Origin of the sequence: Saliterribacillus persicus, from assembly GCF_003337485.1 — a bacterium.
GTDB lineage: Bacteria > Bacillota > Bacilli > Bacillales > Amphibacillaceae > Saliterribacillus > Saliterribacillus persicus.
The window spans coordinates 57,672-115,342 of record NZ_QPJJ01000011.1; the positions used below are offsets into that span (position 1 = coordinate 57,672).

Annotated in this window: 62 protein-coding genes, 6 tRNA genes and 1 other annotated feature (2 of these 69 cut by a window edge); of the genes, 50 read left to right on the forward strand and 18 right to left on the reverse strand. The window is 32.8% G+C overall.

The window, feature by feature from the left end; genetic code table 11:
* The 15 genes from DFR57_RS12890 to DFR57_RS12960 all read left to right on the forward strand — a co-directional run.
* Positions 1-337, forward strand: partial view of an HD family phosphohydrolase gene (locus DFR57_RS12890; RefSeq protein WP_114353625.1) — the end only. The gene continues 1,808 nt to the left of window position 1, outside the view; only the last 337 of its 2,145 coding nucleotides appear in the window; its start codon lies beyond the left edge, outside the window; the stop codon is at positions 335-337.
* Positions 327-791 (forward strand): rRNA maturation RNase YbeY, encoded by a 465-nt coding sequence (gene ybeY, locus DFR57_RS12895; protein ID WP_114353626.1) that lies wholly within the window; start codon positions 327-329, stop codon positions 789-791. The genes DFR57_RS12890 and ybeY overlap by 11 nt, the downstream gene beginning before the upstream one ends.
* Positions 769-1,152 carry a diacylglycerol kinase family protein gene (locus DFR57_RS12900; RefSeq protein WP_114353627.1) on the forward strand — a complete coding sequence of 128 codons (384 nt, stop codon included), beginning with the start codon at positions 769-771 and terminating at the stop codon, positions 1,150-1,152. The genes ybeY and DFR57_RS12900 overlap by 23 nt, the downstream gene beginning before the upstream one ends.
* A 90-nt stretch (positions 1,153-1,242) precedes the next feature.
* The gene (gene era / locus DFR57_RS12905; protein ID WP_114353628.1) at positions 1,243-2,148 is read left to right on the forward strand and encodes a GTPase Era; all 906 of its coding nucleotides are present in this window, start codon (positions 1,243-1,245) and stop codon (positions 2,146-2,148) included.
* A 137-nt stretch (positions 2,149-2,285) separates the two neighbouring features.
* Positions 2,286-2,423: a YqzL family protein gene (locus DFR57_RS12910; RefSeq protein WP_114353629.1), complete on the forward strand. Its 138-nt coding sequence runs from the start codon at positions 2,286-2,288 to the stop codon at positions 2,421-2,423.
* Between the two features lie 21 nt (positions 2,424-2,444).
* Positions 2,445-3,188, forward strand: a complete 744-nt coding sequence (recO, locus tag DFR57_RS12915) for a DNA repair protein RecO (protein ID WP_114353630.1) — start codon at positions 2,445-2,447, stop codon at positions 3,186-3,188.
* 53 nt (positions 3,189-3,241) lie between these two features.
* Positions 3,242-3,413, forward strand: a binding site (T-box leader).
* A gap of 191 nt (positions 3,414-3,604) precedes the next feature.
* Entirely contained in the window at positions 3,605-4,489 is an 885-nt protein-coding gene (glyQ, locus tag DFR57_RS12920; protein WP_114353631.1) for a glycine--tRNA ligase subunit alpha, read from the forward strand.
* Positions 4,482-6,572 carry a glycine--tRNA ligase subunit beta gene (gene glyS / locus DFR57_RS12925; RefSeq protein ID WP_114353632.1) on the forward strand — a complete coding sequence of 697 codons (2,091 nt, stop codon included), beginning with the start codon at positions 4,482-4,484 and terminating at the stop codon, positions 6,570-6,572. The genes glyQ and glyS overlap by 8 nt, the downstream gene beginning before the upstream one ends.
* 32 nt (positions 6,573-6,604) lie before the next feature.
* Positions 6,605-7,423, forward strand: coding sequence for a pyruvate, water dikinase regulatory protein (locus DFR57_RS12930; RefSeq protein ID WP_114353633.1), 819 nt, complete (start codon positions 6,605-6,607; stop codon positions 7,421-7,423).
* A gap of 373 nt (positions 7,424-7,796) precedes the next feature.
* Complete coding sequence (gene dnaG / locus DFR57_RS12935; protein ID WP_114353634.1) at positions 7,797-9,614, forward strand: DNA primase; 1,818 nt, start codon at positions 7,797-7,799, stop codon at positions 9,612-9,614.
* A 40-nt stretch (positions 9,615-9,654) separates the two neighbouring features.
* Positions 9,655-10,770 (forward strand): RNA polymerase sigma factor RpoD, encoded by a 1,116-nt coding sequence (rpoD, locus tag DFR57_RS12940; RefSeq protein ID WP_114353635.1) that lies wholly within the window; start codon positions 9,655-9,657, stop codon positions 10,768-10,770.
* Between the two features lie 154 nt (positions 10,771-10,924).
* Complete coding sequence (locus DFR57_RS12945) at positions 10,925-11,458, forward strand: hypothetical protein (protein ID WP_114353636.1); 534 nt, start codon at positions 10,925-10,927, stop codon at positions 11,456-11,458.
* Positions 11,459-11,670: 212 nt separating this feature from the next.
* Positions 11,671-12,036, forward strand: a complete 366-nt coding sequence (gene cccA, locus DFR57_RS12950; RefSeq protein WP_114353637.1) for a cytochrome c550 — start codon at positions 11,671-11,673, stop codon at positions 12,034-12,036.
* A gap of 106 nt (positions 12,037-12,142) precedes the next feature.
* On the forward strand, positions 12,143-12,841 hold the full coding sequence (locus tag DFR57_RS12955) for a tRNA (adenine(22)-N(1))-methyltransferase (protein WP_114353638.1): 699 nt from the start codon (positions 12,143-12,145) through the stop codon (positions 12,839-12,841).
* Positions 12,834-13,955: a Nif3-like dinuclear metal center hexameric protein gene (locus DFR57_RS12960; protein WP_342768842.1), complete on the forward strand. Its 1,122-nt coding sequence runs from the start codon at positions 12,834-12,836 to the stop codon at positions 13,953-13,955. Before DFR57_RS12955 ends, DFR57_RS12960 begins: the two co-directional genes overlap by 8 nt.
* Positions 13,956-14,035: 80 nt before the next feature.
* On the opposite strand, the gene DFR57_RS12965 is transcribed toward DFR57_RS12960, so the two are convergent.
* Complete coding sequence (locus DFR57_RS12965; protein WP_114353640.1) at positions 14,036-14,983, reverse strand: 4-hydroxy-3-methylbut-2-enyl diphosphate reductase; 948 nt, start codon at positions 14,981-14,983, stop codon at positions 14,036-14,038.
* A gap of 205 nt (positions 14,984-15,188) precedes the next feature.
* Between DFR57_RS12965 and DFR57_RS12970 the strand changes: the two genes are divergently transcribed.
* Both DFR57_RS12970 and DFR57_RS12975 read left to right on the forward strand, forming a co-directional pair.
* Positions 15,189-16,505, forward strand: a complete 1,317-nt coding sequence (locus DFR57_RS12970; protein WP_114353641.1) for a DEAD/DEAH box helicase — start codon at positions 15,189-15,191, stop codon at positions 16,503-16,505.
* A gap of 17 nt (positions 16,506-16,522) precedes the next feature.
* Positions 16,523-17,416, forward strand: coding sequence for a deoxyribonuclease IV (locus DFR57_RS12975; protein ID WP_114353642.1), 894 nt, complete (start codon positions 16,523-16,525; stop codon positions 17,414-17,416).
* 99 nt (positions 17,417-17,515) lie between these two features.
* On the opposite strand, the gene DFR57_RS12980 is transcribed toward DFR57_RS12975, so the two are convergent.
* A complete protein-coding gene (locus tag DFR57_RS12980) occupies positions 17,516-17,797 on the reverse strand; it encodes a DUF2624 family protein (RefSeq protein WP_114353643.1) in 282 nt (93 codons plus the stop codon).
* 160 nt (positions 17,798-17,957) lie between these two features.
* On the opposite strand from DFR57_RS12980, the gene DFR57_RS12985 reads away from it, so the two are divergent.
* Both DFR57_RS12985 and DFR57_RS12990 read left to right on the forward strand, forming a co-directional pair.
* On the forward strand, positions 17,958-18,671 hold the full coding sequence (locus DFR57_RS12985) for a lytic transglycosylase domain-containing protein (protein ID WP_170132983.1): 714 nt from the start codon (positions 17,958-17,960) through the stop codon (positions 18,669-18,671).
* Positions 18,672-18,866: 195 nt separating this feature from the next.
* Complete coding sequence (locus DFR57_RS12990; protein WP_114353644.1) at positions 18,867-19,262, forward strand: hypothetical protein; 396 nt, start codon at positions 18,867-18,869, stop codon at positions 19,260-19,262.
* A 165-nt stretch (positions 19,263-19,427) separates the two neighbouring features.
* Here DFR57_RS12990 and ispG read toward each other — a convergent pair whose 3' ends face one another.
* On the reverse strand, positions 19,428-20,531 hold the full coding sequence (ispG, locus tag DFR57_RS12995) for a flavodoxin-dependent (E)-4-hydroxy-3-methylbut-2-enyl-diphosphate synthase (protein ID WP_114353645.1): 1,104 nt from the start codon (positions 20,529-20,531) through the stop codon (positions 19,428-19,430).
* Positions 20,532-20,760: 229 nt separating this feature from the next.
* Here ispG and DFR57_RS13000 point away from each other — a divergent pair, with 229 nt between their 5' ends.
* The 16 genes from DFR57_RS13000 (at position 20,761) to phoU (ending at position 32,930) form a co-directional block, all read left to right on the forward strand.
* Entirely contained in the window at positions 20,761-21,405 is a 645-nt protein-coding gene (locus DFR57_RS13000) for an NfeD family protein (protein ID WP_114353646.1), read from the forward strand.
* Positions 21,406-21,704: 299 nt separating this feature from the next.
* Positions 21,705-23,336, forward strand: a complete 1,632-nt coding sequence (locus DFR57_RS13005) for a Na/Pi cotransporter family protein (protein ID WP_114353647.1) — start codon at positions 21,705-21,707, stop codon at positions 23,334-23,336.
* 129 nt (positions 23,337-23,465) lie between these two features.
* Positions 23,466-23,540, forward strand: a tRNA-Asn gene (locus DFR57_RS13010).
* Positions 23,541-23,543: 3 nt separating this feature from the next.
* Positions 23,544-23,620: transfer RNA gene (locus DFR57_RS13015), tRNA-Met, on the forward strand.
* 22 nt (positions 23,621-23,642) lie between these two features.
* Positions 23,643-23,718 (forward strand) — tRNA-His (locus tag DFR57_RS13020).
* Positions 23,719-23,732: 14 nt separating this feature from the next.
* A tRNA-Ile gene (locus tag DFR57_RS13025) sits at positions 23,733-23,809 on the forward strand.
* Positions 23,810-23,824: 15 nt separating this feature from the next.
* A tRNA-Ser gene (locus tag DFR57_RS13030) sits at positions 23,825-23,917 on the forward strand.
* A gap of 21 nt (positions 23,918-23,938) precedes the next feature.
* Positions 23,939-24,014: transfer RNA gene (locus DFR57_RS13035), tRNA-Phe, on the forward strand.
* A 159-nt stretch (positions 24,015-24,173) separates the two neighbouring features.
* Positions 24,174-24,785: a superoxide dismutase gene (locus tag DFR57_RS13040; RefSeq protein ID WP_114353648.1), complete on the forward strand. Its 612-nt coding sequence runs from the start codon at positions 24,174-24,176 to the stop codon at positions 24,783-24,785.
* A 144-nt stretch (positions 24,786-24,929) separates the two neighbouring features.
* Positions 24,930-26,132, forward strand: coding sequence for an MFS transporter (locus tag DFR57_RS13045; protein ID WP_114353649.1), 1,203 nt, complete (start codon positions 24,930-24,932; stop codon positions 26,130-26,132).
* 81 nt (positions 26,133-26,213) lie between these two features.
* Complete coding sequence (locus DFR57_RS13050; protein WP_114353650.1) at positions 26,214-28,298, forward strand: peptidoglycan D,D-transpeptidase FtsI family protein; 2,085 nt, start codon at positions 26,214-26,216, stop codon at positions 28,296-28,298.
* 214 nt (positions 28,299-28,512) lie between these two features.
* A complete protein-coding gene (locus DFR57_RS13055) occupies positions 28,513-29,535 on the forward strand; it encodes a PstS family phosphate ABC transporter substrate-binding protein (RefSeq protein ID WP_114353651.1) in 1,023 nt (340 codons plus the stop codon).
* 159 nt (positions 29,536-29,694) lie between these two features.
* A complete protein-coding gene (pstC, locus tag DFR57_RS13060) occupies positions 29,695-30,594 on the forward strand; it encodes a phosphate ABC transporter permease subunit PstC (RefSeq protein WP_114353710.1) in 900 nt (299 codons plus the stop codon).
* Positions 30,594-31,463, forward strand: coding sequence for a phosphate ABC transporter permease PstA (gene pstA, locus DFR57_RS13065; RefSeq protein ID WP_114353652.1), 870 nt, complete (start codon positions 30,594-30,596; stop codon positions 31,461-31,463). The genes pstC and pstA overlap by 1 nt, the downstream gene beginning before the upstream one ends.
* 18 nt (positions 31,464-31,481) lie before the next feature.
* Complete coding sequence (pstB, locus tag DFR57_RS13070) at positions 31,482-32,252, forward strand: phosphate ABC transporter ATP-binding protein PstB (RefSeq protein WP_114353653.1); 771 nt, start codon at positions 31,482-31,484, stop codon at positions 32,250-32,252.
* A gap of 18 nt (positions 32,253-32,270) precedes the next feature.
* Entirely contained in the window at positions 32,271-32,930 is a 660-nt protein-coding gene (gene phoU / locus DFR57_RS13075; RefSeq protein ID WP_114353654.1) for a phosphate signaling complex protein PhoU, read from the forward strand.
* 91 nt (positions 32,931-33,021) lie between these two features.
* On the opposite strand, the gene DFR57_RS13080 is transcribed toward phoU, so the two are convergent.
* Both DFR57_RS13080 and DFR57_RS13085 read right to left on the reverse strand, forming a co-directional pair.
* Positions 33,022-33,501, reverse strand: a complete 480-nt coding sequence (locus DFR57_RS13080) for an MltG/YceG/YrrL family protein (RefSeq protein WP_114353655.1) — start codon at positions 33,499-33,501, stop codon at positions 33,022-33,024.
* Between the two features lie 24 nt (positions 33,502-33,525).
* Positions 33,526-33,867, reverse strand: coding sequence for a hypothetical protein (locus DFR57_RS13085; protein ID WP_114353656.1), 342 nt, complete (start codon positions 33,865-33,867; stop codon positions 33,526-33,528).
* A gap of 155 nt (positions 33,868-34,022) precedes the next feature.
* Between DFR57_RS13085 and rpmG the strand changes: the two genes are divergently transcribed.
* The 3 genes from rpmG to DFR57_RS13100 all read left to right on the forward strand — a co-directional run bounded on the left by rpmG (position 34,023) and on the right by DFR57_RS13100 (position 36,399).
* Positions 34,023-34,172, forward strand: coding sequence for a 50S ribosomal protein L33 (rpmG, locus tag DFR57_RS13090; RefSeq protein WP_079708498.1), 150 nt, complete (start codon positions 34,023-34,025; stop codon positions 34,170-34,172).
* A gap of 71 nt (positions 34,173-34,243) precedes the next feature.
* The gene (locus DFR57_RS13095) at positions 34,244-34,825 is read left to right on the forward strand and encodes a 5-formyltetrahydrofolate cyclo-ligase (protein WP_114353657.1); all 582 of its coding nucleotides are present in this window, start codon (positions 34,244-34,246) and stop codon (positions 34,823-34,825) included.
* A gap of 32 nt (positions 34,826-34,857) precedes the next feature.
* The gene (locus DFR57_RS13100; RefSeq protein WP_114353658.1) at positions 34,858-36,399 is read left to right on the forward strand and encodes a rhomboid family protein; all 1,542 of its coding nucleotides are present in this window, start codon (positions 34,858-34,860) and stop codon (positions 36,397-36,399) included.
* On the opposite strand, the gene DFR57_RS13105 is transcribed toward DFR57_RS13100, so the two are convergent.
* Complete coding sequence (locus DFR57_RS13105; protein ID WP_114353659.1) at positions 36,381-37,235, reverse strand: hypothetical protein; 855 nt, start codon at positions 37,233-37,235, stop codon at positions 36,381-36,383. The genes DFR57_RS13100 and DFR57_RS13105 overlap by 19 nt on opposite strands.
* A 168-nt stretch (positions 37,236-37,403) precedes the next feature.
* On the opposite strand from DFR57_RS13105, the gene DFR57_RS13110 reads away from it, so the two are divergent.
* The 4 genes from DFR57_RS13110 (at position 37,404) to DFR57_RS13125 (ending at position 42,148) form a co-directional block, all read left to right on the forward strand.
* Positions 37,404-38,843, forward strand: a complete 1,440-nt coding sequence (locus tag DFR57_RS13110; protein WP_245937466.1) for a spore germination protein — start codon at positions 37,404-37,406, stop codon at positions 38,841-38,843.
* Positions 38,844-38,911: 68 nt separating this feature from the next.
* Positions 38,912-39,124, forward strand: a complete 213-nt coding sequence (locus DFR57_RS13115) for a YqgQ family protein (RefSeq protein ID WP_114353660.1) — start codon at positions 38,912-38,914, stop codon at positions 39,122-39,124.
* Positions 39,121-40,098 (forward strand): ROK family glucokinase, encoded by a 978-nt coding sequence (locus DFR57_RS13120; RefSeq protein WP_114353661.1) that lies wholly within the window; start codon positions 39,121-39,123, stop codon positions 40,096-40,098. The genes DFR57_RS13115 and DFR57_RS13120 overlap by 4 nt, the downstream gene beginning before the upstream one ends.
* 169 nt (positions 40,099-40,267) lie before the next feature.
* A complete protein-coding gene (locus tag DFR57_RS13125; RefSeq protein WP_114353662.1) occupies positions 40,268-42,148 on the forward strand; it encodes an LTA synthase family protein in 1,881 nt (626 codons plus the stop codon).
* Between the two features lie 113 nt (positions 42,149-42,261).
* On the opposite strand, the gene DFR57_RS13130 is transcribed toward DFR57_RS13125, so the two are convergent.
* Positions 42,262-42,435, reverse strand: a complete 174-nt coding sequence (locus tag DFR57_RS13130; protein ID WP_114353663.1) for a DUF2759 family protein — start codon at positions 42,433-42,435, stop codon at positions 42,262-42,264.
* Positions 42,436-42,582: 147 nt separating this feature from the next.
* Between DFR57_RS13130 and DFR57_RS13135 the strand changes: the two genes are divergently transcribed.
* Positions 42,583-43,203 carry an MBL fold metallo-hydrolase gene (locus tag DFR57_RS13135; protein ID WP_114353664.1) on the forward strand — a complete coding sequence of 207 codons (621 nt, stop codon included), beginning with the start codon at positions 42,583-42,585 and terminating at the stop codon, positions 43,201-43,203.
* Positions 43,204-43,308: 105 nt separating this feature from the next.
* On the opposite strand, the gene DFR57_RS13140 is transcribed toward DFR57_RS13135, so the two are convergent.
* From DFR57_RS13140 to comGA, 7 genes are all read right to left on the reverse strand, one after another.
* A complete protein-coding gene (locus tag DFR57_RS13140; protein ID WP_114353665.1) occupies positions 43,309-43,551 on the reverse strand; it encodes a DUF2626 family protein in 243 nt (80 codons plus the stop codon).
* A gap of 136 nt (positions 43,552-43,687) precedes the next feature.
* Positions 43,688-44,047, reverse strand: a complete 360-nt coding sequence (locus DFR57_RS13145) for a hypothetical protein (RefSeq protein WP_114353666.1) — start codon at positions 44,045-44,047, stop codon at positions 43,688-43,690.
* Complete coding sequence (locus DFR57_RS13150) at positions 44,019-44,477, reverse strand: competence type IV pilus minor pilin ComGF (RefSeq protein WP_114353667.1); 459 nt, start codon at positions 44,475-44,477, stop codon at positions 44,019-44,021. Before DFR57_RS13150 ends, DFR57_RS13145 begins: the two co-directional genes overlap by 29 nt.
* Positions 44,478-44,743: 266 nt before the next feature.
* Entirely contained in the window at positions 44,744-45,217 is a 474-nt protein-coding gene (gene comGD / locus DFR57_RS13155) for a competence type IV pilus minor pilin ComGD (RefSeq protein WP_170132984.1), read from the reverse strand.
* Positions 45,189-45,509 carry a competence type IV pilus major pilin ComGC gene (gene comGC / locus DFR57_RS13160; RefSeq protein WP_245937467.1) on the reverse strand — a complete coding sequence of 107 codons (321 nt, stop codon included), beginning with the start codon at positions 45,507-45,509 and terminating at the stop codon, positions 45,189-45,191. The genes comGD and comGC overlap by 29 nt, the downstream gene beginning before the upstream one ends.
* An 18-nt stretch (positions 45,510-45,527) precedes the next feature.
* Complete coding sequence (locus DFR57_RS13165; protein WP_114353669.1) at positions 45,528-46,580, reverse strand: type II secretion system F family protein; 1,053 nt, start codon at positions 46,578-46,580, stop codon at positions 45,528-45,530.
* The gene (gene comGA, locus DFR57_RS13170) at positions 46,525-47,550 is read right to left on the reverse strand and encodes a competence type IV pilus ATPase ComGA (RefSeq protein WP_114353670.1); all 1,026 of its coding nucleotides are present in this window, start codon (positions 47,548-47,550) and stop codon (positions 46,525-46,527) included. The genes DFR57_RS13165 and comGA overlap by 56 nt, the downstream gene beginning before the upstream one ends.
* A gap of 102 nt (positions 47,551-47,652) precedes the next feature.
* On the opposite strand from comGA, the gene DFR57_RS13175 reads away from it, so the two are divergent.
* Positions 47,653-48,150, forward strand: coding sequence for a shikimate kinase (locus DFR57_RS13175; protein WP_114353671.1), 498 nt, complete (start codon positions 47,653-47,655; stop codon positions 48,148-48,150).
* A 33-nt stretch (positions 48,151-48,183) separates the two neighbouring features.
* Positions 48,184-48,363, forward strand: coding sequence for a YqzE family protein (locus tag DFR57_RS13180; RefSeq protein ID WP_114353672.1), 180 nt, complete (start codon positions 48,184-48,186; stop codon positions 48,361-48,363).
* 87 nt (positions 48,364-48,450) lie between these two features.
* Here the strand turns inward: DFR57_RS13180 and DFR57_RS13185 are convergent, their stop codons facing one another.
* The 3 genes from DFR57_RS13185 to DFR57_RS13195 form a co-directional block, all read right to left on the reverse strand.
* A complete protein-coding gene (locus DFR57_RS13185; protein ID WP_114353673.1) occupies positions 48,451-49,260 on the reverse strand; it encodes a YqhG family protein in 810 nt (269 codons plus the stop codon).
* The gene (locus DFR57_RS13190) at positions 49,250-50,896 is read right to left on the reverse strand and encodes a DEAD/DEAH box helicase (RefSeq protein WP_114353674.1); all 1,647 of its coding nucleotides are present in this window, start codon (positions 50,894-50,896) and stop codon (positions 49,250-49,252) included. Before DFR57_RS13190 ends, DFR57_RS13185 begins: the two co-directional genes overlap by 11 nt.
* Before the next feature lie 146 nt (positions 50,897-51,042).
* Positions 51,043-51,438 (reverse strand): rhodanese-like domain-containing protein, encoded by a 396-nt coding sequence (locus DFR57_RS13195; RefSeq protein WP_114353675.1) that lies wholly within the window; start codon positions 51,436-51,438, stop codon positions 51,043-51,045.
* A 442-nt stretch (positions 51,439-51,880) separates the two neighbouring features.
* Here DFR57_RS13195 and DFR57_RS13200 point away from each other — a divergent pair, with 442 nt between their 5' ends.
* The 3 genes from DFR57_RS13200 (at position 51,881) to DFR57_RS13210 (ending at position 55,958) form a co-directional block, all read left to right on the forward strand.
* Positions 51,881-54,436 (forward strand): vitamin B12-dependent ribonucleotide reductase, encoded by a 2,556-nt coding sequence (locus tag DFR57_RS13200; RefSeq protein WP_114353676.1) that lies wholly within the window; start codon positions 51,881-51,883, stop codon positions 54,434-54,436.
* A gap of 140 nt (positions 54,437-54,576) precedes the next feature.
* Complete coding sequence (mntR, locus tag DFR57_RS13205) at positions 54,577-54,993, forward strand: transcriptional regulator MntR (RefSeq protein ID WP_114353677.1); 417 nt, start codon at positions 54,577-54,579, stop codon at positions 54,991-54,993.
* Between the two features lie 77 nt (positions 54,994-55,070).
* Positions 55,071-55,958 (forward strand): patatin-like phospholipase family protein, encoded by an 888-nt coding sequence (locus DFR57_RS13210; RefSeq protein WP_114353678.1) that lies wholly within the window; start codon positions 55,071-55,073, stop codon positions 55,956-55,958.
* 71 nt (positions 55,959-56,029) lie between these two features.
* Here the strand turns inward: DFR57_RS13210 and DFR57_RS13215 are convergent, their stop codons facing one another.
* The gene (locus DFR57_RS13215) at positions 56,030-56,392 is read right to left on the reverse strand and encodes an SA1362 family protein (protein ID WP_245937468.1); all 363 of its coding nucleotides are present in this window, start codon (positions 56,390-56,392) and stop codon (positions 56,030-56,032) included.
* 270 nt (positions 56,393-56,662) lie between these two features.
* Between DFR57_RS13215 and DFR57_RS13220 the strand changes: the two genes are divergently transcribed.
* Together DFR57_RS13220 and aroQ are read left to right on the forward strand one after the other, a co-directional pair.
* Complete coding sequence (locus DFR57_RS13220; protein ID WP_114353680.1) at positions 56,663-57,139, forward strand: YqhR family membrane protein; 477 nt, start codon at positions 56,663-56,665, stop codon at positions 57,137-57,139.
* Between the two features lie 133 nt (positions 57,140-57,272).
* Positions 57,273-57,671, forward strand: the 5' portion of a protein-coding gene (gene aroQ, locus DFR57_RS13225) for a type II 3-dehydroquinate dehydratase (protein ID WP_114353681.1). It continues 42 nt past the right edge of the window; 399 of the gene's 441 nt are visible here — the first part of the coding sequence; its start codon is at positions 57,273-57,275; its stop codon lies beyond the right edge, outside the window.

Consider the following 57,671-nt stretch of genomic DNA (forward strand, 5'->3'; position numbering starts at 1 on the left):
GGCGAAAGAGAAGTATAATGATACCAAGGAGAGAGATTATCGTTATCCAGGTCCTAAACCAAAGTCAAAGGAAGCAGCAATTGTAGCTGTTTGTGACTCCGTTGAGGCAGCAGTACGTTCAATGGATCATCCTAGTCAAAAAGAGATTTCTAAATTGGTTTCTTCCATCATTGAAGATCGATTGTTGGATGGCCAATTAAATGAAAGTACGTTAACATTTCAAGAATTAGAACAGATAAAAAAGGTCATATGTGAAACATTAAATGGGATATATCATTCTAGAATTAAATATCCTACGGAAGAAAAAAATAAGGAGGATGATCGTCTTGATTATTGATTTTCATGATGAAACAAATGAGGTTACGGAAGAATATATTGATTTAATTGACAAACTGTTGACTTTTGCTGGAAAAGAAGAGAATCTCTCTGATCGAATTGAGTTATCTGTTGGCTTTGTAAATAATGAGGAAATTCAAGAATTAAATAAGAACTATCGCCAAATTGATAAACCTACAGACGTGCTTTCTTTTGCTCTAGAGGATGAAAAGGAAGGGGAGTTAAAAATTATTGGTGAAGATGTTCCCCTTATGTTAGGTGATATTATTATTTCAGTTGATAAAGCTAAAGAGCAAGCCAAAGATTACAATCATTCATTAGAAAGAGAGTTAGGTTTTTTAGCTTTACACGGATTCCTGCATCTAAATGGTTATGATCACATGTCAGAAGAGGATGAAACAAAGATGTTTGATAGGCAAAAGGAGATTCTCGATGCGTTCGGGTTATCCAGGTAATAAGAAGGACCGTGTTGGATTCTACTATGCTTGGAATGGTATAATTCTTGCATTAAAAACGGAGAAAAATGTTCGAATTCACTTTATAATAACTCTTGCTGTACTTTTGCTAGGTGTGTTCTTGTCTTTATCACAAATGGAGTGGATTGTTTTAACATTAACTATCTCAGCTGTTATATCTTTAGAATTAGTAAATACAGCAATAGAGAGAGCGCTTGATGTGATATCGACTGAGTATAACGAAAGTATTGGACTCACAAAAGATTTAGCAGCAGCGTCGGTATTTATAAGTGCAATTGCTGCTTTTATAATTGGATGTATCATATTTTTACCAAAAATTTCATCTGTATTTTTTAATTAATTTTTAGGTGTTTTTTTGTCGAAAAAATCAAATACTCCATTTTTTATAGTAAGATAAAATAGATAGACAAGAAACTTGGAGGAAACATAAATGGATAAAGGATTCAAATCAGGATTTATAGCAATTATTGGAAGACCTAACGTTGGAAAATCTACATTCATGAATCGAGTCATTGGTCAGAAAATCGCCATAATGAGTGATAAGGCGCAGACCACAAGAAATAAAATTCAGGGGGTATTAACCGAAGATGATTCTCAAATAGTTTTTATTGATACTCCAGGAATTCATAAACCTAAGCATAAACTTGGTGACTTTATGATGAAAATCGCCGAGAATTCTTTAAATGAAGTGGATGCTATTCTATTTATGATTAATGCTGAAGAAGGTTACGGTAGAGGAGATCAATTTATTATTGAGCGGTTGCAACATGTGAAACAGCCAGTCTATTTAATTATAAACAAGATAGACCAAGTAGAACCTGATGCATTGCTACCTCTCATTCAACAATACAACAAAATGTATGAATTTGAAGAGATTGTACCTATATCAGCCCTAGAAGGAAATAATGTAGATCATTTATTGGAGCTTTTGAAAACTAAATTACCGGAAGGTCCACAATATTATCCTGCAGATCAAGTAACTGATCATCCTGAGCGCTTTATTATCAGTGAGTTAATTCGTGAGAAAGCACTGCACTTAACAAGAGAAGAAATTCCACATTCAATAGCAGTCGTAATTGAAAAAATTGATCCACGAGGTGAAGAGGATAAACTACTCATACAAGCTAGCATTATTGTTGAGAGAAAATCCCAAAAAGGCATTGTTATTGGAAAGCAAGGAACAATGTTAAAGGAAATTGGTAAACGAGCAAGACGTGATATAGAGAGTTTGTTAGGTTCAAAAGTTTACCTTGAGTTATGGGTTAAAGTTCAAGAAAATTGGAGAAATAAACCACATCAGTTACAAGAGTTCGGTTTCAAGCGGGATGAGTATTAAATTTCTTGAATTTCTATCTAGTCCTATTAATGATTTGGAGAACATGGTAAATATTATTACTTATGCAAAGACGAAAACAGGTAATTCTATAAAATGAACACAATGAAGTAAATTCACAGAGAAAGGTGAGGTTTATTGTGATCGATGTACCATGGAAAATTTTTAGTCAAACTGGAGATATTGAAGCCTACTTGTTAATGAAAGAGATAGAGGAATCTTTTGAACTGAATGAAAACAAAGACCATGAGGATGAGTTAGAAGATACACACTTGTGAGTACAGAAATAGGTGATGTAATTGTTCGAAAAACTAGACGGTATTATACTCCGCACACAAGATTATGGTGAAACTCATAAAATCGTAACTATTTTAACTCCACAACTAGGTAAAATTGGAGCAATTGCCAGAGGTGCAAAAAAACCAAAAAGTAGAATGGCTGCTATCACGCAGCCATTTATACATGCTCAATTTTTAATTCAGCTAGGCTCAAGCTTAGCCACTATACAACAAGGTGAAGTTATACAGTCATTCAGAAAAATTAGAGAAGATATCATTTTGACGGCATATGCTAGTTATCTTGCTGAGTTAACTGATAAATTATTGGATCAGAAAAAATATCGGCCATTTTTATATAAGCAATTATTACAAACGTTTGATTGGTTTGCAGAGGGGAAAGACCCCGAAATTCTTGTGATGATATACGAGTGGAAGATGTATAAAGAAGCGGGTTTTGCACCAGTCGTTATGCAATGCGTGAATTGTGGAAATTCTAATAACTTACATGCATTTTCTGTTAAGAATGGTGGAATGCTTTGCCTTAATTGTACTGGTATGGATGAGAATGCTTATTCATTAAATGCAAATGTTATTAAATTGCTGCAAATATTTTCTGAAGTTGATATTGATAGAATTGGACTTATTAAAGTAAAAGAAGAAAATAAACAATTATTACATCTGCTAATGGAAGATTATTATGAACAATACGGTGGTTATTATCTAAAAACAAAAAAATTTTTAAAGCAGTTGGACTTACTAAAATAGTTTTTCCGTTGACAAAAGTATCTTTTTTTCGTATCATCTTTACATATTCAAATATGTTTGTGTTGATAGAGAGTAGTACTAATTCTTTTTTTTAAAGCGAGCTCAGGATAGTGGAAGCTGAGTATTAAGAAGATTAGGAAGGCGCTCTGGAGCAATTGTAATGAAAGTGGTTATTCTTAAGAATAACAAATAGGGTGGAACCGCGGAATAAAACCCGTCCCTATGTTTTTCTACAAATAAAGTAGAAAAACATAGGGACGGGTTTTTTGGTTGTACAACTCGAAAATGTTGTTTAAGAAAAAGAACTATGATTGAATCAAACGATTTATTGTTTAAAGATTAAGGAAAATTACCTTAATTACTAAGGATTTTTAGTCACCAGTTACATATAGGAAAAATTTAATGGAGGTAAAAGAATGAATATACAAGAAATGATACTTATTTTACAAAAGCATTGGTCTGATCAAAATTGTATTTTAATGCAAGCGTATGACGTCGAAAAAGGCGCAGGAACCATGTCACCGATGACTTTATTACGTAGTTTGGGCCCAGAGCCATGGAATGTAGCTTATGTTGAACCTTCAAGAAGACCAGCAGATGGAAGGTATGGTCAAAATCCCAATAGGTTATACCAGCATCATCAATTTCAAGTGATTATGAAACCTTCACCAGACAATATACAAGAGTTATATTTAGACTCACTAAAAAAATTAGGAATAGATCCTTTAGAGCATGATATTCGATTTGTAGAAGACAACTGGGAGAACCCTACATTAGGTGCAGCTGGCCTTGGGTGGGAAGTCTGGTTAGATGGTATGGAAATTACTCAATTTACTTATTTTCAACAAATCGGTGGTCTTGAGGCTAACCCTGTAGCTGTTGAAATAACTTATGGTATAGAAAGATTAGCTTCATATATCCAAGATAAAGAGAATGTATTTGAATTAGAGTGGACAAATGGTGTTAGTGTAGGTGATATTTTTTATCAACCTGAATTTGAACATTCCACTTATACTTTTAAAGAGTCAGATACAGATATGTTATTTGAATTATTTAATATATACGAAAAAGAAGCGAAAAGAATAATGGAAAGTGGATTAGTTTTCCCTGCGTATGATTATGTGCTTAAGTGTTCTCATACCTTTAATCTGTTAGATGCTAAAGGTGTGATTTCAGTAACAGAAAGAACAGGCTATATTGCAAGAGTACGGAATTTAGCAAGAGAAATTGCGAAATTGTATGTCGAAGAAAGAGAACGACTAGGTTTTCCGATGTTGAAAGGAGAAAAAAATAATGACTAAATCACATGTGTTATTTGAAGTTGGTTTAGAAGAAATGCCTGCCCGCTTTCTAAATGATGTTGAACAACAATTAGAAAAAAATACAAAGGAATGGCTATCATCTTTAAGACTCACTTATACCAAATTAAATACGTATATTACACCTAGAAGATTTGCGGTCACAATTGAAAATATAGCTGAGAAACAACCAGATATAGAAGAAGAAGCAAAAGGCCCTGCTGAAAAAATAGCATTAAATGAAGATGGTTCTTGGTCCAAAGCTGCTATTGGATTTTCAAAGGGTCAAGGGAAAACAGTAGATGATATCTATTTTAAAGAGGTAAAGGGAACTAATTATGTTTTTGTGAAAAAATTTATAGAGGGCCAGTCAACGGATGAATTATTAGTTGATTTTAAAAAAATTATTCTTGGTATTCAGTTTCCTAAAAATATGAGATGGTCCAATCAAACCTTGCGTTATATTCGACCTATCAAATGGCTTGTTGCTATGAAGAATACACAAGTAATCCCATTTGAAATTGTTGGCGTGAAAACCTCTAACATTTCATATGGACACCGTTTTTTATCAGGTGAAATTAGAATAGATGATAGTAAAATGTATGTTGAAAAACTTAGAGAAGCTCATGTCATTGCTTCAGCTGAAGAAAGACAAGAAATGATTACTGATCAAATTGAACAGTTAGAAAAAGAAAAAGGTTGGAAGGTAAAAGTAGAAAGAGGGTTACTTAATGAAGTTACTCATTTAGTTGAATTTCCTACAGCCTCATATGGAACCTTCGATGAAAAGTTTTTAGATATTCCAAGTGAAGTATTAATTACTTCCATGCAAGAGCACCAAAGATATTTTCCAGTTGAATCGTTAAGTGGAGGCCTACTTCCGTTTTTTGTATTTGTTCGAAACGGGGATGACCATGCGATTAAAAATGTAGCAAAAGGTAATGAAAAAGTTCTGCGAGCAAGGTTAGCAGATGCTCAATTTTTTTATGATGAAGACCAAAAGCAGGAAATAGAAACCAACGTCACGAAGCTAAATAAGACAGTATTTCAGGAAAAACTGGGTACTATTGGTGATAAAACAGAAAGAGTAAAAAAAATAACAAGATTAATTGCTGAACGACTTGAACTTACACCACAAAAAATAATGCAAGCTGAACGAGCGGCAAGCATCTATAAATTTGATTTAGTCACCAATATGGTGAATGAGTTTACAGAACTGCAAGGTATTATGGGGGAAAAATATGCACTAATACATGGAGAAGATCCTGCTGTAGCGAAAGCTATTGTTGAGCATTATCTTCCACGACATGCAAATGATAATCTTCCAGAGTCCACACTTGGAGCGATCATTAGTGTTGCCGATAAGCTAGATACGATTGTAGGCTGTTTTGCAATAGGTCTGATTCCTTCAGGGTCACAGGATCCATATGCGCTACGAAGACAAGCATTAGGTGTTCTTGAAATAGTGAAAGAATACGATTGGGACTTTTCGCTAGAAAATTTATTAATTGAAGTCAAAGAAATTTTGATAGAGCAAGGAATTGAGTTGACTAATAAAGAGGCTGTAGTTCAAGATTTAGTTTCCTTCTTTAAAGCTCGCACTGCCTATATTCTAAAGGAATTAGGAGTTTCAACTGACTTAACAGAAGCATTAATTAGCAGCGAGTTAGGTAACATTTCCTTTATGGTGGAAAAAGCACAAATACTAAGAAAAAGACGTACAGAGGAAGCCTTCAAGGAAAAGCAAGAAGCATTTGTTCGTGTTTTAAATATAGCAAAGAAAAATGAATCACCTTCTAACATTGATAACACTTTATTTGAAAATAAAGAAGAGGAACAGCTTTATAATAAATGGACTGAAATTAAACCCAAATATTATAATCAATTAGAAAATCTTCAAGCTTCAGAAGCATTAAACACGCTGAGCGAATTAACTAACTCTATCCATGAATTTTTTGAAGATACAATGGTGATGACTGAAAATAATGCTATTAGATTAAATCGTTTAAACCTTTTAACGGAAATTGCAAAAGGAATTAATGCTTTTGCTGATTTAACAAAAGTACAATGGAAGCAGCAAAAATAATGTTTAAACATGGAAGGAGTGCGGTGTAAATCATGTCAAAAGCAATCATTTATGTGGTTTCAGATTCTGTTGGTGAAACAGCAGAATTTGTAATAAAGGCTGCATTAAGTCAATTTATGAATGAAAATGAATATGAATTATACCGTATTCCATATGTTGAAAATATTGAGGTTTTGCGTGGGGCAGTTTATCATGCGAAGCAATTAGGTGCAATGATCGGCTTTACACTAGTAAATCCTGAATTTAGAGGTTTTTTAAAAAAGGAAGCAGCAGAAAAAAATATAGAATGTGTTGATATTATGGGACCTATGCTTGAAGCAATGGAACGAAAATTTAACACACATGCTAAAGAAGAGCCTGGTTTAATCCATAAGCTTGATGAAGATTATTTTCGAAGAGTAGAAGCGATAGAATTTGCGGTCAGATATGACGACGGTCGTGATCCTAGAGGGATTGAACAAGCAGATATTGTTTTAATAGGTGTATCTAGAACTTCTAAAACACCTTTATCACAATATTTAGCCCATAAGAAATTAAAAGTCGCAAATGTACCAATTGTTCCTGAAGTAGAACCACCAGCAAATTTATTTAAGTTACCAGCTCATAAGTGTATTGGTTTAAAAATTAGTCCAGAAAAGTTAAACGGAATACGTAAAGAAAGATTAAAAAGTCTGGGACTTGATGATAAAGCAAGCTACGCAAATATGGTTCGAATTAAAGAAGAAATTGAATTTTTTGAGCGTATTATTAATCAATTAAACTGTCCAGTAATTGATGTTTCCAATAAAGCAGTAGAGGAAACAGCTAATTTAATATTACAAATGATACATCAATCCTCTTGGAATGTATAAAATGGCTTTACGATGAATACTCTTAAACTAAATATTAGTAATTTACCTCAAATTATATTATAATTAATTTTTGTGTATAAAAGAATTAAACTTAAATCACTCTTTTTATAAAAACGAAGTTATTAAATTTTCATCGATTAGCAGGGATTTGGAGTTTTTTGTAGAATATTACGTATATTCCTTTTTTCTTAAGGATATTCTGCTTTTATACCAATCAGACATAACCTGTAGTAAGTTTATTATATAGCTATTTGAGGTATTACATTTATAGGAAATTCTTTTTTTATTAAGAAAAATAAAAAAAATGTCGATTTTTGCAGGATTTTCACTACTCTAAATCGAATTATATTATTATGAGGTGCGGTGTTTAAATATGGTTGAAAGAATTTCTGATCAGTTAGTTGAAGAAATTCGAAGTTCCATTGATATCGTGGATGTTGTTGGTGAGTATGTCCAGTTGAAAAAGCAAGGCAGAAATTATTTTGGATTATGTCCTTTTCATTCAGAAAACACACCTTCCTTTTCTGTTACCCAGGATAAGCAGATATTTCATTGCTTTGGTTGTGGAAAAGGTGGAAATGTATATACGTTTATCATGGAAATGGAAGGGTATAGCTTTGGGCAGGCCTTAAGACTTTTAGCAGAAAAAGCTGGAAAACAGTTACCTCAAATATCTACATCTAGCGAAAGTAATCAGTCAGATGAAGCAAACCAAATTCTTGAAGCATATCAGTGGCTTTCAAAATTGTATCATCATTTACTTTATCATTCCAAAGATGGTAAAGATGGGCTTAAATATTTAAAAGAACGGGGATTTACAGATCAAACTATTGAAAAGTTCCAATTGGGTTTTTCCCCACATGCGAAAGAATTTATAGCTGAATTTTTAGAAAAAAAGGGATATCACCGTCAAACTATGGTAAAAGCGGGTCTTTTAGCTGTAAATGATCGCGATGAATACTATGATCGGTTTCAAGGTAGAATTATATTCCCAATTCGAAATCATATTGGAAAATGTATAGGGTTTGGTGGTAGAACCATTACACATCAAGAGCCTAAATATTTAAATAGTGCTGAATCAAGTTTATTCCAAAAAGGTAAGCTTTTTTACAATTTTGATTTAGCTAGAAGTTCTATTCGAAAAGAAGGTGTAGCTGTATTATTTGAAGGATATGCTGATGTTATAGCTGCCTATCAAGCAGATGTTTCTAATGGGATAGCAACACTTGGTACTTCCCTAACCGACACCCAGGCGAGGCTACTACGTAGATATGTTGATACTGTATTACTTTGTTATGATGGTGATGATGCAGGATTAGAAGCTACCTATAAAGCTAGCCAATTACTCATGAAATACGGTTGCAATGTAAAAATTGCTGCATTACCTTACGGATTAGATCCAGATGATTTTATAAAGGATTATGGAGCTGATAAATTTAAAAATGATGTGATAGAAGCTGGTAAAACCTATATGGCTTTTATGATCGATTATTTTAAAAAAGATTTTAAGCTTCATCAAGAAGGAGATCGAATTCAGTACATTGAACGAGTAATGGATGAAATTGCTAAGTTAGAAAAACCAATTGAAAGAGAATATTATATGAATGAACTTGTAAATGAATATAATATTTCTATGGAAGTTCTAACGGAAGAATTAAAGTCTCGAATGCGAACCAATAATAAGGCAATACCGGATAAACATAGTCAAACCGGTCATACTAAAGAAATAAACCAACAGAAATCAAGAAAAAGAAAGAAGTTATTACCAGCATATGTAAATGCTGAGAGACAATTATTAAAATATATGTTACAAGATCATACAATTGCTGAGCAAGTTAGAAATGATCTTGGTGTTTCATTTAATATAGATGACCATAAAGTAATAGCGACTTACCTGTATGGTTTTTATGAAAATGGACATGAAGCGAATGTTAGTCAGTTTTTAGCTTCATTTGAAGATGAAGCTATTCGAAAACTAGTGGTTGAACTTTCGATGGATTTTATGGAGTGGGAGATTAGCGAGCAGGAAATTGATGATTATATACGATTGATTAAATCAGAGCAAGATGAAAATCAGCGAATCAAAGAATTGATCCAGTTACAAAAAAATGCCGAACGTCAAAATGATCCAATAAAAGCGGCAGAACTAGCTATGGAAATTCTTCGTATAAAAAAAGAAATGAAAAATTAGTTTTAAAAGGTTTTTGTAGGAATTGGAAGGAGGGGCACAAATGGCAAATAACAAGCCATCTCGTTCAAAAGATACTGATCTAACGCTTGAGCAAGCGAAAGACCAGTTATTAGAACTTGGTAAAAAAAGAGGTGTTCTAGCATATGAGGAAGTTGCAGAACGCTTATCTAATTTTGAATTGGAATCAGATCAAATGGATGAATTCTATGAATTTCTTGGGGAACAGGGTGTAGAAATTATAGGGGATTCAGAACATGATCCAAGTATGCAACAACTTTCAAAGGAAGAGGAATTTGATCTAAATGATCTTAGTGTTCCACTAGGAATTAAGATAAATGATCCTGTTCGTATGTATTTAAAAGAAATAGGGAGAGTTGACCTACTTTCTGCAGCAGAAGAGATTGATTTGGCCAAACGTATTGAAGAAGGCGAAGATTACGCGAAAAAACGCCTAGCAGAAGCCAATTTAAGACTTGTTGTGAGCATTGCTAAAAGATATGTGGGTAGAGGTATGTTGTTCTTAGATCTAATTCAAGAAGGAAATATGGGTTTAATTAAAGCCGTAGAAAAATTTGATCATAGAAAAGGCTATAAATTTAGTACGTATGCCACTTGGTGGATTAGACAAGCTATCACTCGAGCAATTGCAGACCAAGCTAGAACTATTCGTATCCCTGTTCATATGGTCGAAACGATTAATAAACTAATCCGTGTGCAACGTCAGTTATTACAAGATTTAGGAAGAGAGCCAGCACCTGAAGAAATAGCAAAAGAAATGGATCTCACTCCTGATAAAGTAAGAGAAATTCTTAAAATTGCACAAGAACCAGTTTCTTTAGAAACACCAATTGGGGAAGAAGATGACTCTCATTTAGGTGATTTTATAGAAGATCAAGAAGCAACCTCACCATCTGATCATGCTGCATATGAATTGTTAAAAGAACAATTAGAAGATGTCTTAGATACTTTAACAGATAGAGAAGAAAATGTGCTTCGTTTACGATTTGGTCTAGATGATGGCAGAACTAGAACATTAGAAGAAGTAGGTAAGGTCTTTGGTGTTACTCGTGAACGTATTCGTCAAATTGAAGCAAAGGCTTTAAGGAAATTGAGACATCCAAGCAGAAGTAAACGTCTAAAGGACTTTTTAGAATAGTATTAATAAAGGTGCAGTCGTTGAGTTGATTGCACCTTTTGTTACTTTTAAAAGAATTTATGTAGCATATATATTTATTTTTCATTTAGTATACAAGTATAGTTAGAAACTTGCTATAATTCATTATAGATAGATACAAGATGGAGATGAGGCAATGGAAGAGGAAAACAAAAAAGATATAATAATTGATGAAATTAAACACTGGAAAGCCTCTAAATTACTTCCAGAACATTATTGTGATTTTCTTCTTGCCCTTTATACAGAAGGTGATGTTAAAGAGGAAAAAGAGAAGACAAGTACACCATTTCATCTTATTTTGTATTTTCTAAATAGCCTGTTATTGTTTGGTCCATTTATTGTACTATTAATGAATTTAAGTGGAGTTATGTCATTAATTAGTATGTCGATCGCTATTCTGTTATCTTATGGAACATACAAGTATATTCAAACGATTCCTAAATTGCAACATTCCTTTTCTTATATAATATTTCTATATACCATTTTGTTAGCAACAGTATTATATATTAATACGTATCTCCATAATAATTTATTATTATTTCTAATGGTTACGTTGCAGGCAACTTCTTGGTGGTTTTTAGCAAAGAAAAAAAATGACAAGTATGTTAAATTAGTAGCCGTTATTACGCTGTTGATTACCCTTGTTATTTTTATAATATACATAATATAATATTCTTCTGTTCATTTTTGATACTTTTTCTTTCAGAAAGTATATATTTAGAGTAAAATAGTGATAGGTTTGATATAATGATATAGTATTCAACCATTAATGGATAATAAAATAAAAGAACTATGTATTAAAGTTGTTTGTTTATTATCAAAATGGCTATTAATTTTTCTGATATTATTTATTAGATGTAATACATAAGGAGGATATACCATATGAAAAGAAATCCAATAATACCATTTGCACTTATTGCAGTATTAGGTATTCTAGCTATGATTGTATTTGCAGTAGTTGGGCTAGATCAACAAGATAAAATTGAAACTGCAGAAGAAGGCGGAGAGCAAACGGAAGAGGCTGTAAATTCAGACCCTGAAGAAATTGTACAGAGCTGTATAGGGTGTCACGGTGGAGACTTAGAAGGTGGCTCGGGCCCATCCTTACAAGATGTAGGGAGTAAGTATTCAGAAGAAGAAATTTTAGACATTATTAATAATGGTATTGAAGGTACAGCAATGCCAGGCGGTTTAGTTCCTGCTGAAGAAGCTGAAATATTAGCTGCATGGTTAGCAGAAAAACAATAATAAGTATTTTACAGAGCATTCTGGTGATCCAGAGTGCTTTGTTTTATTTTTAGTGAGATAAAATTTAATATATACTGTAGGAATAAATGCACGAGGAGGATACAAGTTGTTATCTAAACGATTAAAGGTAGTAGCATCATATCTAGAGAAACCCATTTTTTTTGCTGATATCGGCTCAGATCATGCGTATTTACCTTGTTATGTTTGCTCAGAGTATTATGATGCTAAAGCCATCGCAGGGGAAATAAATGAAGGTCCTTTCCATCAAGCGATTAAAACTGTGAAGGACTATGGATTAGAAGATAGGATTTCTGTTCGAAAAGGAAATGGACTTGAGGTTATTGAAGGAACAGCTGTGGAACAAATAACAATTGCAGGCATGGGTGGAAAACTAATAACAGCAATCTTAAATGAAAGAAAACATTTATTACATAAGATAGATCGCTTAATTCTGCAACCTAATTTAGATGCACATTTAATAAGAAATTGGCTAGGTGAAAATAGTTATGATTTGATTGATGAAGAAATAATAGAAGAGGACGGCCATATTTATGAAATATTAGTAGCAATTAAATGTGAGTATCCTACTAAGTATAATGAGAATATAAATGAAAGTGATTATCTTTTTGGACCGTTCTTATTAAAAAAGAAAAATGAAGCTTTTAAAAAGAAATGGATAAGGGAAGAGGAAAAGATAAGTAATATATTAAGACAATTAGAAAAAGGAAAGGAAATAGAAATAGAGAAAATAAGAGCTTTTAAAAAAAGACAAGCTTTAATAAAAGAGGTGCTTAATGATGTTTAACTTAAAAGTTAGCGATATTATAGCGGCAATGGAAGAGTGGGCTCCGCAAGAATTAGCATACGACTGGGATAATGTTGGTTTACAACTTGGTGATAAAGATGCAGTGGTTAAAAATGTAATGATTACACTAGATGTTATAGAGAAAGTAGTAGATGAAGCAATAGCTAATGATATTAATTTGATTATTTCCCATCATCCGTTATTTTTCCAGCCTTTAACTGAGATTAATTTTACAGAACCAAAAGGTAAGGTTATTAAAAAATTAATCGATCATAATATTAGTGTCTATACTGCTCACACAAATCTTGATATAGCAGATGGTGGTGTAAATGATATGTTGATGGAGAAACTTGATTTAGAAGTAACAGATGTGTTAATCCCGACCAAAAGTGAAAAATTATATAAATTAAGTATTTTTGTCCCTGATCCCCATTTAAATGATGTAAAACAAGCACTAGGAAAAGCTGGTGCTGGGTCCATAGGGAATTATAGTGATTGTACTTTTGAAGCGAGAGGGCTGAGCTCATTTAAGCCATTAGAGGATGCAAACCCTTATATCGGTGAAGAAAATAAAATTCAAGCTGTAAATGAAACGAAAGTAGAAACGATTATCACAGAATCCCAATTAAATTATATTATAAAAGCTGCAGAAAAAGCTCATCCATATGAAGAAATGGCCTATGATCTTATTGTTTTAGAAAGAAAAGGTAAGGTGAGTGGAATAGGGAGACTTACAGTACTTCCCGAGGTTCTTTCATTAAAAGAAATAGCAGAATATGTAAAAGATAAATTAGATGTTCCAAACCTCCGTTATGTTGGAGATCCTTCGAATAAAATAAGTTCAATTGCTATAGTTGGAGGAAGTGGAAAAGGTTTTATTCAAGATGCGGTTAGAAGAAAGGTGGATTTATATATTACTGGAGATCTAAGTTATCATGACGCACAAGATGCGGAAGAACTTGGATTAAATTTAATTGATCCTGGTCATCATGTGGAAGAAGTAATGAAAGAAAGCACAAAAAGATATTTAGAGGGATATTTCCAAGAAAATTTATCCACCTTAAATTTTTCAATTTCAAATATATCAACAGAGCCGTTTAAATTCATAAAATAAGTACTTTTTACAATGAAAAGCCGCCAATTGATAAATGGCGGCTTTTTTAAAATTGAAAATATTTTAATAAACGTAAAATTTTACTTAGCTTTAGCTTTAACTTTTGGTAATATTTTATCTTTTCCAACTTTTGTAGTTAGATCCCATGTATCAGAATCAGATGGATTGTATTGTTCGATAAATCTTATTACTTCTTTAGTTATAGGTGTAGGAGTAGAGGCGCCAGCTGTAATAGCTACTGTGTCGACACCTTTTAACCAGTCTAACTGAATCTCTGTAACATCAGCTATGCGATATGCTTGTGTACCCGCAATTTCAATTGAAACCTGCGCTAATCGGTTAGAGTTATTACTTCTAGGATCACCTACAACTAGTGTAAGGTCCGCATCTTTCGCTTGCTCAGAAACTGCTTCCTGTCTTACTTGGGTAGCCATACAAATTTCTTGTACCATTTCGGTTTGAGGAAATCTTTCTTTAACCAGTTGCATCACGTCATATACATCCCATTGACTCATCGTTGTTTGATTTGTTACGAGAACTTTGTCACTAGTGAGGTTTAATTCTCTTACATCGTCTTCTGTCTCAACAAGGAATACATGACCTGGAGCAACACCAACCGCTCCTTCAGGTTCTGGATGATTTTTCTTTCCAATATATACGATTTCATATCCTTCGCTTACTTTTTCTCTAATTAAGTCGTGCGTTCTAGTTACATCAGGACAGGTAGCGTCTAATACTGTTAATCCTTTCTCTTCAGCTGTAACCTTTACTTCAGGTGACACCCCATGTGCTGTGAAAATTACCGTTCCTTCATGAATGTCATTTAATAATTCAGCGCGATTTTTTCCATCTAGAGTATAGACACCTTGCTCATTAAATGCTTTTGTAACATGTGAATTATGAACAATCATTCCTAATATATAAATTGGCCGAGGCAAATTGGGATCCCGTAAAGCGTTTTGCGCAATCACCATTGCATCAACTACACCATAACAATATCCTCGCGGTGCTATTTTAATTACTTCCATTATGTTTCCCCCTCTGTACTTTCAAGTATCTATCAAGTAAAATATAAGTTGGTAACTTAATTAAATGCACATTACTTTCATTATAAAGCTTATGAAACAGAAAGACAAAGAAATTATATTGTTTTAATTGGATGAAAATTGGTGATAGATAATAAGGAAACCTAAATAAAGGTGAGAGGTCACCACGGAAAAAAAGGAGATAGTTATGGAAAACAAACGATCATTTAAACAGTATGCTTTAAATCCTTGGATGTTAGATGTTATTACGAATTTGGGGTTTAAAGAACCAACTCCGATTCAAACGAAAGTGATTCCTGAAGCGCTAAAGCATAAGAATATTATTGGACAATCAGAAACCGGGTCTGGAAAAACACATTCGTATTTAATTCCATTAATAAATAACATTAATGAAAGTAAAAAGGAAGTACAAATTGTCGTCACAGCTCCTACTAGAGAATTAGCTGCACAAATATATGAAGAAATCAAAAAAATTATTTTTCTAGCAGATAAAGAGCAAGTTTGGGTACCCAAATTGTTAATTGGTGGCACAGATAAAAAAAGAGTGGTAGGTAAAATGAAGGAACAACCGCATATTGTGGTTGGAACACCAGGAAGATTACTTTCCATGATAAAAGAAGGCTCACTAGATATATTTAAATCAAAATCTTTTGTTATAGATGAAGCTGATTTAATGTTAGATCTGGGACTTATTCAAGAAGTAGACGAGATGCTTGTTAGAACAAATCCTAATCTTCAATTATTAGTATTCTCAGCTACAATCCCAGAAAAACTGCAACCATTTTTGAAAAAATATCTATCAAATCCTACATTTTTTCAAATGAATGACCAGTTAGCACCTGAAAAAATGGAGCACCGTTTAATTCCATTAAAGCATCGAGATAAAGCAAGTGTTATTAAGAAGATTTCAACTGTTATTCAACCATATCTTGCGATTATATTTACTAATGGGAAAGAACAGGCAGATACACTAGCTAGAGAATTAACTGAAAAAGGAATGGATGTTGGTTTAATTCATGGAGGGTTGGATCAAAGAGAAAGAAAACGTGTATTAAAGGATATTCAGCAGCTTAAATATCAGTATATTGTAGCTACTGATTTAGCGGCGAGAGGTATAGATATTAAAGGTGTAAGTCACGTCATTAATGCAGAGCTACCTAGGGAAGACGATTTCTATGTGCATCGCGTTGGTAGAACTGCCCGTGCTGGAATGGAAGGTATGGCAATTAATTTGTATACTGAAGAAGATCTACCTCTTGTAAAACAATTAGAAAAAAAAGGTTTAAACTTTGAATTCTACGATATTGTAAAAGGCGAATGGCAGGAAGTTAAAGCATGGAATGAAAGAACAAAGCGAAAAAGAGCAGAAACAGATATCGAAAAAGATGCTTGGAAAAAAGTGAAAAGACCTAAAAAAGTAAAGCCTGGATATAAAAGAAAAATGAAATATGAACAAGCAAAAGCAAAGAAAAAAATCATTAAAAAAAGCTTTAATAAGAGATAAAGAAAGTAGGGGAAAGTATGTTGAAAATAGGATCTCACGTTTCGATGAGTGGTAAAAAAATGTTGTTAGGTTCTAGTGAGGAAGCAGTTTCCTATGGTTCTACTGCTCTCATGATTTACACTGGAGCACCGCAAAATACGCGTAGAAAACCAATCGAAGAGCTTAATATAGAAGAAGCACAAAAGCACATGAAAGAGCATAACATACAAGATGTGGTGGTACATGCCCCCTACATCATTAATATTGGCAATACCACAAAACCTGAAACATTTGAATTAGGTGTGAGTTTTTTAAAAAGTGAAATTGATCGAACAGAAGCAATAGGTTCGAAGCAAATTGTATTACATCCTGGTGCTCATGTAGGAGCTGGGGTAGAGGAAGGAACTAAAAAGATCATATCTGGGTTGAATGAAGTTTTAGATCCTAAACAAGATGTACAAATTGCATTAGAAACAATGGCAGGTAAGGGTTCAGAAATTGGAAGAACGTTCGATGAATTGGCGAAAATCATTGATGGAGTGACACATAATCAAAAATTATCAATTTGCTTGGATACATGCCACATACATGATGCTGGCTACTCTGTAGTAGATGATTTTGATGGGGTATTAAATGAATTTGATAAGATTATTGGCCTTGATCGCTTGAAAGTAATTCATGTGAATGATAGTAAAAATCCACAAGGTGCTCATAAAGATCGACATGAAAATATTGGATTTGGTCATATCGGTTTTGAAGCTTTGCATCATATTGTTCATCATCCACAACTTGAAAATTTACCGAAGATTTTAGAAACACCTTATGTGGGTGAGGATAAGAAAAATAAAAAGCCTCCATATAAGTTTGAGATAAACATGTTAAAAGAATCAAAATTTCTCCCTGAGTTAAAAGAGATTATTTTGAACCAATAAATAAAAAGGTAAGCACCAAGAAAAAAGGTGCTTACCTTTTTAATTTTAATCTATAAATCCTCAATTTAATATAATTTATTTTTTAAAAAGGAATTAATACTATTTGAAAAAGCTTTCCAAGTGATATGATTTTATTAAATTGTCAAAAATCTTTTGACACTGCTTGGCTGTTTCTTTATTAGTAATGGTAGCTAGTTCCTTCCACATATTTTCTATTGTTTCTTTATCAATTGTTTCAATATTTTGACTTTGAAGATACGCTATAATTTGTTGTGCTTGGCTTTTATTTAGTTTAATTTTATATTGATCAGCATGATAAAGTAAGTCATTAACTTTTAGATTTTCAATCTTATTTATTACTTGCTTTTGAATAAAATACATGTATTCTCTCCTTTGCTTTTTTATTAATTTATGAAAAAAAGGTTTAAATGTGTGTGTTTTCGGTTAAATAACAGAGGTGGATTATTTGCAATTATATTTCTAATCCTTTAATATTAATCGCTGTAGGTCGAAAACACCTATAAAAAGGAGTGTAATTAACTTGAAAAGTAAAGCAATAGTCATATTAACTATTGCGCTTGTAGCAATTATCGGTTGGAGTTATACAACTATAAATCAATATGAAGGAAAGTTAGAAGTGCTTAATGACGAAAAAGTTGAACTAGAATCGGAAAAAAGCTACTTAGAAGCGCAAACAAATTATATGGTAAGTCAATCAACCGTTGGAAGTGAAGAAGTTTCATTAACTGAATTTAATCGATGGCCGGATTACTTTGATGCAGCAGAACAGCTTGTAAAAGACAGTGATGGAAATTTCCAGCGATCCTGGGCTTTATATTTAGTAAAAGAAGCTGAAAAATATGAAATAGATCCATTTTTAGTTTATGAATTGTTAAAAGTTGAAACAGGGCACACATTTGATCCGAATTTAGTCGGACCTGAAACAAAGTATGGCCATGCATATGGGATGGCACAGTTTATGAAAAATACGGCACCTTGGATCGCAGATATGGCTGACCTACCGTATGAAGAACAACTACTTTATGATCCATATTATTCGATGAAATTATCTTTAGTTTATTTAGATTTCTTGCACCATGAATATGAAAATTGGGATGAAGCATTAACTGCATATCATCGTGGTATGGCAGGTTTAGAGCAATACAAATTAAAAAATGGTCATGCGAACAGTGTTTATGCAGAAACCATCCAAGAAAATGCTGAAAAACATCAATCTGTAGCATTCGCAAATTAAAAAATTCCCTTATCACGCTTAAATGTGATAAGGGAATTTTTTGTGGATAATTTTAATACTAATATTGTGTGTCAGTATTATAAAACAATAAATCATTTATATAAAATTCTATAATTACTAATAATTTCTTGGTAATTTAATCGAGATAATTCCCATAATAAGAATGCGCTACTATAAAATTAGGAGGTTTTGAATATGACTGAAAATAATGATAAAAATAAAAATACAGCCTTCCGTGCTCCACAATATAACAACAATTCAGGAACTGTTAAAATTCAACCCGATTATGATAACCGTATAGAAAAAGAAAAAGATGAAGCTGAATTTGCAGAGGAAATGGCCCCAGTCGGTATGGGTAACGCCTATAATAAGAATGAGGATAGCACTGAAGATGTTATATCCATGTATGGATGGATTGGAATAGTCTTATCAATTGTATCATTTTTTATTTGGCCTCTTGTTATGGCTATAGGCGGAATTGTACTAGGAGTGATTTCAAGAACTAAGGGTGCCACAATGATAGGGAATATTGCCATTGGAATAAGTATTGTTTCACTTGTTTTTTGGATTTTTCTTGATCCGGTCTTTTAACCAATAACGATACTGTACAAGGAACTAGATCCTCGGGTCTTTAAGCAAGCTTAAAACTTGTGCGGGATAACGAAACGTAAGGGTTCATTATCTGAAATGAAGTATTTCATATTTATTAAAACGGCATAAAAAAGAAGCGAGTCCGATAAGGACATCGCTTCTTTTTTATACTTTTTGTTCTTCTTCTTCCTGCTTTTTAAGATATTCTTCTGCAATTTTATCTACTTCTTTTTTCAATTCATCTACCATAATTTCTTCTGGTACTTTCCTTATAATCTCACCATGTCGGAATAATAAGCCTTCACCTCTAGCACCAGCAATTCCTATATCTGCTTCACGTGCTTCGCCAGGACCATTTACCGCACATCCTAATACGGCTACTTTAATCGGAGCTTTTATAGTAGATATATATTCTTCTACTTCATTTGCAATTTTTATTAGGTCAATCTCGATTCTACCGCATGTTGGGCATGATATAAGAGTAGCAGCATTTGAAGCTAAACCAAATGTTTTTAATAATTCTCTGGCAACTTTAACTTCTTCCACTGGATCAGCACTAAGCGAAATTCTCATTGTACTTCCAATACCTTTACTCAAAATTGCTCCCATACCAGCAGCACTTTTAATGCTTCCAGCAAAAAGTGTTCCTGACTCTGTAATTCCTAAGTGTAGTGGATAAGAGATTACTTCAGCAGCTTTTTCATATGCTTCAATGGCAAGAGTTACATCTGAAGCTTTTAATGAAACCACGATGTCATGAAAATCTAAATCCTCAAGTATTTTAATATGGTGTAAAGCACTTTCTACCATGCCATCAGCAGTAGGATAACCATACTTCTCAAGGATATGTCTTTCAAGCGAACCAGCATTTACACCAATTCGAATAGGTATCCCTTTTTCTTTTGCTGCGTTTACAACTGCTTCGACTTTATCTCTTTTACCAATATTCCCTGGGTTAATTCTAATCTTATCTGCGCCACCTTCTATAGCTTTTAAAGCTAGACGGTAATTAAAATGTATATCAACAACTAGAGGAATATTAATTCGCTTTTTAATTTCAGGGATTGCTTCAGCTGCACGATCATCTGGACAAGCTACTCGTACAATTTGACAACCAGCTTCTTCTAATCGATTTATTTCATTAACTGTAGCTTCAATGTCATGCGTTTTTGTAGTAGTCATTGACTGAATTACTACCTCATTTTTACCTCCAACCATAACATTTCCTACTTTGACAGGCCTTGTGTTTTTTCTATGCGTTAAAGCCATAAACAAAATCGCTCCTTTAGATCTATTCTGAATGTAATATTTTTCAGTTCTACCATCATTAGTATAATTTGTTTTTGATAAATAGAGAAGTAATTAAATTGTAGCTTCATATAAGCATAATTACTTCATATGTAGTTTAACATTAAGTACACTAAAAATGAAACCTAATGATTCCTATAATCGTATGATAAACTATAGGGAATAATGAATAGAGAAAAGAGGGGTCACTATGTGGGAATTAACAGCAGATTGGATGAGCTTTTTTATTGTCGGTTTAGGAACGATGTTTCTAATTGGTGAAGTTTTAGTTAATGCTAAAGGCATTTTTAGTATATTAGGTTTAAGTTTTATTACGGTATATTTTGCTTCCTATTTAGATCCGAGTATGTTTTTCATAATGATGATGATTTATATTATTGGTCTTATGCTTATCATTATCGACGGGAAAATTTTAAATGATGGAACACTTGCTGTAATTGGTGCTATAGCAATGATAATTTCTGTTGGTTTTAGTTCACCGAACTGGGTTGCAGGGTTATATGCTGTTTTAGGTGTTGCTATTGGTGGCTTTTCAGCACTATTGTTTCTTAAGGTTTTTAAAAAGAGACAGATGTGGACAAAAATTGCACTTTTTGATCAACTGACAGAAGATCGAGGATATTCATCTATGAATCAAGGTTACAAGAATTTAATTGGAAAAGAAGGCAAGACCATAACTCCTATGCGTCCAATAGGTACAATAGAAATAGACGGTAAAGGGTATAGTGCCATTTCAGAAGGTAGATGGATGGAAAAAGACAAACCTGTTGTGGTTACTCAAGTAGATGGAACTCGTATACTCGTTGAAGAATTAGTAAACAATACTAAGGATTAATAAATCAGATATTACAAATATTAACTAAAAAACTTGCCAAATGGCGAGTTTTTTTAGTGTAGACATCATGAATTTATTTAAGGTTTAAACACCTTCTAATTTTCTTTCCTGTTATAATAATGGTGGTTTGTAAATTCTGTGTAAATTTTTGCAGAAAAATCTTTACAAATGGTTATAAAATCTTTAATAATGGATAGGTATGTGTTTACTTTATTTTATAAAAAAATATTACAGGGGCGAAAAGTAGACATGTAGAGAAATTTTGCAGCAACTATGACACATTGAAGGGATGAGTAATCTTGGAACTGAATGTACAAGCAATGATATTTGAGTTCATTGGAGGCCTAGGTATCTTTTTATTAGGTATCAAGTATATGGGTGAGGGTCTTCAAAAATCTGCAGGCGATCGTCTGAGAGAGATTTTAGACAGGTTTACTAGTAACCCATTTATGGGAGTTTTAGCTGGGCTTGTCGTAACTGTGTTGTTACAAACTAGTACGGGAACGACTGTATTAACTGTCGGTTTAGTTAATGCTGGATTTATGACATTAAGACAATCTATTGGTGTAATAATGGGTGCAAATATCGGAACAACCGTGACTGCTTTTATCATTGGTATTGATATTAAAGCATATGCACTTCCAATTCTAGCAATAGGTGCCTTAATGCTTTTCTTCTTTAAGCAGAAAAAGGTTTCAAATATTGGTCAGTCCATATTTGGTTTCGGTGCGTTATTCTATGGGCTTGATTTAATGGGTGGTGGATTAAAGCCACTAAGAGATGTAGCATTATTTCAGGATTTAACAGTTTCTATGTCAGAAACACCAATTTTAGGCGTAGTGGTGGGGACAGTTTTTACTGTTATCGTACAAAGTTCAAGTGCAACAATTGGTATTTTACAAAGCCTCTATGCAGAAGGCGCGATTGGTCTTCAAGCAGCACTGCCTGTACTATTTGGTGATAATATCGGAACAACAATCACAGCCATTATTGCCGCAATTGGCGCAACAGTTGCCGCAAGAAGAGCAGCCCTAACTCATGTAATATTTAATGTAGTTGGTACGATTATAGTCGTCATATTCCTAGGCTTATATACCAGATTAATTGCCAATATACAAGCATGGTTAGATCTGAATGAAGAGATGACACTTGCTTTTGCGCATGGTATTTTTAACGTATCCAATACGATCATACAATTCCCTTTGATTGGTTTATTAGCATTGATCGTGACAAAATTAATACCTGGTGAAGATGATGTGGTTGAATATAAACCAAAACATCTAGACCCAATATTTATACAACAATCTCCATCAGTTGCTTTAGATCAAGCAAAGAGTGAAGTAATTCGAATGGGTGAATATTCTTTTAAAGGATTAGAAGAAACGAGTTCATATTTAAACACTTTAAACACGAAGCATTCTGATAAAGCATTACAAATAGAAGGTGCACTAAATAATTTAGATCGTGAAATTACGTCTTATTTAGTACAATTATCTGCTTCGTCATTTTCAGAACATGAAAGTGCAGAACATTCAGCATTAATCAATGCAGTTCGTGATATAGAGAGAATTGGAGATCACTTTGAAAATATTGTAGAGTTGATCAACTTCAAAATTTCTAATAAAGTCGATATAACTGAACAAGCAATGATTGATTTAAATGACATGTTTGATTTGACAATCGTTACGGTGAAGGAAGCCGTTTATGCACTTGAAAATATGGAGCGTGAAGCTGCTCTTGCTGTTGTTCAAAAAGAAAATGAAATAGATAAAATGGAACGATTATATAGAAAAAAACACATCATTCGTTTAAATGAAGGTGCTTGTAGTGGAACAGCAGGTATAGTTTTTGCTGATATTATTAGTAATCTAGAACGTATTGGTGACCATGCAGTTAACATTGCTGATGAAGTTTTAGGCGAAAAACATTAAAAAAAGATGCAGGCTTGCCTTTGCAAGCCTGCAAACTATATTTATATTATTTAATTTAAAGAAATCTATTGACTAAAAAAAAAGTATATGTTAAATTATTAAATGTCGCTTCATTAGTGATTTAATTATTCCACAGTAGCTCAGTGGTAGAGCTATCGGCTGTTAACCGATCGGTCGTAGGTTCGAATCCTACCTGTGGAGCCACATGGCGGTGTAGCTCAGCTGGCGAGAGCGTACGGTTCATACCCGTAAGGTCGGGGGTTCGATCCCCTCCGCCGCTACCATTACTCTTTTTACATATTTATGGCGATCATGGCGAAGTGGTTAACGCACCGGATTGTGGTTCCGGCACGCGTGGGTTCGATCCCCACTGGTCGCCCCATACTTTTTATATCTGGACCCTTAGCTCAGTTGGTTAGAGCTATCGGCTCATAACCGATCGGTCGCAGGTTCGAATCCTGCAGGGTCCACCATATATTATTTCACGCGGAGGAGTACCCAAGTCCGGCTGAAGGGAGCGGTCTTGAAAACCGCCAGGGGCTTCACGGCCCGCGGGGGTTCGAATCCCTCCTCCTCCGCCATTATTACATAAAATCCCTTTTGGCTCGGTAGCTCAGTCGGTAGAGCAACGGACTGAAAATCCGTGTGTCGGCGGTTCGATTCCGTCCCGAGCCACCATTTTTAACAAGCATTGATGCTTGTTTTTTTGTTTGTTTAAAAATCGCTAAAAATAGAAATCTTATCCTTATTATTTGCTAAATAGTTTGAACATTTGATACTCTTTAAATGGAGAAAAAGCATAAAAGCTTTTTCAATCACTTTTTAGGAGGAATAGATATGTCAAAATTTTCATTACCAGATTTACCGTATGAGTATGATGCACTTGAGCCACATATTGATAAAGAAACAATGAACATTCACCACACAAAGCATCATAATACGTACGTAACAAAGTTGAACGACGCGCTTAGTGGTCATGAAGAGTTAGCTAGTAAATCTATTGAAGAAATTTTAGCAGATCTGAATCAGGTTCCAGAGTCGATCCGTACTGCTGTTCGAAATAACGGTGGCGGTCACGCAAATCATAAACTTTTCTGGACTCTCCTATCTCCTAATGGTGGAGGTAAACCATCGGGTGCTTTAGCTGAAGACATAAATGCTACATTCGGGAGCTTTGAAAAGTTCCAAGAAGAATTTGCTGCAGCTGGAGCTGGTCGTTTCGGATCAGGTTGGGCCTGGTTAGTTGTTAATAATGAAAAACTAGAAATTACAAGCACACCAAATCAAGATACTCCCATTTCGGATGGAAAAGCTCCTGTATTGGGATTAGATGTTTGGGAGCACGCTTATTACTTAAAATATCAAAACAAGCGTCCTGACTATATTGCTGCATTTTGGAATGTAGTGAACTGGGATAAGGTAAACGATCTTTATCAACAAGCTAAATAGTAGATGTTAAAATACTCGAATAAATTTTTATTCGAGTATTTTTCTTTCTATAAATTCCAAATTCTTTCCTTGATCTATATGTATAGCTCTGTTTATTTTACTCATAATAAATATAGCTATTAAATATGATCGGAGTTTATTTGGATGCTGTTAATTTTAAAGAAAAATCAAACCGAACGAGACTTATATTTACTGTTGTTGGTCGGTTGTTTTTATTTTGTGGGAACTTTTTTGTCTAATACCTTCGTAAATGTCCTCCTATGGAAACAATCTGAAAGTTTCTTAACGATAGCTTATTACAACCTGTCTATTTATTTCATGCAACTTCTTTCTTTTTATTATGCTGGAATATTGGCAAAAAAAATTGATCGCACAATACTTTTAAGGTTAGGTGTTATATTCTTAGCTGTATTTTATTTATCGGTTCTTTTATTAGCAGAGCAATCCTCTCAGTACTCAATAGTTTTAGGGATGTTATTGGGAGTAGGTGCAGGTTTTTACTGGCTATCCTATAACGTATTGACATTTGAAATAACAGAGCCTGAAACTAGAGATTTTTTTAATGGGGTACTAGGATCAATGCAATCTTTTGCAGGTATGATCGGTCCTTTTTTAGCAGGTTATATCATATCTAAATTAAATAACAGTACAGGTTATTTTGTTATATTTTCTATATCATTTATTATGTTTCTATTAGCGATTTTTTTAACTTGGTACATACAGAAGCGAAGGGTATCTGGAAAATTCAAGATTCGGGAAATATTTATTGAAAAAAAACAAAATCAAAATTGGAATATTGTTTTAGTTTCGCATTTTCTCCAAGGATTTAGAGAGGGTGTTTTTTTATTTGCTATATCCATCTGGGTTTTTCGAATAAGCGATAGTGAACTTTCTTTAGGTTTGTTTCATTTTATCTTATCGGGAACTTCTTTTGTTATTTACATTCTTGTAACGAAAAAAATTAAATATCATAACCGGAAAAAAATGATACTAATTGGTGGTATTCTCATTTACCTTTCTACTACGATTTTAATCTTTGCTGATAATTTTCTTTTATTACTTTTCTATGCAGGTATTATTGGACTTTCATATCCATTATTCACTGTTCCGTATATATCTATGACCTACGATGTTATTGGTAAGGCAAGGAGTGCTAAAGCATTTCGAATAGAATATTTAGTTGTGCGTGAAATGTTCTTAAATAGTGGAAGAATAATTTCTATCTTAATATTTATTGGAATGGTTTATTTAACGGATGCTATCAAAACCATGCCAGTCTTATTTTTAATATTAGGTCTGGGCCATACAATTGTTGCATTTTTGATGCAAAAAATTAGGTTAGATTAAAGATATCGAAGTATTCCTATATTCAAATCTTTTATAGAAAATGTTATAATGATAATGTAAATTTTTGCTAGGGGGTTTCAAATGCTTGATCAAAAGAAAAAGAAGAAGAAAAAGAAACGATTGCAACTACCATTGCGTTTAAATATATTGTTTATATTTGTATTTGGTTTATTTTCGTTACTTGTTATCCAATTAGGTGTTGTGCAAATAATTAATGGTGAAGAAGCACAACAGAAAATTAATCAGACCGAAAATACACCATCAGAAAAACCAGTACCACGTGGTAAAATCTATGACCGTAATTTAGACGTGGTCTTAGATAATGAAGCGGTGAAATCAATTACATATACACCACCGAAAAATGGAGATTCTGCTGCTAATCGATTGAAGCTAGCTGAAAAGTTAGCCGAATTTGTGATGATTATTAAGGATGAAGAAGAACTTAAGGATGAAATTAATGAAAGGGATAAGAAAGAGTATTGGTACTTGAAAAATACAAAAGATGCCTTAGATAAATTAACAGAAGAAGATAGAAAAGAATTAACGACAGGAGAACAATATCAAACAGTGCTTGATCGTATAACAGAGCAAGAGCTGACGACTATTTCTTGGAACGTAGAATTATTAAACGTATTAGCTATAAAAAAAGAGCTAGACCAAGCCTTTGAGTTATCACCACATGTTATTGTCAACGAGGGAATCACGGATGAAGAATATGCCCAAGTGTCAGAGCACCTTCTTGAATTATCAGGTATTGATGCTGTTATTGATTGGGAACGAAAAAAAATGTTTGGAACTACTTTTAATTCTTATATTGGTGGAATATCTGATTCAGAAGAAGGAATTCCACGAGAGAATAGTGATTACTATCTAGCAAATGGCTACACGTGGAATGATCGTGTGGGAAAAAGTGGATTAGAAAAACAATATGAGAACATATTGAGAGGAAGAAAAGAAAAAATTCAATTCACAACTGATACAAAAGGAAATGTGATCGGTTCAGAAGTAGTTGTAGAAGGTCAGCGCGGCAAAGATTTAATATTAACTCTCGACATGCAACTGCAACAAGCAGTAGATGAAATTGTAGAAGAGGAATTGAAAAAGGCGATGAACTCTGTAAACAATAATGGGTATTTACAGGACGCCTTAGTAGCTATGATGGATCCACAAACAGGGGATGTTTTAGCTCTATCAGCTGTACGGTATGATCGAGAAGATAAAACCTATTCTGACAATTCCTATCGTGTTATATATGATGCGCATGAACCAGGATCGACTGTAAAAGGTGCAACCGTCTTAACTGGTTATGAAACAGGTGCTATTGACATTGGAACACGATTTAGTGATAAAGCGATTCAAATTGCTAATGATCCGCCTAAAAAATCATATAGATTTTTAGGCTATAGTCTTTCAGAGGTTGACGCACTTGAAATGTCATCAAACGTATATATGTTCCGTACAGCTCTTAAAATAAGTGGTGCTACTTATATAGAAGGGGAGAATTTAAGAAACTTTAACAATGATGCATTTGGTATTATGCGCAAACACTTTAGTGAGTTTGGGTTAGGTGTCGAAACTGGGATTGATCTTCCATTTGAAGCGACAGGGGTTAGAGGAGGAGATCCGGTAGCTGGTAACTTACTAGACTTAGCTATTGGTCAATATGATACGTATACAACTTTGCAACTAGCACAATATGTGTCAACGATTGCGAATGATGGTTACCGCGTTAAGCCTCATTTGGTAAAAGAAATACGAGAGCCTGGAAATGAAGAGAATAAATTAGGACCAGTTTTAAAGCAAAATACTCCTGAAGTATTAAATAGAGTGTCCATGGATGATCGTTATATTGATAGGGTTCAATTAGGATTTGAACGTGTTTTTACCGGTGGTACTGCTCGAAGTAATTGGAGTGGCTTTGAATATGATGTTGCTGGTAAGACAGGTACAGCTGAGAAGCCGAAATTTGATGAAAGTGGAAATCAAATCGCAAAAACTGAAAACCTATCATTAATTGGATATTCACCAGTAGAAAATCCAGAAGTAGCATTTGCTATTATCGTACCGGAAAATGGTACTGGTGATCAATACGCTGTTCATCATGAAATTGGCAAGAGAATTATAAGTAAATATTATGAACTTAAAAAGAATAGAATAGAAGATTAATAATGGTGCATGTATCTATTAAAAATGATACATGCATTTTTTTATGGGATTTCTGCTTAGAAGCTTGCTTATACAAATTTATAAGTAAATGTGCTAATTTTCGTGCTGAATTTACAAAACCTTTACACTAGCTTAATCGTAAGTTCAAATTTAGACGTTATGATGTAAGAGAAGTGAAAGGAAAGAAACATTACATTATTAGGGGGAAATACAAATGAGTAAATGGAAATTAGGGTTGTTAGCTTTACTAATGCTTTTAACAGTCGGCTTATTAGCTGCATGTGGTTCAGAAAATGAAGACGAAAATGAAGAAACAGAAGGTTCAACTAACGAAGCGAGTGCAAGTGAAAACGAAGAGGAAGACGATGCTTCTAGTGAATCTGTTTCTGGACAAGTAGCAATCGACGGCTCTTCAACTGTTTTACCAATTAGTGAGTACTTAACTTATGAATATAGTCAAGCTAGACCAGAAGTGGAGACAGCATTAAATTCTTCTGGTTCTGGTGGAGGATTTAAAAAATCAACAGTTGGTGAAATTGATTTTAGTAATGCTTCTAGACCTATTAAAGAAGAAGAAAAAGCGCAAGCAGAAGAAAATGGTATTGAGCTACATGAAATTGAATTAGCATACGACGGATTATCTGTTGTTGTAAGTCAACAAAATGACTTTATAGAAAATATCACGCTAGATCAATTAAAAGAAATCTTTCTAGCAGATGGTGGAGCAACAAAATGGTCAGATTTAGATCCGAGTTACCCAGATGAAGACATCGTAATTTATAGTCCTGGTCATGACTCCGGTACATTTGATTACTTTAATGAAGTAGTTTTAGAAGAAAATCCAATGCGTGAAGGTGAAAATGTAACCTTATCAGAAGATGATAATACATTAGTAACTGGTATTCAAACTGATCCATATGCTATTGGTTACTTTGGTTATGCTTACTTTGTAGAAAACCAAGATACATTAAAAGTATTAGGCGTAGATAATGGTGATGGAAATCCAGTTCAGCCAGATGGTGACACAATTCAGGACGGTTCGTATTCACCTTTATCTCGACCATTATTCACATATGTAAATGTTGAATCATTAAAAGAAAAACCACAAGTCTATGATTTCGCGATTTTCTCTCTAGAAAATGCGGGAGCAGCTGCTGAAGAAGTGGGCTATGTTGCACTTCCTGATGAAAAATATCAAGAGCAAATGGATAAAATAAACGAACTAGCTGGTAAGTAAGTGAAGAAATAGGTGGGACAGACCACTGTTATAAGATGGTCTGTCCTATTTATGCTAAAAAGGATTAATTAACTATCACCCTTTAACAAAAATGAAAGAGAGAGAAATGGGGTTTTCATTGTGAGCGAACAAATAAATCAATCTTATTCAGTAAAAGAGATGATTAAAAAAAATAAAGGTAAGAAAAATATTGGTAATTTAATTGAAAAATTAGTACCAATATTCCTTTTTATATGTGCTTTCATTTCTGTGGGCACAACAGCAGGTATTTTATTTTCTTTATTAAGAGAGTCGATTACTTTTTTTTCAAATGTATCTATATTTGATTTTTATCTAGGTACAGAATGGTCACCTTGGTCGGACCGATTTGGTGTAGCCCCATTAATTACAGGCACACTTTTAATAACATTTATTGCAATTTGTGTAGCTTTACCAATAGGGATAGCTGCAGCAATTTATTTAAGTGAATATGCAACACCTAAGGCTAGGAAAGTAATTAAACCAATTTTAGAAATATTAGCAGGAATTCCGACGGTGGTTTATGGTTTTTTTGCTCTTACTTTTGTATCCCCACTTTTAGGGAACATATTTACAGATATGCGAATATTTAATGCACTGAGTGCAGGTGTCGTTGTTGGAATTATGATTATACCAATGATTGCATCCTTATCAGAAGACGCTATGAGTGCAGTGCCTAATAATCTTAGGGAAGGTGCACTTGGCTTAGGCGCAACTAAATTTGAAGTTACTTTACGCGTTATTTTACCTGCTGCATTTTCAGGGATAGTGGCTTCTGTTGTATTAGCGGTTTCGCGTGCTATTGGAGAAACAATGATTGTGACGATAGCAGCTGGTGCCACTCCGAATATGACATTTGATATGACACAGTCTATTCAGACCTTAACGGCATTTATCGTTCAAGGAGCAACAGGAGATACGTCTTATCATTCTGATATTTACTTTAGTATTTATGCAGTAGGAATTACATTATTTGTTTTCACTTTACTAATGAATATACTCGCACAGTATATATCCCGAAGATTTAGGGAGGACTACTAATGCATATAGAAATCAATCAATCACAAATAAAATCTCGCGTAATTAAAAATAAATTAATTAAAATCTTGTTTATGGCAGCTACATCAGTAGCTTTAATATTTTTAGCATTATTGTTATACCGTGTGTTAAGTCAGGGATTGGGCTATTTATCAATGGACTTTCTTACAAGTTTTCCTGCTCCCTATATAGATAAAGCAGGAATTTATGCTGGTCTGATGGGCTCTCTATTTATGATGGCAATAACAGCACCTGTTTCTATTATTTTAGGTGTCTCTACTGCTTTATATTTAGAAGAGTATGCCAAACAGAATAAATTTACTAGATTTATTCAGGTGAATGTTCAAAATCTCGCTGGTGTGCCATCTATTGTTTTTGGTCTATTAGGACTGACCTTCTTTGTCTACCTTTTTCAATTTGGTTATACCTTAATTGCAGGAGCTCTAACAATGAGTTTATTAGTATTACCAGTTATTGTTGTTGCTTCACAAGAAGCCATTCGTTCGGTTCCTCAGGAATTAAGAGAAGCTTCTGTAGGAATGGGTGCAACTAAATGGCAAACGATATGGAGAATAGTTTTACCAGCATCTGTACCAGGAATACTCACTGGTTCCATTCTTGCACTTTCTCGAGCGATTGGAGAAACAGCACCACTAATTATTGTTGGTGCGGCAGCTGCTATTTATACCATTCCAGATTCACTTTTATCAAAATATACCGTTATGCCGATTCAAATATATAGCTGGACTGCAAGACCACAAGCAGAATGGCAATTTGTTGCCGCTGCAGGCATTATCGTTCTTCTTGTCATTTTATTATTAATGAACGCTATTGCAGTTTGGATAAGAAATAAGTTTCAAAATAGATATTAATAGTGAGGGGTTATTATAATGAATGGTACACAAACAGAGAATGTATTTAAAATATCTGATTTTAATTTATGGTATGGAAATGATCAAGCATTACATCAAGTTAGTTTTGATGTTCCCAAAAATAAAATTACCGCTGTAATTGGACCTTCAGGATGTGGAAAGTCAACATTACTTAAAACTTTAAATAGAATGACAGAAATGATTCCATCTGTGCATACTTCTGGAGTTATTCAATATAATGGTAAAGATATCTTTGCTAAAAAACAAATGGTTGAAGAATTAAGAACTCATGTAGGTATGGTTTTTCAGAAACCCAATCCATTTCCTAAATCAATTTATGAAAATGTAGCATATGGTCCGAAAATCCATGGTATTCGAAAGAAAAAAGTTTTGGATGAAATTGTTGAAAAAAGTCTTCGTGGTGCTGCTATTTGGGAGGAAGTAAAGGATCGCTTAAATCAAAATGCATATGGTTTATCAGGTGGACAGCAGCAACGTATCTGTATTGCTCGTTGCTTAGCTATTGAACCAGATGTAATCTTAATGGATGAACCTACTTCAGCACTTGATCCAATATCAACTTTAAAAATAGAAGAGTTAATTAAAGAATTAAAAGATAAATATACAATCATTATTGTAACTCACAATATGCAACAAGCTGCCAGAATTTCAGACAAAACAGCCTTTATGTTAAATGGGGAATTAGTAGAGTTTACCGATACGGATACTTTATTTTCTAATCCAAAAGATAAAAGAACAGAAGATTATATTACCGGTAGATTCGGATAAAGAGAAAGGAAGAGGAGCATGGTAGGTAGAGAAATGTTTCAAATTGAAATTTCTAAACTGAAAAGTATGATTATAGATTTAGCAAATGGAGCGGGGGAGCAATTAGAAAATGCTGTAACAGCATTATATTCTAGTGATGTAAATACAGCTAAACAATTGATTGAAGATGATAAAAAACTCGATAAAATTGATTTCAATATCAACGAAGCGGCTATACTGCTTATTGCAAGGCAGCAACCAGTTGCTTCTGATTTAAGAAGATTAATTGTAGCAATTCGTATATCTTCTGATCTAGAAAGAATGGCTGATAATGCGAAAAATATTGCTAAATCTACGATCCATTTAGGTGAAGAACACGGAATCGAAATTCATCAATCAATTAAAGATATGAAAGATATCGCCCTAAAAATGATTGATATTGCTGTAAAAGCGTATGATAATGAGGATATTACATTAGCTAGAAAACTAGCAGAATTAGATGATGTTTTAGATGGTATGTATGCCACGATGTTAAGAGAGTTATTAGAAGAAACAGCGACAAATCCTCAAAAGATCCAGCACATTATGCAAATGGCGTTTAGTGGACGTTATGTAGAGCGTTTTGGGGATCATGCGACTAATATCGGTGAGGATATAATGTATCTTGTAAAAGGCGAATCTACAGATTTAAATCGATAATTTTCTCTATTTAAAAAATGAATCATAATTGTTGATAGAATAAGAAAAACTCGGCATTCATAATGAAGTGAATGCCAAGTTTTTTAATGTTTTATGGAGAATTGGTAATCGTTCTCGCGATTTGTTCTTGATCCATGCCGGTATGAAGTTCAAATTCTCCAATTTGTATTTTTGTACCATATTCATTTTCAGCTAAAAAACTAATAAAATCATCTTGATTTGAGATTAGTCCTTCATCAAATAATGTATCTGCGACAGCATTTACACTTGTACCTGCTTCAATTGTTATTGTAATGGTTTCCACAGTGTTTTCATTCGAATCTTCAATAGTTTCAGTTTCATCTTGCTCTTCATCTTCTAGTGGCTCCTGTGTATCAATTTCACTTTCTAACACTCTTTCTTCAGTGTATATATAATATCCATCATTTTCGAGCATTGTTATCATTTCAGACTGTGTATAGCTTTCTTGTTCAACAATCTCTGTTGGTTCTTCTTCTATAAAATAAACCGTAGCTAAAATAGCAGTAGCTACTAATATTCCTAATGAAAATAATCGAATTGAGTGTTTCATAGTTCCCCCTAGGTAAATATAAAATTAAAATTGATGAATAACTGCTTTTACGTCATATTCATTTAAGCCCATTTCTTTAGCTATATATGTAGTGTCATAACCCTGTTCATGCAATTCATTTATTTTTCTGATCACAGGAGTTTGTTGATTGCTTTTTGCAATCATACTTTCTTGTTCAATGTCACTTGTTAATAATTCTTCTTCCAAAATTTTTAACTTTTTTTTCATTTGATAACTTTCTTGAAGTGATGAAATGGAGAACTGTTCAAGTTGATCCTCTATTTGCTTAAATCGATCTTGCATAAAAAAGGATACAATGAATAATATAATCGCGATAATAATAAGTGTAGAGATTGTTAATATCATGGTTCGCCTCCTAAATAGTTTACATGTATAGTTATACCATAAGTTCAGATCTTAGAAAACATTTACTTGTAAAAGACGCTATTTTTTGCTAATATATTAAAGTGCGAATTGATTAGTTGAAATTGAATTGAATGATGAAGTTTGGAGGGATAACCATGCGTGTAAATATTACACTTGCTTGCACAGAAACAGGCGACCGTAATTATATTACGACTAAAAATAAACGTAAACATCCTGAACGTTTGGAGCTTAAAAAATACAGCCCACGTTTGAAAAAACATACGTTGCACCGCGAAACAAAATAATGTATTAAAAGAAAACTCTTGCTATTTTAAAAAGCAGGAGTTTTCTTATATTATGAAATGGGTGTTATTCTATGGAAGATAGTAAAAGTAAGCTGAGACTTGAGATGATAAATTATTTACGTCACAACCAAGCTGCGCTAAAGAAGAGAGAGCAAGATATCTATCAGCATTTATTTCAATCTACCATATGGAAGAATGCAAGAACAATTGGTGTTACACTATCCATGCCTCACGAAATTAATACATACCCGATAATTGAGCAAGCTTGGCAAGAGGGAAAATATATCGCAGTTCCAAAGACATTTCCAGAAACACATCAGCTTAAGTTTTATCGATTACAAAATTTTAATGATTTGCGACGAGGTTTCAAAAATATTTATGAGCCAATTTGTACAGATTCAAAGATTATTTCAAGTAATATAATGGATATGATTATAGTTCCCGGATTGGTTTATGATTATAGTGGCTACCGAATAGGATATGGTGGTGGCTTCTTTGATCGATATTTAGCTGATTATACGAATATAAAGGTTGCGATTTTATATCAAGCCCAACTTAAACCAGCCATACCTCGAGATAGCTTTGATATTCCAGTAGATATTCTTATAACCGAAAAAAAATATTGTTGTGTAAAAAAAGTTAACGACGACTAAAAATGTATGACTGATTAAGGAGTGGATCGCTCGTGCATCTGGCAAATATATATTTGAAAAATAGATTAATCTATACCCTATTGGATGGAGAAGGCTATGAATTAATTTATGTAAGTGATTCTACAGACGAAATTTGGATTAAAAAGTCAACAGGTACAGAAACACATATGATTAGATGCACCATTGAGCAATTTGACTGGAAGCAAGAATGGATAAGAAATATTCAGCATGTTGAGGAAGAATTTTTAAAAAAGCAAACTTTCTTCACAAGGAAAAATGTTATATTTCATCATGTATTAATCAATGATTACAAACCAATTGGTATAGAAGATAACCCTCAAGTTCTTCACACAGAAAATATTTCAAAAAAGACATATACTTACTTTTTAGATTCTACAAATATATCCGATACTTTACCGCAACTTGAAAAAAATATTAATGCTAATGCGTCAATTCAAATAGAGTTTCCTGCGCAACTCTTAGAACTAGAGGCGTTAAGTAGATATTTTCATTCAAAAATAATATCACACGCACAGCTTCAGCAAAAACAGGCCATGGCTTTATTCCAGCAAGCGAAACCATGGATTAGTTATGTGTTATTGATTCCAAATTTAATTTTATTTATTCTCATGGAAATAGAAGATAGCAGCATGTCGCCAGAAACATTAATCGATTATGGAGCAAAGTATAATCCTGCGATATTAGATGGTGAGTGGTGGCGTCTTTTTACTTCAATGTTCCTTCATATTGGTGTATTTCATTTAATCATGAATATGTTAGCATTAATATTTGTAGGTTCATTGGTAGAAAGGATATATGGTAACTCACGCTATCTTTTTATTTATTTTTGTGCAGGAATAATAGGAAGTTTAGCTAGCTTCGCTTTTAATGCAAGTATTGCAGCAGGAGCATCGGGGGCGATATTTGGATTATTTGGTGCATTACTTTATTTTGGTTTAAAAAATAAAGAAGTGTTTTTCAAGACAATCGGTTGGAATGTGATTTTCATAGTCATTTTAAATGTGTTATTTGGATTGTCTGTCCCTCAAATTGATAATGGTGCACATCTAGGTGGGATGCTTGCAGGTTTTATCAGCGCAGGAGTAGTATCTTTTCCAAAAAAGAAAGAATTTCTACGACAAACTATTATGCTTGTTTTTTTAGTAACGCTTGGCATAGGTCTTCTTGTATTTGGTGTAAATAATGACCAGGTTCAATATCAAGAACATATCCAATTACAATGGACACAGGACAATATAAACAAAGGAAATAATCAAAAAGCCATCGATGCTGTCACTAAAACTCTACCATACGCAGATGAGTTTGAAGCGGAATTGTTATTTTACAGGTCCTATGCTTATTTACAGATAGAAGAATATGAATTGGCAAGGGGAGACCTTTTAGAAGTAATCTCCATAAAAAATAATTTTCCAGAAGCCCATTATAATTTAGCTCTAATTTATAAGGAGCGTGGGGATCGAAAAGAAGCCATTCAGCAAATTGAAATGGCGATTGAGCAAAATGGTGAAGAAGATATGTATCAAAATTTATATGATCAATTATTAGTGGAATAGACTTGATATAGGTGCTCTACTTTTTTCTTTTCATTTTCGAATAAAACAATTAAATGATTATTTTCTTTATCGAATAAAATAATTGGAACTTTAATTTCATTAGATATTTTCTTCTCAGAGAACGGAATAATAAATGATTTATAAAGGCCTTCCCATAATTGTGAAATAATAATGCTTGTCTCCTCTTGTGATAAACCTGGAAGTGCTTTTTTCTCAAATACGTATAAATCAGTGAGTGGTACTAGTAGATATTCATCAAGATTGATTTCTTTTTCAGTTAGCCATTTTCTCCATTCAAACTGAAGTTGTTGGTGAACTGTATTATTTATCGTTTCTTCCCATTCCTTTTCTTTTTTTGTTTTAGAATCTTTAAAATCCAATATTTTCACATGAGGAGAATCTACGACATATAGCTTGTCTGTTGACATTTTTTGAATACTTCTTATTTGATCTTTAGGATAGTGTGTTTCAGCATGATGAAGACTGATTGCTTGGAAAACACTGGTACCTGCCTGCTGTAATTCAACATCTAATGCTATCTTTTTCTCATTTTCCTTCCAGCTTCCAGTGATTCCTTTTAAATTACCATCCACAAATAATAAGGATACATCCTGTCTTAAGTATGCTTGTTTATTTAAATTACTATTTACTTCCCATTTTAATTTATAATCATCTTTCATCATTTTATCTGATAAATAGAGATTTGTGGAATGTGACAGAAATGATGCTGCATCATCTGTTGGAAAGTATTTTATTACTGGCTTCTCGTTCATAAATATCATGGACCAACAAGCCAAAACTATAAATATTATGGAGAATAATATTTTTGATTTCATGTTTTAATTCCTTTCCTTGTTTAAGATTATAGGCTTATTTTAATGATGAACTAGTAGTCCATGTATATGTCTAAAGCATTTATTTATGCGAAGATGAGATTCATGCATTGTTTTTTTGTTTTGGCATAAACTACAGATTATACATTTCATTATCAAGGATGTGTCTTTTTGACGACAAAAAATTATGATGAAAAAATAGCCTTTATACGAGAGTATTTAAATGTTGAAGATAATTTTGATATGATTCACCTTGACCTCGAATACGGACAAAAAAGAATGTCATTATTTTTAATTGATGGCTTAGTTAAAGATGAAATTTTACAAAGATTAATGGAATTTCTTGCAAGGTTAGAACCGGAAACAATAGAAAACCATACAGTAGCAAAGCTTTTAAAGCGTTATATTCCCTACGTTGAACTAGATGTAGAGAATGATACAAGAAAGGCTTGTGAACAGATATTAGCTGGACCAACCGCTTTAGTAATAGAAGGTTACGAGGAAATTATTTTAATCGATGCAAGGACTTATCCAGTAAGATCCATCGAAGAACCTGATTTGGAAAGAGTAGTGAGAGGTTCGAGAGAGGGTTACGTTGAAACGATAATATTTAATACTGCACTCACCAGAAGAAAAATAAGAGATAGATCCTTAAAAATGGAGTATTTATCACTTGGAAGACGCTCAAAGACCGATTTATGTATTTGTTATATAGAAGATATAGCTGACCAAAGAAAGGTCACTGAATTAAAAAGCCACTTGAAAGAAATCGATACAGATGGATTGCCTATGGCAGAAAAAACAATTGAAGAATTCTTAGGAGGACAATATTGGAATCCATATCCGACAGTAAGATATACAGAAAGACCAGACACGGCAGCTGCACATCTTTATGAGGGTCATATTATTGTAATCATTGATGGCTCTCCTAGTGTCATGATTACGCCTACGACTTATTGGCATCATTTACAACACGCAGAAGAATATAGACAAAAACCAGTCGTAGGAAGTTATTTAAGATTCGTTAGATTTGTGTCGGTATTTTTATCACTATTTATTTTGCCACTTTATTTTTTACTTTCCATCTCTCCTAGTAATATACCTGAGGCATTAAATTTTATTGGACCAAGTGAAGTAGGTACTATTCCATTATTTATACAATTTCTTATTGCTGAGCTTGGGGTAGATATGCTGCGAATGGCAGCTATTCATACACCCTCTTCTTTAACAACTGCCCTAGGGTTAGTTTCAGCAATTTTAATAGGACAGATAGCAGTTGAAGTGGGTTTATTTTCTAATGAAGTAATTTTATATATATCGGTTGCAGTAATTGGTACTTTTGCTACGCCAAGTTATGAATTAGGATTAGCCAACCGATTGTTTCGAATACTTCTACTTATTATTACAGGGATTTTTGGTGTCAAAGGTTTTATTATCTTAATCACAGTTTGGATTATTTACTTAGCTAGTTTAAATTCGTTTCGAATTCCTTATCTATGGCCAATTCTTCCATTTTCTTTTCCGAGTAGCTTAGAGGTTATATTTAGGACACCCGTACCATTAAAAGAAAGACGTCCAGCCTTTTTAAATACAAAGGATTCAAGGAAATAGTTTCACTCGTGAAATGTTTCTCATTTCTTTTTAGTAGCGGGTTTGTTATAATATCAAAGGTGATATAGATGAAAACAATGTATGATGTTCAACAATTAATCAAACGGTTTGGAACGATTATCTATATAGGTAATCGTTTAGCTGAATGTGAATTGATGGAAGATGAGATCAGGGAATTGTTTCAACAAGGTTTTATATTAAATGAACAATACTATCAGGCAATGCTAATTATAAAAAGAGAGAAAGAATTGATAAATAATAGAGGTGGAGAAACGAAATGAAGAAAGATATTTTAATCGGAATCGACATAGGTGGAACAACAGTAAAACATGCGATTATCGACACAGAAGCTAATCTTGTTGATAAGTGGGAAATTCCAACAAGGTTAGAGAATGACGGTGAAGAAATTCCAGTTGACATTTACCAGAGTATAGAAGAAAAATTAGCGGCAAATAATATTGATAAAAAGCGTTGTGTGGGAATTGGAATCGGAGCCCCAGGTTTTATTGATCCAGAAACGGGAATAGTTACGATAGCAGTAAATATCGGTTGGAGAAATTTTGACCTGAAAAGTAAATTAGAGAATTTATCAAATTTACCCGTGATAGTAGAGAATGATGCCAATATAGCGGCCTTAGGTGAAAATTGGAAGGGTGCAGGCAATCAGGTTGCAAATATGCTGGCTGTCACATTGGGAACAGGTGTAGGTGGTGGAATCATCAGTAACGGCCAAATTGTCGGTGGTGCAAATGGGACTGGTGGAGAAATTGGCCATATAACTGTTGAACCAAATGGAGCACCCTGTAATTGTGGTAGATCAGGTTGTTTAGAAACTGTTGCCTCTGCAACGGGGATAGTTCGATTAGCGATGGAGCAAATTAATCAAGGAAAGGCCTTAAAGTTAAAGAAAATATTTGATAACAATGGTGCCATTACAACAAAGGATATTTTTAAACAGGCTGAAAATGGCGATGTGGATGCAAAAAGAATTTTAGCCTATGTAATTAATGTTTTAGGTCTCGCTTTAGCTAATATTGCTATTACTACTAATCCTTCAAAGGTTGTTATTGGTGGAGGTGTGTCTAAAGCTGGAGATCAATTACTTCAACCATTAAAGGAATCTTTTAATAAGTTTGTTTTAGCACGCACACAAGAAGCTTGTGAATTTGAAATTGCTGAATTAGGTAATGATGCAGGGGTATTTGGTGCAGCATTTATAGTTTTGCAGGAATACAAGAATACTAGTTTAAATTAGAATTTATTAATAGATTGTAACCAAATTGAAAAAAAAATTAATATTTCTTTCGATTTTTTGAAACTTTCCTGTGATGTTGATCGTCTATAATAGTTGTAAAGAAAATTTAATGTATATAAGAAAAGTAAATATAGGGGTTTAGGGGATCATTTTGAGGAGGAATACCGTAATGTTTAACAGAGAAATTAACATGAGATTATATATTATAGCAAGTTTGTTATTTGGATTGAAAATATATGTTGTTTACCGATTTCTATTTAATATAACGATAGAAAACCCGTTACAAGAAATCATACTATTCATTAATCCATTTGTATCAGCATTTTTTGTGTTTGCTTTAAGTATTTGGATGAACGAGAGAAGACAATTAAAATTTATTAAATATATAGCTTTAATAGGAACAATTGTCATTTACTTTAATTTAGTGTTCTACAGAAACTTTACAGATTTTATAACGATTCCAGTACTATTTCAAGGGAGTAATGCTGCTGATTTAGGCGGAAGTATACTTGGATTAGTAGAAATTGGAGACATTTTACTATTTGCTGACGTATTTATTATTTGGATATTAGCTAATAAATTCGGAAATCACATAACAGTAGCTTATGGAAAGAAGACAAAGCTATTTGCACTAACATTATCAATCGGTTTTCTTTTAGGTAACTATGTTTTAGCGGAAATTGAACGTCCGCAGCTATTACAAAGAACTTTTGATCGTGAATATTTAGTGAAAAATATTGGTATATTTAACTATCATATTTATGATGCTGTGCTTCATTCTAAATCAAAGGCACAAAGAGTATTTGCTGACGGGAATGAATTGGCTGAAATAACTGAGTATATGGAAGAAGAAACTACAATTGAAGGAGAATCTGATTTATTCGGAATTGCAGAGGATAAAAATGTTATCTTCTTGTCCTTGGAATCAATCCAAAGTTTCGTCATAAATAATACCGTAAATGGAGAAGAAGTCACGCCGTTTCTAAATGATTTGATTGATAACAGTTACTATTTTGATAATTTTTATCATCAAACAGAACAAGGGAAAACTTCAGACTCAGAGTTTTTAGTTGAGAATTCTCTCTATCCATTATCAAGAGGTGCTGTTTACTTTACGCATGCATCTAATGATTATAATTCTTTACCAGAAATTTTGGGAGAGAACGGATATACATCTTCGGTTCTACATGCAAATAATAAAAGTTTTTGGAATCGTGATGTGATGTATGACAATATTGGTTATGACGAATTTTATGATATTGCATCTTATGAGGTAAATGATGAGAATTCTGTTGGTTGGGGACTTAAAGATAAAGATTTCTTTAAACAATCAATGAAGTATTTACAGGGAATGGAACAACCATTCTATAGCAAGTTTATTACTCTAACAAATCACTACCCATTTGACTTAGGTGAAGAAGATGCAAGTATTGAACCATATAATTCAAACTCTAAAACTTTAAATCAATTTTTCCCTACAGTTCGATATACGGATGAAGCTGTACGTGATTTCTTTGAGGATTTAAAAGAAAGTGGATTATATGAAGATTCAATTATTGTTTTAATGGGAGACCATTATGGAATAAGTGATTTTCACAATAAAGCGATGAGTCAGTATTTAGATAAAGATGAAATCACTGATTTTGATCAAATTCAGTTACAACGTGTTCCTTTCTTTGTCCATATTCCAGGACATGAGGGTGAAACCATTTCAAAAATATCAGGTCAAATTGATGTGAAACCAACTTTACTTCATTTAATGGGGATAGAGAGTGAGAATGATTTAACGTTTGGTACGAATCTTTTCCTAGAAGAAAGAAAAGACTTTATAGCTTTACGTAATGGTAGTTTCATTACAAATGATTACGTATATACAAAAAATCAATGCTTTGATCGTGAGTCTGGTGAATTAATTGATAGCACGAACGAATTAGTTGGTGAGGGAGAGAGCTCTGTCTGTCAACCAATGAAGGAAAAAGTTGAAAAAGAATTAGACTATTCCGATCAAATCGTATACGGGGATCTCTTTAGATTCTATGATTTTGAATAATTATTTAACAAAGCCTACGCTTTCGCGTAGGCTTTTTGTTTAAATAATAATAAAAACGAACAATGAGAAAGTAATCATTGTTCGTTTTTATGGTTTTTTGATTAAATTTAGTGTTAGAGCAAAGGATCAATAATTTCAAAATACAAGGTTCCAATTGAGAAAAAACCAAAAGTTAGTGTTGATAATCCTGCAAATCCTGCACCAAACATATTTTGCTTTTTAAATTCTCTTACTACAGCTAAGGCGCTTAGTACTGTAACTATTAATAATAAAAATCCTAGAACCATTATAAAGTCCTCCTTCAAGAATCGTAACTTTGCATAATATAATTTAAATTATATAATATGTATATGATAGTTAATACTAATATATTTTAAAACAAATTATATGGTTTGTCTATTGATATCACAAATAATTTATAAAGGAGCATAATATTGAATATTATTACCTTATCATTAGGACCACTAGGAACCAATTGTTATATTGTTTTTAACCATCAAGATTGCCTTATTTTTGATCCGAGTGGAGATGCGGATAAAATTATTGAAGCTGTAAATACAAATGAGCTGAATCCAATTGCTATATGTCTTACACATGCTCACTTTGATCATATTGGCGCTCTTGAGTCTATTCGTAATAAATATAATATTCCGGTCTACTTACATGAAGCAGAAAGTACATGGTTATCTGATCCAAAATTAAATGGATCTAGTCTCTTTGGGTTACCAGAAATAAAATGTAACGATGCAGATCAATTTTTGAATGAAGGTGATCTGCACCTTGCAGACTTCAAATTAAAAGCTCTTCACGTTCCAGGGCACTCGCCAGGAGGTGTTTCTTTTCTATTTGAAGAAGGTGGGTTCATCATAGGAGGTGACAGTCTATTTCAGGGTGGAATAGGACGAACGGACTTATATGGTGGAGATATGGAAGCCTTACTAAAAAATATAGAGAATAAACTATTCACCTTACATGGAGATTTTAAAGTTTTTCCTGGACATGGGTCACCTACAACAATAAATGAAGAGAAAAATCATAACCCATTCTTTAATTAAGTACTTCCTTTCAACAAAAAAATTAAAGAAAAATAAATGGATTCAATATATTCATTTCCGACAAAAATAAAAAAAGCGATGAGCAATATTTTGCTCTTCGCTTTTTTAATGTCCAAATCCAGGTACAAGTATGAAATTGGAGTAAAATGTAAACCCAATGAAAAATACGGTACAATACGCTGCGAAAAGGTACATATACATTCTTTCAGATAGTTTAAGAAAACCTACACCTAAGAAAAAGATTGTTTGTGCTAGAAATAAAAATGCCATTGCGTTCATATCGCCTATATAAAAGAATACCGAAAAGATACCAGTCCAAAAAGCTAGCATACGAAAAACACGATCCATTTCTTACCCCTCCTTTGTCAAGATAGCTATGTATTATCACTTATTATACTTTAGAGTATTAAAAATGTAAATTATCTTGATAAAAAATAATTATAATCAATTTCCTTATAATACAATCATATTAATGCAAATATGTTTAATGATTATCAATTTTTATTAAGTAATTTCTGCTACTACCCTGAGAGGTTTCTGTTTTAACATCATAAACAGATTGGTTATTTCTTCTTTCTTTTTCAATGATGGTAATTTTACCATTCGGGTAAATAAGTGTTTCTTCAGATAAAAAGTCGTCTTTATTCGCTTGGATATAATTGTACGCAAAGTAATGTAATGATTCTAATTGATACTGCTCTAGTTCTAATTTAAAGGAAAGAGCTTGATTTTGATGATTTGCAAGCTGGTGGAAGGTAATGAGTATAATGATGCTGATTATGAACAATAGATAGGGAAATATGAAGCCTTGCTGCTTATTCATTAATATGAAATAATTTTTCATAGGTTTTTGATCCTTTTACACGAATTTTAATTTTTATATGTGTTTCATCTGGGCTAGGACTTAGATAATAATATTCTACATTTCTTAATAATATTTCGTATCCTGATTGATTAACCTGACGGCGAATATTAGTTCCAAATTGACTAATGGAAACTTGCTCTATATCATTAATATTAAACAAAAGAATTTGATTTTGGTATAACAGTTTGGTTGACTTCATTTGTTCTAATTCTAACAAATGAAAAAATTGAAAAATAGTTAAATCAGGATTTGGTTTATTCTGGAGGATAGGGAAAATTTGGCTTATAAAGAATAAAACTTGTGTAAACAGTAAAATAGCTAGCAATAGAGAGATAAAAGTAAAACCTTTCTCACTCTTATTGATTTGGGTAATAAAAGCAAATGTCTTGAATAATTTCTTTAGTGTCAATCCAAGTTGCACATCCTTCTAATATATTATTTTGTTGGTTAAACGTATAAGTTATTTCGTAAGAATCTTTTGTTATAATGTTTTTTCTAATAGTTGTATTATCGCTCGATAACTTTAGTTGGTTAGACAATTCCAACGCAACTTCCCTTTTTATTTCTAAATCTTTATATTCCTTTAATATTTGATAATTCATGGGAATGAATGTAAAGAGTATGGAAAACAATAATGTGATGGAGAATACGGCTTCTAATAAAAGATAACCACTTTCATTTTGATTTTTCAGAGTAACATCGGCCCTTTCCAAATGGAAACGTAATAAAATAATCATTATGAGTTGTTTCAACTTTTATTGCTCCGGGATTTTTAATTGTGCCATCTTTTGAAAATGAAAGTGGCAGTTTAAGTGTGTTTTGTCTAATTGTCCAAGCTTTCGGAAATTCTCTCGATAGAAGTATAGTACCTATACCAGATTTTTTGATCTGATAGCTGTTATTGGAAAGATCAAAGTAGAGAGCATAACTATCATTGCTTGTTACAGATAGTTGCTGTAGATATATGATATCTTTTTCGAATAATTGATAGAAAGTTTGGTACTGATAACTATCAAATGTTTTATAATGAAATGCTCCACCAATAGATAAAAAGATTATTAATACACTTAAGACGAGTAAAGTTTCGATCAGCGTAAAACCCTTTTGTTCTTTTATATCTTCATGGAGTTTGATTCGTGGTGAGTTCATCAGTACTACCTGTTTTATAAGCAAGAGTTTTATTGCCATTATCACAGCTTATGGATTTCATGTAACCTTTATTTATTAATTCTTCTAGATTCGTAGGAGAAACACCGCCATTATCTAATTTATAAGACAATAATTGATTTTCGCCTAATTCAATGAGTGCTTCACATCCCTTCGTTTGAATTTCCTCATTTTTACTAGCGAGATTAGGTATAAATAAAATTAGAAGAATACTAATTACTGCTAATACAACTAACATTTCAATTAAGGTAAAGCCATTTTCATTTTTAATCATTCTAATTTCCCTCGTTTCTTATATTGTCGTAATTAAATCAAACATTGGAAGCATTAATGAAGTATAAATAGCAATTATAAAGATTGCTAAAATACAAAAAAAGGTGGGCTGAATAATCAAAATGATTTTTTTCGTTTTATATTCAGACTCATCTAATAAAAAATTGGCATAAACTGATAGATCCTTCGATAACTGATCATAATTTGCATTTTTTTGGAATATGGATTGTAAATCTTCATAGAGATAATCACATTGAGGTAAAACTGAGTTAATTATTTGTCCTCTTTCTAAATGTTTAATAAAAAATTCCGAATAGAAGGATAAAAATTCATTTTTTGTCTCTTTTGATAGAATCATTAGACTATCCTTTAAGGAAATGCCTGAGTCTAGGAGTGTGCTCATATGCATTGATAATAAGAAAGTTACTCTATTTTTTGTATAATAATTTAAAATAGGAACTTTTTTAAATAGATTTAATTTTAAATCAACCGATAGAGGAAAAGTCTTCTGTTTAAAAATGAATAGTACGCAAATTAATAATATAATGAAACTAATCAATGTGTAATACAAGGTGTCTATAAGAATGGTCGTATAGATCAATATACTTGTACTTTCTTGAACGGTGCTAAATAAGGAATGAAATGAAGGGTAAATAGAGTGTTTTAAGAAAAACAATAGAATAATAAAAATGGTAAATAACAAAAGAGGATACCTAAGGACTCGATTTAATTGTGATAAGAAATCACGTTGCTGCTTGAGCATTAATGTACAATGCCTTAATCCTTGTTGTATATTTCCCTGCTTTAAACAAATTGCCATAAAAGATACGACATTTGTTTCAAACCCAACATTGTCTAATGTAGTAGAAAATGATTTTCCGTTTTGTAAGTTTGATTCAACTAGATTCAATATTTTCTTCCAGGATACTTCCCATTTCATTATTTCTAGTGCATCAAGTAATGGATAATCTCTTTCTAATAAATGTAATAAACGATTTAAAATCTGGTATTGTAGGTCAATAGTTAATTTCTGTTTTTTCTTCATTGAAAATAGTGGAATTCGTAAATCCATATGCAAATGCCTTCTTTCTTAAGTGGGAGAATGTAATCATCTTACCTATTGAGGAAGGATGGGGATTTTCAATTGCATCAATTAAGAGGTTTGTATCTAATAATTCTAGAATAGCTGCTCGTCTTTTTCCATTGGGGGTTTCAATTGGAACTAATTGAATGGACGCAACAGCAATTAGGGTTTGAATTAAATCTATTCGTTGTATCCCCATTTCTAATAAGCGATGAATAGTTCCAAGAGCGTTGTTAGCATGAAGCGTAGAAAGCACTAAATGACCTGTGTAAGAAGCATGAAAGGCAAATTTAGCAGTCTCACGGTCTCTAATTTCCCCAACCATTAATATATCTGGGTCATGTCGCAATGCTGCTTTTAATCCTGCATTATAGGATAATCCGCTTTTTTCATTTACTTGCACCTGTAAAATATTATTTAATGATTTTTCAATAGGATCTTCTAATGTTATAGCTTGAAAGGATTGATCTATTAACAAAGATTGGAGAAGAGCATAAAGGGTGGTGGTTTTACCACTACCAGTTGGGCCAGTAAAAAGTATAATCCCTGATCGATGGGTTATCCAGCTTCTTATGGTGGTCAGCTGCTGAGGAAATAAAAATAAGTGTTTAATGTCCTGTAAATTGTTTTGAGGTAATATTCGAATTGCTAAGCTTTCCATTTCCTTAAGTGGTAGTGTGGATAATCGAAGTGAGTAATTTTCTTCTTTTAGGTTAATTGTTAAACTACCATTTTGTGGTTTTCTAGATTCACCAATATCCATTCCGGCATTGAATTTGAAGTGCGTTAAATATATATCATAATGATTATTTGTTATGGAACAATAAAATGAGCGCTGCCCATTGATGCGGAAATAGATAGAAGTATTCATTATTTCAGGGCACAAATGAATATCGGTAGCATTTCTTTTTATAGCTGCAGTTAATAGTTTTGTAGAAAATACACTAGCGGGGTTCAAAAATGATTCACCTCCTTTATCTAAGATGGTACAATACTAATTATTCGACAACAATGGAGGATTTCCTTTTTTAATTTTAAATAATTTTTGTGAGGTGTGAAGATGGATAGTATTTATTTGGTAGGATTTATGGGTAGTGGTAAAAGTAGTGTGGCAGAAGAAGTAGAAAAACAATTGAATCTACCACTTTTTGATACTGATCAAATTATAGAAGAAAAAACGAACAAAAAGATAACTGAAATATTTGCAGAAGATGGCGAGGCGGTTTTCAGAGACTTAGAAACTGCTGTACTGAAAGATCTACCAAGCACAGATGCGATTATTTCCACAGGTGGGGGAATAGTAGAAAGGCAAGAAAATCAAAAATTTTTAAAAGAACAATTATGCGTTATTTTTTTAGATGCGTCTTGGGAAACAATAACCAAGCGATTATCAAATGACACAAATCGACCGATTTGGTTAAATAAAGATAGAGATAAACAGAAATTATTAGAATCTAGAAAACCCATTTATAAAAGTGTAGCCACTCTAATTTTAAAAACAGATAATAAAGAACCTGATGAGCTAGCTTCAGAGATTATAACACATATAAAAGGATAAAATGGACATACTACTTCATAAAGGAGTGATAATATGTCCGGCGAAGAATACTTGAAGTATGTGACGCAAAAAGTAGTTACTCATCTTAACACCCCAAAGTCAAAAAGAACACGAAAAAAAAATAAGAGTAATGGAATGTCTAATAAATGGTTTGGTATTTTGCCCTTTGCTATTCGTATCTTTTTATCGAAAAGAAAACAATCTTCAAAATAACGCTCGTTTTTAACATAGCATTATAAAAACGAGCGAATGTTAATATATAATTATTTTTGGTCTTTATCTCAACGATAAGACCATTTTTTATGCGTTTGCAAGAATATTTTTATTTGTCGTATTTGTTACATAGAAATAACCACCATTGATAATATCAATTTTTATTTTAGGCTCTAAACGATCCTTTAGTAATTTTTTCTCTTGATCTATTGTCGAGAGGTTAGAAGAAGATGCCTCATTAAAAAAATACTCCAGTAATTCCATTTCTTTTTGTAATCGATCGTTTGATTTTCTTGCCCACTCTAGCTCTTGATTTTTTAGATAGTGATGGATGAATTTATAAACACGGTTTACCGCACTCTCTTGTTTAATTAGTGGAGTGATAGGATAACAATAGTCATGACAATTTTTATCGAATGAGTATTGTTTAATCTTTTCCATGAAATTACTATAGATTGCACCATTAATTAATTGTAAACCAAGAGAGACAATCTCTTCTTTATTATTTTCACCTAAATAATTAATTTTTAAATTAAGAACAAGCCATGGATTTAACGGTGTTTGATTTGAACTTTTTATTTTTTCGAAAAAGCGTACGTATTTTCCTTGTTCTTCAATATGATTAAATATTTGATGGAGCCTAGGACTTCCAAAATGAATCCATTCACCATCTGCCTGAGGATTTTGCTCTGATCCTAAATTAATGGTTAATTTCTTTGGTTCTCCAATTTTATTTAGCTTTTTCATATAATGCCAATAAAAAGGACGATTCATCAATTTTTCGTCTAAATCCTGTGTTAATTTAACTGTAATTTTATTTTTTTCATTTTCTATTATCGTACACTGATTAATGATAAAGTAGTCGATTAAGAATTTTTTCAAATTATTAATTGGCATTAGAATGAGGCATCCTTTCTTGAGTGAATGAATCAAGTATAGTCGAAATATTTTCAATTTTAATTTTTGCTTCACCAGTTGTTTTTGACGTCGAGTAGATATGGTTTAACATATGCTCTAAATCCTTCATATTCAATTGTTCCAAGATCTTATCTAATCCACCTATAACGTTTTCGAATAGGTGGAGCTTTTTGTATAGTAAATGGACAATATCTTCTTCCAAGGTTTCTTTTAGAGCAAAGTTATAAATATATACATCTTTATCTTGACCAAAACGATGAATTCTACCGATTCTTTGTTCTAATTTCATTGGGTTCCAAGGAAGGTCATAGTTGATAAGATGGTTACAAAACTGCAAATTAATTCCTTCACCAGCAGCTTCAGTAGCAACTAATACATCTGCATAATGTTCAAAAAGATGTTTCATGTAATCTTTCTTACTTTTCTTAAAACCACCTCTAAATGGTACTGCTTTAATTCCGTTTTGAATTAATAGTGCTAACAAAGCTTGTTGTGTGGCATGGTATTCTGTAAAAATAATAAATTTTTCTTTTTTATTTGATAATAACTCGGCCAATTTTTTAGCCTTGGTGAATTTGGGTATTTTCGTTATATCTTCGATCAGCTTTGAAATAACTTCTTTTTTGGATAGATCTTCTTCTTTTGCTAATAATTTTTGCAAGGAGACGTAACAGGCTTCAATAGAAGAACAGAATTCTCGTTTATAAATGATATTACCAAATGGAGAATTTGAAGGTAATTTGGATTCTAAAAGTTGATAATATTCTTTTTCTTCATTACTGGGATTAACCCAAATTGTTTCAATATGTCTTTTTGATGGATTCATCTCGGTATCCGTGCGACGGTTTCTGATCATAACATTTTCAATTAGTTGCCTGACGTAGTGCTTAGAAGATTCTCCATCAGCAAAACGCTGTGAGAAAGAGTTATAATCCCCTAGATATCCAGGCTTTAGTAGATTAATTAGATTAAATATATCTTCTATTTGGTTGTGCATAGGTGTTGCAGTTAAGAGCAAGCAATATTTTTTTTGTAGTGCTTGTACAAAATTAAAATTTTTTGTTTTTTTATTTCGAAGCTTATGTGCCTCATCTACTATGACTAAATCATATTTTTGTTCTAATATTATTTTCTGATTTGTTTCTCTTTTTGCCGTTTCAAGTGAGGTTACTACAATCTCTTGCATTTCCCAATCCATTTTCTTTCTGCTAGCTACTGCTGGAATATAAAATTTTTGATTAAGCTCGTTCACCCATTGATTAATTAGGGAGGCAGGTACTAAAATGAGTGCTTTTTTTATATTTCCCCTGAGCATGTATTCTTTTAGTATTAAACCTGCTTCTATGGTTTTACCTAAACCAACTTCATCTGCAAGCAGTGCTCTTCCGTTCATCATTGTGAGAACTTTTTTTGCAGAATGAATCTGATGGGGTAAGAATTTTACGTGGGGAAGGTAGTCGAGTGTCATTAATTCATCAAAATCTCTAATCTGTTTTGATTTAACTGTTTCATAAGCCATATTAAATTCATCCCACGAGGCTAGATTTATATTTTGTTTTAAATTTTGTTCTAAACAAATAAAAAATTCCTCATCCCACTTTATAGATACATCCATGATAATCAATCCTTTAGGCCGATTTTTATATAGTGTTTGGAATATTGTTTCTTTTATACTAAAAAACCACCATTCATAGAAATATGAATGGTGGTCCATTTACAGCAATTATATAAGAAATCATTGTATTTGATGATAATCTTGAATTAATATTCAATTTTTTTAGTTTTTTTAATTTTTCCAGACCATTTCTTAAATCCACCTTGCAGGTGATAGAGTTTTTTATATCCCTTTTTATCTAATAGAAGTGCTGCTCGCATGGAGCGGGATCCATTTTGACAATATAAATATACTGGTTGATCTTGTCTTAGTTCTGTTAATCTTTGACGCATTTGTGATAATGGGATATTTCTTGCGCCAAGGATGTGACCAGCATCAAATTCTTTTGGTTCTCGTACATCGATAAGTTGAGCTTTTCTATATCCATTTTTAAATTCTTCTTGCGTTAACGTTTTTAATATTTTCTTTTGTTTCCAATAACGGAATACAGCATAAAGTATAAATGCAAGCAGTACTCCTAGTAATACATATAATTCTAGCATACGTCGTTCCCCCAATAGTTTATAAAGCTAATTAAAATACCTACACTGAATTATACCATTTTTGTTCAAAGAATAAATAATTTTGATTAAAAAATATTTACGACTAAGCTTTTTTGCTCTATACTAAAGCAGGTAATAAATAAAATGTTTATTATTACTATTGCTTTATAATCTATCTGACAGATAGTAATATAATTTTTATATATTTTCAGTGTTTTTTTTTTTGAAATAAAGCTCAAGACTAATTAATTTATATAGTTAAAAACTTCAGTAAAGAGGACTTTTTTAAATTTGACAAAATTCATGTTTTTCGTCCTCAGAACAAGATATAGTATTATTTTTTGAAAAATAATACTATATCTTGTTTTTTTGTTTTCTAATGTGGTACATTAAGAAGAGAAATTAAATGATAAATTTTCATTTTAGAGGAGAGATGCGAAAGATGAGCACTGCAACTGATGTAATAGGGGAAGTAAATGTCGAAAAGTTAAATGAAGATATCAAACATTTTCCTCAGGTACATGCAATAACTGATGATATGAACACTAGCCATAAAGGGGTATCTCGTCTAGTAATGTTGGATCGTTATGCTTTTAAAGATACAGAAAAATCCACATTGTCAGAAGGCGATTTTGTTGTCTTAACGGTAAAAGCGGATCCTAAATTCCCCGCGCGCGGTTTAGGCTTTATTAGTTCTATCAATTGGCATACTAAAGAAGCGGAAATTGAAGTGGATAAAGAATTTGTTTCGGTATTAGATAACGAAGAAGAGATTGAAACAGGTGTTATCAAAAGATCTTTAGATGTTATAGACAAGCCTCTTGAAATATATTATGAACAAATTGCATTAAGAAATGCCAAAGGATTAGCAGGTGTTGAAGTCAATCCTATTGATAAAGAAAAATGGTTCAACACATTTTATAAAGAATTATCTAATCTTAATTTCATTCCAGCAGGTAGAGTCTTATACGGAGCTGGTGCGGATACTGATGTAACCTATTTTAATTGTTATGTTATGCCTTATATCCAAGATTCCCGAGAAGGAATATCAGATCACCGTAAACAAGTAATGGAAATAATGAGTAGAGGTGGGGGAGTTGGAACAAATGGTTCTACCCTTCGTCCAAGAAATACTTTGGCTAAAGGTGTTAACGGAAAATCCTCTGGTTCAGTTTCATGGTTAGATGATATTGCTAAATTGACACATCTAGTTGAACAGGGTGGTTCTCGTCGCGGTGCTCAAATGATTATGTTGGCGGATTGGCACCCCGACATTGTTGAATTCATCATCTCTAAAATGCAAAATCCTAAAATACTAAGATTTTTGATTGAAAGTACTTCGGACAAGCATATTAAACAGTTAGCAAAAGAAAAACTTAATTTCACACCTCTAACCGAAACAGAGATTGATTTATATCAAGGAATAATTAATTATAAAAATATTCCAGGCCAAGGCGGATTCACGAATCAAGCAATTTTAGAGGCGGAAGAGAAATTAAGAACTGGTGGTACTTATACCGTTCATAATTCTGAATTTTTAACTGGTGCAAACATTTCAGTTTGTATTACAAAAGAATTTATGGAAGCTGTAGAAAATAATACAAGTTATGCTTTACGTTTTCCAGATGTTGAAAATTACACAAAAGAAGAAATGAAGGTTTATAATGAAAAATGGCACGAATATGGTGACGTTCGTGCGTGGGAAGATAAAGGGTTCGATGTAAGAACTTATCGCGAGATTGAAGCCAATGAGTTATGGAACTTAATTAATATTTGTGCCACTTACTCTGCTGAACCAGGAATTTTCTTTATCGATAATGCTAATGATATGACAAATGCAAAGGCCTACGGTCAGCAGGTAGTAGCAACTAACCCATGTGGGGAACAACCGTTAGCTCCATATTCAGTTTGTAATCTTGCTGCAGTAAATCTTGCTTCTTTCGCTATAAAAGATACAAAAGAAGTGGACTTTGAAAAATTAAAAGAAACCGTAACAAATGGGGTTCGTATGCAAGATAACGTGATTGATGCTACTCCATACTTTTTGGAAGCTAACAAAAAACAAGCACTAGGGGAACGAAGAGTTGGCCTAGGTGTAATGGGATTACATGATTTACTTATCTATTGTGAAACTGTATATGGTTCAAAAGAAGGTAATATACTAGTTGACAAAATTTTTGAAACCATTGCTACAACAGCATATCGTGCGTCTGTTGAATTAGCTAAAGAAAAAGGAAGCTTTCCATTTTTGATTGGTGATACTGAAGAAGAAACCATGAACTTACGAAGAAGTTTTGTGGAAACTGGCTACATGAAGAAGATGCCTGAAGATATTCGAGAAGGCGTACTGAAATATGGTATACGTAATTCACATCTTCTAACAGTAGCTCCTACTGGAAGTACGGGTACAATGGTTGGTGTTTCTACAGGATTAGAGCCATACTTCTCATTCTCTTATTACAGAAGTGGACGTTTAGGGAAGTTTATTGAAGTAAAAGCTGATATCGTTCAGGAATATCTAGATGCTAATCCAGATCAAGATGCTAATAATTTACCAAAATGGTTCATTGCAGCTATGGAACTTTCTCCAGAAGCTCATGCTGATACACAGTGCGTTATTCAGAAATGGGTAGATAGCTCTATTTCAAAAACAGTTAATGCTCCGAAAGGTTATTCTGTAGAGCAAGTAGAAAATGTTTATCGCAGATTGTATAAAGGTGGAGCAAAAGGTGGTACCGTCTACGTAGATGGTAGTAGAGATAGCCAGGTATTAACCTTAAAAGCAGAAGAAAATAGCTTTGATGAAGAAGACTCAAATGAGGGCAATAAACCGCATGTTGTGCTTATGGATACCGTACAAGAATTAGGTAAAACAAGTGTAATGATAGGTTCAGAAGTAGGGAATACATGCCCAGTATGCCGAAAAGGAACAGTAGAAGATATTGGTGGTTGTAATACTTGTACAAATTGTAATGCACAGTTAAAATGTGGATTATAAGTATAAAAATGATTGACGGCTGTAAAATACAGTCGTCTTTCTTTTATGTGATAAAAACAAAAAAATTGTAATTATAAATTAATGAAAGATGCACGATTATGTTAAAGTATAGAGAGAATAAGATGAAAGGGAGCATTCTTATGCCAACACCTACTATGGAAGATTACATTGAACAAATATATATATTAATGGAAACAAAAGGGTATGCCAGAGTATCTGCAATAGCAGAAGCTCTTCAAGTACAACCTTCCTCTGTAACAAAAATGGTACAGAAATTGGACAAAGATAATTATTTGAATTACGAAAAATATCAAGGACTTATTTTAACTGCTAAAGGTAAAAAAATTGGACAAAGGTTAGTATATAGACATGAACTACTGGAACAATTTTTGAAAATTATAGGTGTTGATGACGAAAATATATACACAGATGTAGAAGGAATCGAACACCATTTAAGCTGGAACTCTATTGACCGAATAGGGGATGTAGTACAATATTTTGAAGAAAATCCAAAACGAGTGGAACAACTTTCTATTCTCCGTGAAAAATCCGAATAAATTTTTGTCATCCTATTTAAATAATCGCCGTACATTTTAGTAAGAGCTATTTCAATCTAAAAGATAGGGTGAATAGTATGAAAATAGATGGTGTGTTCTCTGGTGGTGGTGTAAAAGCATTTACTTATATTGGTGCTTTGTCTGCTTTAGAAGAAAAAAATCACGAATTAATTAGAGTTGCGGGTACCTCTGCAGGGGCAATTGTAGCCGCCCTGATTGCAAGTGGGTACAATTCTCAAGAAATGAAAAATCTAATCCTAGAACAAAATATTAGTGAATTTACAGATCAGGCTAAAATAACGACGTTTATTCCTTCCTTAAAATGGCTATCATTATATTACAAATTAGGGATTTTCAAAGGGGATATGCTAGAAAAATGGTTATTTCGTATATTACTCGAAAAAGGAGTCTGTACATTTTCTGATTTACCCGAACACAGTTTGAAAATTATTGCTGCAGATCTAACGAATAAACGTTTGGTTGTTTTCCCTGATGATTTAGATGAATTCTATAACATTGATTCTTCAACTTTTTCTGTTGCAAGAGCAATACGAATGAGTGTAACCATTCCATTCTTCTTTCAACCGGCCACATTATTTGGCAAAAAAAAATCTACAATACCTATCATTGTAGATGGAGCAATATTAAGCAATTTTCCTTACTGGGTCTTTCAAAATCGCAAAGGCATGTATCAGAGACCAACTATAGGCCTGCAGCTAAAAGAAAAGGATAAGCATCGTCCAGAAAAAATACAAAATGCTATAGAGATGGCAAGCGCTATATTCAATACTATGAAACAAGCGCATGATCAGAGATTTATAACAGAAGATACAGATAAAAATATTCTTGTTCTTCCAGTTAAAAATATTGAGTCACGAGATTTTAAAATTACAGATCAAGAAAAAAATTCACTGATTCAAAGTGGCTATAAAAACACTAAATCTTTTTTAAATAACTGGCCATAAAGGAATTAACTCTCCGTATACATAAGTAATTCTACTATCTATTGATTCAAACGATTGAAGAATCAAAACCCTCAAAAACTTGCTCTATTTCTATTTTTTTCTTTATTTCCTTCGATAACCTTTAAATGGGTAGGTCTCTTTTTCTTTTTGTTATTTGACGATATCATGATTGGCTTTTTGGAGACGGTCTTTTTGTTAATAGAATTCTTATTTTTTTGTTTAGATTGCTTTACTGCTTTTCGGTATTTTTTCAAATCATTTGAGGATTTTGGCTTTATAAAGAAAAAGTAAATAGCACCAAAAATCAATCCACCAATTGCAACACTGATTAGTATGTTTATTAGCAATCCGACTGTATCATTTACCAAAGATACAACCAACCCTAGAAAAGCCAAGCCAAATAATAAATATACCCACCATGTTTGATTTCGCATAATGCAATCTCCTTTCATACTTCCTTTTATTTAAAGACTATTATTTAGTTATACCCTTCTTCTATAACATAATATACGAGAAAAAGTTGTTTTTTTTGACAAAATTAATAATTTCTCTTTAAAAATAGATTTTAGAACTTACTATCTATTCATAGCCTCTTTATTGTAACGTATTAATAGCTATCTCACTAGGCTTTAATCATTTCTGTAAATTAGCTTTCGAATAAACGATTTAAAATAGGAAAAGCTAATGAAAGAGGTGATTTAAAAATGAGCAATAAAAAAAATAAATCGAATTATAATCCAGCACTTCGTTCCCTAGTAACAGGTTTTTTTGGTGGTCTTTTTTGGTCTTCAATAAGTTATTTTGGACATTTATTTCATTTCACTTCTGTATCTCCCTCCACATTTATTTTGAGACTTTGGTATGACTATGCGTGGATTGAAAAATGGAAGGGGGAAATTCTCTCTATATTAATTATTTCTCTTCTATCCTCGTTAGTTGGTTTGTTTTATTTTTTTCTATTAAAAAAATTCATAGGTGTGTTGGTACCATTGGTATTTGGTTGCATCCTTTGGGCTGTTATCTTTTCGTCTTTTTCTTACTTATTTCCAACCCTTATTCATTGGAGTAGTTTATCGAGTGATACGATCGTAAGTACAATTTGTTTATTTCTTCTATATGGACTTTTTATAGGCTATTCGATTAATTATGATTACGCCATACATCAAGAACAATCAAATTAGATTTTACTATCGTTTAATACTCATATATGGTGTTGGGAAAGTTAAATTATGTTACACTTAAAAATGGAAAAAGCGAAATTACTGCTGTGTAATATAAGAGGTATTTAATTTAATTGCTACTGGAGTGGTCATCTTGAACTCAATTTTGTTATTAAATGGTCCAAATTTAAATCGTTTGGGAAAGCGAGAGCCTGGGATATATGGAAGTGAAACCTTAGAAAATGTAGAGGCTAAATTACAAAATATACTTAAAGCATACAATGTCAATATTGATTCATTTCAATCCAATCATGAAGGAGAATTAATAGACAAAATTCATCAAGCAGATGACAATTATATGGGTATTATCTTTAATCCTGGCGCCTATACTCATACAAGTATTGCTCTAAGAGATGCAATAAGTTCTATTGATGTTCCAGTGGTCGAAGTGCATATCTCTAATGTCCATGCACGCGAATCTTTTAGACATCACTCATTACTTGCCGCGGTTTGCGAAGGACAAATAGTTGGTTTAGGAACAAAAGGATATGAA

Coding starts and splice junctions, on each gene's coding strand:
- DFR57_RS12900 (WP_114353627.1), top strand. CDS start 769: ATGCGTTCGGGTTATCCAGGTAATAAGAAGGACCGTGTTGGATTCTAC.
- era (WP_114353628.1), top strand. CDS start 1,243: ATGGATAAAGGATTCAAATCAGGATTTATAGCAATTATTGGAAGACCT.
- glyQ (WP_114353631.1), top strand. CDS start 3,605: ATGAATATACAAGAAATGATACTTATTTTACAAAAGCATTGGTCTGAT.
- glyS (WP_114353632.1), top strand. CDS start 4,482: ATGACTAAATCACATGTGTTATTTGAAGTTGGTTTAGAAGAAATGCCT.
- DFR57_RS12930 (WP_114353633.1), top strand. CDS start 6,605: ATGTCAAAAGCAATCATTTATGTGGTTTCAGATTCTGTTGGTGAAACA.
- dnaG (WP_114353634.1), top strand. CDS start 7,797: ATGGTTGAAAGAATTTCTGATCAGTTAGTTGAAGAAATTCGAAGTTCC.
- rpoD (WP_114353635.1), top strand. CDS start 9,655: ATGGCAAATAACAAGCCATCTCGTTCAAAAGATACTGATCTAACGCTT.
- DFR57_RS12945 (WP_114353636.1), top strand. CDS start 10,925: ATGGAAGAGGAAAACAAAAAAGATATAATAATTGATGAAATTAAACAC.
- cccA (WP_114353637.1), top strand. CDS start 11,671: ATGAAAAGAAATCCAATAATACCATTTGCACTTATTGCAGTATTAGGT.
- DFR57_RS12960 (WP_342768842.1), top strand. CDS start 12,834: ATGTTTAACTTAAAAGTTAGCGATATTATAGCGGCAATGGAAGAGTGG.
- DFR57_RS12965 (WP_114353640.1), bottom strand. CDS start 14,983: ATGGAAGTAATTAAAATAGCACCGCGAGGATATTGTTATGGTGTAGTT.
- DFR57_RS12970 (WP_114353641.1), top strand. CDS start 15,189: ATGGAAAACAAACGATCATTTAAACAGTATGCTTTAAATCCTTGGATG.
- DFR57_RS12975 (WP_114353642.1), top strand. CDS start 16,523: ATGTTGAAAATAGGATCTCACGTTTCGATGAGTGGTAAAAAAATGTTG.
- DFR57_RS12980 (WP_114353643.1), bottom strand. CDS start 17,797: ATGTATTTTATTCAAAAGCAAGTAATAAATAAGATTGAAAATCTAAAA.
- DFR57_RS12990 (WP_114353644.1), top strand. CDS start 18,867: ATGACTGAAAATAATGATAAAAATAAAAATACAGCCTTCCGTGCTCCA.
- ispG (WP_114353645.1), bottom strand. CDS start 20,531: ATGGCTTTAACGCATAGAAAAAACACAAGGCCTGTCAAAGTAGGAAAT.
- DFR57_RS13000 (WP_114353646.1), top strand. CDS start 20,761: ATGTGGGAATTAACAGCAGATTGGATGAGCTTTTTTATTGTCGGTTTA.
- DFR57_RS13040 (WP_114353648.1), top strand. CDS start 24,174: ATGTCAAAATTTTCATTACCAGATTTACCGTATGAGTATGATGCACTT.
- DFR57_RS13045 (WP_114353649.1), top strand. CDS start 24,930: ATGCTGTTAATTTTAAAGAAAAATCAAACCGAACGAGACTTATATTTA.
- DFR57_RS13050 (WP_114353650.1), top strand. CDS start 26,214: ATGCTTGATCAAAAGAAAAAGAAGAAGAAAAAGAAACGATTGCAACTA.
- DFR57_RS13055 (WP_114353651.1), top strand. CDS start 28,513: ATGAGTAAATGGAAATTAGGGTTGTTAGCTTTACTAATGCTTTTAACA.
- pstC (WP_114353710.1), top strand. CDS start 29,695: ATGATTAAAAAAAATAAAGGTAAGAAAAATATTGGTAATTTAATTGAA.
- pstA (WP_114353652.1), top strand. CDS start 30,594: ATGCATATAGAAATCAATCAATCACAAATAAAATCTCGCGTAATTAAA.
- pstB (WP_114353653.1), top strand. CDS start 31,482: ATGAATGGTACACAAACAGAGAATGTATTTAAAATATCTGATTTTAAT.
- phoU (WP_114353654.1), top strand. CDS start 32,271: ATGGTAGGTAGAGAAATGTTTCAAATTGAAATTTCTAAACTGAAAAGT.
- DFR57_RS13080 (WP_114353655.1), bottom strand. CDS start 33,501: ATGAAACACTCAATTCGATTATTTTCATTAGGAATATTAGTAGCTACT.
- DFR57_RS13085 (WP_114353656.1), bottom strand. CDS start 33,867: ATGATATTAACAATCTCTACACTTATTATTATCGCGATTATATTATTC.
- rpmG (WP_079708498.1), top strand. CDS start 34,023: ATGCGTGTAAATATTACACTTGCTTGCACAGAAACAGGCGACCGTAAT.
- DFR57_RS13095 (WP_114353657.1), top strand. CDS start 34,244: ATGGAAGATAGTAAAAGTAAGCTGAGACTTGAGATGATAAATTATTTA.
- DFR57_RS13105 (WP_114353659.1), bottom strand. CDS start 37,235: ATGAAATCAAAAATATTATTCTCCATAATATTTATAGTTTTGGCTTGT.
- DFR57_RS13115 (WP_114353660.1), top strand. CDS start 38,912: ATGAAAACAATGTATGATGTTCAACAATTAATCAAACGGTTTGGAACG.
- DFR57_RS13120 (WP_114353661.1), top strand. CDS start 39,121: ATGAAGAAAGATATTTTAATCGGAATCGACATAGGTGGAACAACAGTA.
- DFR57_RS13125 (WP_114353662.1), top strand. CDS start 40,268: ATGTTTAACAGAGAAATTAACATGAGATTATATATTATAGCAAGTTTG.
- DFR57_RS13130 (WP_114353663.1), bottom strand. CDS start 42,435: ATGGTTCTAGGATTTTTATTATTAATAGTTACAGTACTAAGCGCCTTA.
- DFR57_RS13140 (WP_114353665.1), bottom strand. CDS start 43,551: ATGGATCGTGTTTTTCGTATGCTAGCTTTTTGGACTGGTATCTTTTCG.
- DFR57_RS13145 (WP_114353666.1), bottom strand. CDS start 44,047: ATGAAAAATTATTTCATATTAATGAATAAGCAGCAAGGCTTCATATTT.
- comGD (WP_170132984.1), bottom strand. CDS start 45,217: ATGAACTCACCACGAATCAAACTCCATGAAGATATAAAAGAACAAAAG.
- comGC (WP_245937467.1), bottom strand. CDS start 45,509: ATGATTAAAAATGAAAATGGCTTTACCTTAATTGAAATGTTAGTTGTA.
- DFR57_RS13165 (WP_114353669.1), bottom strand. CDS start 46,580: ATGGATTTACGAATTCCACTATTTTCAATGAAGAAAAAACAGAAATTA.
- DFR57_RS13175 (WP_114353671.1), top strand. CDS start 47,653: ATGGATAGTATTTATTTGGTAGGATTTATGGGTAGTGGTAAAAGTAGT.
- DFR57_RS13180 (WP_114353672.1), top strand. CDS start 48,184: ATGTCCGGCGAAGAATACTTGAAGTATGTGACGCAAAAAGTAGTTACT.
- DFR57_RS13185 (WP_114353673.1), bottom strand. CDS start 49,260: ATGCCAATTAATAATTTGAAAAAATTCTTAATCGACTACTTTATCATT.
- DFR57_RS13190 (WP_114353674.1), bottom strand. CDS start 50,896: ATGGATGTATCTATAAAGTGGGATGAGGAATTTTTTATTTGTTTAGAA.
- DFR57_RS13195 (WP_114353675.1), bottom strand. CDS start 51,438: ATGCTAGAATTATATGTATTACTAGGAGTACTGCTTGCATTTATACTT.
- DFR57_RS13200 (WP_114353676.1), top strand. CDS start 51,881: ATGAGCACTGCAACTGATGTAATAGGGGAAGTAAATGTCGAAAAGTTA.
- mntR (WP_114353677.1), top strand. CDS start 54,577: ATGCCAACACCTACTATGGAAGATTACATTGAACAAATATATATATTA.
- DFR57_RS13210 (WP_114353678.1), top strand. CDS start 55,071: ATGAAAATAGATGGTGTGTTCTCTGGTGGTGGTGTAAAAGCATTTACT.
- DFR57_RS13215 (WP_245937468.1), bottom strand. CDS start 56,392: ATGCGAAATCAAACATGGTGGGTATATTTATTATTTGGCTTGGCTTTT.
- DFR57_RS13220 (WP_114353680.1), top strand. CDS start 56,663: ATGAGCAATAAAAAAAATAAATCGAATTATAATCCAGCACTTCGTTCC.